At 39.2% G+C, this 56,658-nt stretch carries 66 protein-coding genes, 4 pseudogenes and 1 riboswitch; of the genes and pseudogenes, 52 read left to right on the top strand and 18 right to left on the bottom strand.

The genetic code is table 11. From position 1 onward, the window contains the following. Positions 1-150 precede the first annotated feature (150 nt). Entirely contained in the window at positions 151-318 is a 168-nt protein-coding gene (locus tag LZD48_RS16975) for a hypothetical protein (RefSeq protein WP_235763897.1), read from the bottom strand. Between the two features lie 162 nt (positions 319-480). Between LZD48_RS16975 and LZD48_RS16980 the strand changes: the two genes are divergently transcribed. Beyond that, a complete protein-coding gene (locus LZD48_RS16980) occupies positions 481-1,410 on the top strand; it encodes an SDR family oxidoreductase (protein WP_235763898.1) in 930 nt (309 codons plus the stop codon). A 186-nt stretch (positions 1,411-1,596) separates the two neighbouring features. Here the strand turns inward: LZD48_RS16980 and LZD48_RS16985 are convergent, their stop codons facing one another. Further along, positions 1,597-2,328, bottom strand: a complete 732-nt coding sequence (locus LZD48_RS16985; RefSeq protein ID WP_235763899.1) for a MerR family transcriptional regulator — start codon at positions 2,326-2,328, stop codon at positions 1,597-1,599. An 84-nt stretch (positions 2,329-2,412) separates the two neighbouring features. Between LZD48_RS16985 and LZD48_RS16990 the strand changes: the two genes are divergently transcribed. The 6 genes from LZD48_RS16990 (at position 2,413) to LZD48_RS17010 (ending at position 5,946) form a co-directional block, all read left to right on the top strand. Further along, on the top strand, positions 2,413-3,114 hold the full coding sequence (locus LZD48_RS16990; RefSeq protein WP_235763900.1) for a CPBP family intramembrane glutamic endopeptidase: 702 nt from the start codon (positions 2,413-2,415) through the stop codon (positions 3,112-3,114). A gap of 105 nt (positions 3,115-3,219) precedes the next feature. Continuing rightward, a complete protein-coding gene (locus tag LZD48_RS16995; protein WP_235763901.1) occupies positions 3,220-3,591 on the top strand; it encodes a YdeH family membrane protein in 372 nt (123 codons plus the stop codon). A gap of 11 nt (positions 3,592-3,602) precedes the next feature. Next, entirely contained in the window at positions 3,603-3,731 is a 129-nt protein-coding gene (locus tag LZD48_RS18945) for a DUF1572 family protein (protein WP_310739856.1), read from the top strand. A 65-nt stretch (positions 3,732-3,796) separates the two neighbouring features. Next, complete coding sequence (locus LZD48_RS18950) at positions 3,797-4,015, top strand: DUF1572 family protein (RefSeq protein WP_310739859.1); 219 nt, start codon at positions 3,797-3,799, stop codon at positions 4,013-4,015. A 730-nt stretch (positions 4,016-4,745) separates the two neighbouring features. Next, positions 4,746-5,132: a VOC family protein gene (locus LZD48_RS17005; RefSeq protein ID WP_235763902.1), complete on the top strand. Its 387-nt coding sequence runs from the start codon at positions 4,746-4,748 to the stop codon at positions 5,130-5,132. A 97-nt stretch (positions 5,133-5,229) separates the two neighbouring features. Continuing rightward, positions 5,230-5,946 carry a dihydropteridine reductase gene (locus tag LZD48_RS17010; protein ID WP_235763903.1) on the top strand — a complete coding sequence of 239 codons (717 nt, stop codon included), beginning with the start codon at positions 5,230-5,232 and terminating at the stop codon, positions 5,944-5,946. Between the two features lie 133 nt (positions 5,947-6,079). Here the strand turns inward: LZD48_RS17010 and LZD48_RS17015 are convergent, their stop codons facing one another. Continuing rightward, a complete protein-coding gene (locus tag LZD48_RS17015; protein WP_235763904.1) occupies positions 6,080-8,059 on the bottom strand; it encodes an acetoacetate--CoA ligase in 1,980 nt (659 codons plus the stop codon). Between the two features lie 284 nt (positions 8,060-8,343). After that, on the bottom strand, positions 8,344-9,075 hold the full coding sequence (locus tag LZD48_RS17020; RefSeq protein WP_235763905.1) for a polysaccharide deacetylase family protein: 732 nt from the start codon (positions 9,073-9,075) through the stop codon (positions 8,344-8,346). Between the two features lie 201 nt (positions 9,076-9,276). Here LZD48_RS17020 and LZD48_RS17025 point away from each other — a divergent pair, with 201 nt between their 5' ends. Further along, complete coding sequence (locus LZD48_RS17025) at positions 9,277-9,594, top strand: CHY zinc finger protein (RefSeq protein ID WP_235763906.1); 318 nt, start codon at positions 9,277-9,279, stop codon at positions 9,592-9,594. Between the two features lie 135 nt (positions 9,595-9,729). Here the strand turns inward: LZD48_RS17025 and LZD48_RS17030 are convergent, their stop codons facing one another. Continuing rightward, entirely contained in the window at positions 9,730-10,170 is a 441-nt protein-coding gene (locus LZD48_RS17030) for a DUF4181 domain-containing protein (RefSeq protein ID WP_235763907.1), read from the bottom strand. Between the two features lie 440 nt (positions 10,171-10,610). Here LZD48_RS17030 and LZD48_RS17035 point away from each other — a divergent pair, with 440 nt between their 5' ends. Then, the gene (locus LZD48_RS17035) at positions 10,611-10,748 is read left to right on the top strand and encodes a hypothetical protein (RefSeq protein WP_235763908.1); all 138 of its coding nucleotides are present in this window, start codon (positions 10,611-10,613) and stop codon (positions 10,746-10,748) included. Between the two features lie 77 nt (positions 10,749-10,825). Here the strand turns inward: LZD48_RS17035 and LZD48_RS17040 are convergent, their stop codons facing one another. From LZD48_RS17040 to LZD48_RS17055, 4 genes are all read right to left on the bottom strand, one after another. Then, a complete protein-coding gene (locus LZD48_RS17040) occupies positions 10,826-11,971 on the bottom strand; it encodes a conserved virulence factor C family protein (RefSeq protein ID WP_235763909.1) in 1,146 nt (381 codons plus the stop codon). 33 nt (positions 11,972-12,004) lie between these two features. After that, the gene (locus LZD48_RS17045) at positions 12,005-12,448 is read right to left on the bottom strand and encodes a YueI family protein (RefSeq protein WP_235763910.1); all 444 of its coding nucleotides are present in this window, start codon (positions 12,446-12,448) and stop codon (positions 12,005-12,007) included. 141 nt (positions 12,449-12,589) lie between these two features. Next, on the bottom strand, positions 12,590-12,766 hold the full coding sequence (locus LZD48_RS17050) for a YfhD family protein (RefSeq protein ID WP_235763911.1): 177 nt from the start codon (positions 12,764-12,766) through the stop codon (positions 12,590-12,592). Positions 12,767-12,784: 18 nt separating this feature from the next. Beyond that, entirely contained in the window at positions 12,785-13,402 is a 618-nt protein-coding gene (locus tag LZD48_RS17055; protein ID WP_235763912.1) for a spore coat protein, read from the bottom strand. A gap of 155 nt (positions 13,403-13,557) precedes the next feature. Between LZD48_RS17055 and LZD48_RS17060 the strand changes: the two genes are divergently transcribed. The 5 genes from LZD48_RS17060 to ade all read left to right on the top strand — a co-directional run bounded on the left by LZD48_RS17060 (position 13,558) and on the right by ade (position 19,048). Next, complete coding sequence (locus LZD48_RS17060; RefSeq protein WP_235763913.1) at positions 13,558-14,505, top strand: MBL fold metallo-hydrolase; 948 nt, start codon at positions 13,558-13,560, stop codon at positions 14,503-14,505. Between the two features lie 141 nt (positions 14,506-14,646). After that, complete coding sequence (locus LZD48_RS17065) at positions 14,647-14,883, top strand: hypothetical protein (protein ID WP_235763914.1); 237 nt, start codon at positions 14,647-14,649, stop codon at positions 14,881-14,883. 263 nt (positions 14,884-15,146) lie between these two features. Then, positions 15,147-15,656, top strand: coding sequence for a hypothetical protein (locus LZD48_RS17070; RefSeq protein ID WP_310739857.1), 510 nt, complete (start codon positions 15,147-15,149; stop codon positions 15,654-15,656). A 575-nt stretch (positions 15,657-16,231) separates the two neighbouring features. Further along, complete coding sequence (locus LZD48_RS17080) at positions 16,232-16,987, top strand: hypothetical protein (protein WP_235763915.1); 756 nt, start codon at positions 16,232-16,234, stop codon at positions 16,985-16,987. A 71-nt stretch (positions 16,988-17,058) separates the two neighbouring features. Next, a riboswitch (purine riboswitch) is annotated at positions 17,059-17,160 on the top strand. Between the two features lie 97 nt (positions 17,161-17,257). Continuing rightward, a complete protein-coding gene (ade, locus tag LZD48_RS17085; protein WP_235763916.1) occupies positions 17,258-19,048 on the top strand; it encodes an adenine deaminase in 1,791 nt (596 codons plus the stop codon). A gap of 1,091 nt (positions 19,049-20,139) precedes the next feature. On the opposite strand, the gene LZD48_RS17090 is transcribed toward ade, so the two are convergent. Continuing rightward, positions 20,140-20,907, bottom strand: coding sequence for an exodeoxyribonuclease III (locus LZD48_RS17090; RefSeq protein WP_235763917.1), 768 nt, complete (start codon positions 20,905-20,907; stop codon positions 20,140-20,142). Positions 20,908-21,190: 283 nt separating this feature from the next. Between LZD48_RS17090 and LZD48_RS17095 the strand changes: the two genes are divergently transcribed. The 4 genes from LZD48_RS17095 to LZD48_RS17110 are packed head-to-tail and all read left to right on the top strand — an operon-like array spanning position 21,191 to position 24,359. Beyond that, on the top strand, positions 21,191-21,571 hold the full coding sequence (locus tag LZD48_RS17095) for a GntR family transcriptional regulator (RefSeq protein WP_235763918.1): 381 nt from the start codon (positions 21,191-21,193) through the stop codon (positions 21,569-21,571). Further along, positions 21,568-22,257, top strand: a complete 690-nt coding sequence (locus tag LZD48_RS17100; RefSeq protein ID WP_235763919.1) for an ABC transporter ATP-binding protein — start codon at positions 21,568-21,570, stop codon at positions 22,255-22,257. The genes LZD48_RS17095 and LZD48_RS17100 overlap by 4 nt, the downstream gene beginning before the upstream one ends. Further along, on the top strand, positions 22,254-23,099 hold the full coding sequence (locus LZD48_RS17105) for a hypothetical protein (RefSeq protein WP_235763920.1): 846 nt from the start codon (positions 22,254-22,256) through the stop codon (positions 23,097-23,099). The genes LZD48_RS17100 and LZD48_RS17105 overlap by 4 nt, the downstream gene beginning before the upstream one ends. 12 nt (positions 23,100-23,111) lie before the next feature. Beyond that, the gene (locus LZD48_RS17110; RefSeq protein ID WP_235763921.1) at positions 23,112-24,359 is read left to right on the top strand and encodes a hypothetical protein; all 1,248 of its coding nucleotides are present in this window, start codon (positions 23,112-23,114) and stop codon (positions 24,357-24,359) included. A 19-nt stretch (positions 24,360-24,378) separates the two neighbouring features. Here LZD48_RS17110 and LZD48_RS17115 read toward each other — a convergent pair whose 3' ends face one another. Next, complete coding sequence (locus LZD48_RS17115) at positions 24,379-24,717, bottom strand: thioredoxin family protein (protein WP_235763922.1); 339 nt, start codon at positions 24,715-24,717, stop codon at positions 24,379-24,381. A gap of 129 nt (positions 24,718-24,846) precedes the next feature. On the opposite strand from LZD48_RS17115, the gene LZD48_RS17120 reads away from it, so the two are divergent. Together LZD48_RS17120 and LZD48_RS17125 are read left to right on the top strand one after the other, a co-directional pair. Next, positions 24,847-25,050, top strand: coding sequence for a YczO family protein (locus LZD48_RS17120; RefSeq protein ID WP_235763923.1), 204 nt, complete (start codon positions 24,847-24,849; stop codon positions 25,048-25,050). Between the two features lie 297 nt (positions 25,051-25,347). Next, positions 25,348-25,551: an SHOCT domain-containing protein gene (locus LZD48_RS17125; RefSeq protein WP_235763924.1), complete on the top strand. Its 204-nt coding sequence runs from the start codon at positions 25,348-25,350 to the stop codon at positions 25,549-25,551. A 39-nt stretch (positions 25,552-25,590) separates the two neighbouring features. On the opposite strand, the gene LZD48_RS17130 is transcribed toward LZD48_RS17125, so the two are convergent. Next, on the bottom strand, positions 25,591-26,139 hold the full coding sequence (locus tag LZD48_RS17130) for a nitroreductase family protein (RefSeq protein WP_235763925.1): 549 nt from the start codon (positions 26,137-26,139) through the stop codon (positions 25,591-25,593). A 167-nt stretch (positions 26,140-26,306) separates the two neighbouring features. On the opposite strand from LZD48_RS17130, the gene LZD48_RS17135 reads away from it, so the two are divergent. The 11 genes and pseudogenes from LZD48_RS17135 (at position 26,307) to LZD48_RS17185 (ending at position 31,584) form a co-directional block, all read left to right on the top strand. Continuing rightward, positions 26,307-26,765, top strand: coding sequence for a DUF2269 family protein (locus LZD48_RS17135; RefSeq protein WP_235763926.1), 459 nt, complete (start codon positions 26,307-26,309; stop codon positions 26,763-26,765). A gap of 99 nt (positions 26,766-26,864) precedes the next feature. After that, complete coding sequence (locus tag LZD48_RS17140; protein ID WP_235763927.1) at positions 26,865-27,113, top strand: hypothetical protein; 249 nt, start codon at positions 26,865-26,867, stop codon at positions 27,111-27,113. A 17-nt stretch (positions 27,114-27,130) separates the two neighbouring features. Further along, positions 27,131-27,274: pseudogene (locus LZD48_RS17145) on the top strand (MFS transporter); the annotation flags it as partial. Between the two features lie 27 nt (positions 27,275-27,301). Then, positions 27,302-27,796 carry a hypothetical protein gene (locus tag LZD48_RS17150; protein ID WP_235763928.1) on the top strand — a complete coding sequence of 165 codons (495 nt, stop codon included), beginning with the start codon at positions 27,302-27,304 and terminating at the stop codon, positions 27,794-27,796. 217 nt (positions 27,797-28,013) lie between these two features. Beyond that, entirely contained in the window at positions 28,014-28,394 is a 381-nt protein-coding gene (locus LZD48_RS17155) for a hypothetical protein (RefSeq protein ID WP_235763929.1), read from the top strand. Positions 28,395-28,452: 58 nt separating this feature from the next. Then, complete coding sequence (locus LZD48_RS17160; protein WP_235763930.1) at positions 28,453-29,016, top strand: GNAT family N-acetyltransferase; 564 nt, start codon at positions 28,453-28,455, stop codon at positions 29,014-29,016. Between the two features lie 21 nt (positions 29,017-29,037). Then, positions 29,038-29,439: a cytidine deaminase gene (locus tag LZD48_RS17165; RefSeq protein WP_235763931.1), complete on the top strand. Its 402-nt coding sequence runs from the start codon at positions 29,038-29,040 to the stop codon at positions 29,437-29,439. Between the two features lie 315 nt (positions 29,440-29,754). Further along, complete coding sequence (locus LZD48_RS17170) at positions 29,755-29,979, top strand: hypothetical protein (protein ID WP_235763932.1); 225 nt, start codon at positions 29,755-29,757, stop codon at positions 29,977-29,979. A gap of 69 nt (positions 29,980-30,048) precedes the next feature. Continuing rightward, positions 30,049-30,519: a DUF1648 domain-containing protein gene (locus LZD48_RS17175; protein WP_235763933.1), complete on the top strand. Its 471-nt coding sequence runs from the start codon at positions 30,049-30,051 to the stop codon at positions 30,517-30,519. Positions 30,520-30,657: 138 nt separating this feature from the next. Beyond that, on the top strand, positions 30,658-31,233 hold the full coding sequence (locus tag LZD48_RS17180) for a hypothetical protein (RefSeq protein WP_235763934.1): 576 nt from the start codon (positions 30,658-30,660) through the stop codon (positions 31,231-31,233). A 66-nt stretch (positions 31,234-31,299) separates the two neighbouring features. Further along, a complete protein-coding gene (locus tag LZD48_RS17185) occupies positions 31,300-31,584 on the top strand; it encodes an aminoglycoside 6-adenylyltransferase (RefSeq protein WP_235763935.1) in 285 nt (94 codons plus the stop codon). A gap of 332 nt (positions 31,585-31,916) precedes the next feature. Here the strand turns inward: LZD48_RS17185 and LZD48_RS18840 are convergent, their stop codons facing one another. Next, positions 31,917-32,327: a M20/M25/M40 family metallo-hydrolase gene (locus LZD48_RS18840; protein ID WP_310739858.1), complete on the bottom strand. Its 411-nt coding sequence runs from the start codon at positions 32,325-32,327 to the stop codon at positions 31,917-31,919. On the opposite strand from LZD48_RS18840, the pseudogene LZD48_RS17195 reads away from it, so the two are divergent. The 3 genes and pseudogenes from LZD48_RS17195 to LZD48_RS17205 all read left to right on the top strand — a co-directional run. Beyond that, positions 32,277-32,582: pseudogene (locus tag LZD48_RS17195) on the top strand (VOC family protein); the annotation flags it as partial. The gene LZD48_RS18840 and the pseudogene LZD48_RS17195 sit on opposite strands and share 51 nt — an antisense overlap. Before the next feature lie 27 nt (positions 32,583-32,609). Continuing rightward, positions 32,610-32,834 carry a hypothetical protein gene (locus LZD48_RS17200; protein ID WP_235763936.1) on the top strand — a complete coding sequence of 75 codons (225 nt, stop codon included), beginning with the start codon at positions 32,610-32,612 and terminating at the stop codon, positions 32,832-32,834. A 477-nt stretch (positions 32,835-33,311) separates the two neighbouring features. Next, entirely contained in the window at positions 33,312-33,851 is a 540-nt protein-coding gene (locus LZD48_RS17205) for an HD domain-containing protein (RefSeq protein ID WP_235763937.1), read from the top strand. Positions 33,852-34,153: 302 nt separating this feature from the next. Here the strand turns inward: LZD48_RS17205 and LZD48_RS17210 are convergent. Both LZD48_RS17210 and LZD48_RS17215 read right to left on the bottom strand, forming a co-directional pair. Beyond that, positions 34,154-34,958: pseudogene (locus tag LZD48_RS17210) on the bottom strand (TIGR00266 family protein). A gap of 129 nt (positions 34,959-35,087) precedes the next feature. Next, complete coding sequence (locus tag LZD48_RS17215) at positions 35,088-36,122, bottom strand: D-alanyl-D-alanine carboxypeptidase family protein (RefSeq protein ID WP_235763938.1); 1,035 nt, start codon at positions 36,120-36,122, stop codon at positions 35,088-35,090. Between the two features lie 369 nt (positions 36,123-36,491). On the opposite strand from LZD48_RS17215, the gene LZD48_RS17220 reads away from it, so the two are divergent. The 9 genes from LZD48_RS17220 (at position 36,492) to rpiA (ending at position 45,685) form a co-directional block, all read left to right on the top strand. After that, positions 36,492-38,552: a BglG family transcription antiterminator gene (locus tag LZD48_RS17220; protein ID WP_235763939.1), complete on the top strand. Its 2,061-nt coding sequence runs from the start codon at positions 36,492-36,494 to the stop codon at positions 38,550-38,552. A 41-nt stretch (positions 38,553-38,593) separates the two neighbouring features. Then, positions 38,594-39,040, top strand: a complete 447-nt coding sequence (locus LZD48_RS17225) for a PTS sugar transporter subunit IIA (protein ID WP_235763940.1) — start codon at positions 38,594-38,596, stop codon at positions 39,038-39,040. Positions 39,041-39,061: 21 nt separating this feature from the next. Next, entirely contained in the window at positions 39,062-39,367 is a 306-nt protein-coding gene (locus LZD48_RS17230) for a PTS sugar transporter subunit IIB (RefSeq protein ID WP_235763941.1), read from the top strand. Positions 39,368-39,395: 28 nt separating this feature from the next. Continuing rightward, complete coding sequence (locus LZD48_RS17235) at positions 39,396-40,811, top strand: PTS galactitol transporter subunit IIC (RefSeq protein ID WP_235763942.1); 1,416 nt, start codon at positions 39,396-39,398, stop codon at positions 40,809-40,811. A gap of 147 nt (positions 40,812-40,958) precedes the next feature. Beyond that, positions 40,959-42,014, top strand: coding sequence for a galactitol-1-phosphate 5-dehydrogenase (locus LZD48_RS17240; RefSeq protein WP_235763943.1), 1,056 nt, complete (start codon positions 40,959-40,961; stop codon positions 42,012-42,014). Between the two features lie 37 nt (positions 42,015-42,051). Further along, on the top strand, positions 42,052-42,744 hold the full coding sequence (gene araD, locus LZD48_RS17245) for an L-ribulose-5-phosphate 4-epimerase (RefSeq protein ID WP_235763944.1): 693 nt from the start codon (positions 42,052-42,054) through the stop codon (positions 42,742-42,744). A gap of 97 nt (positions 42,745-42,841) precedes the next feature. Then, a complete protein-coding gene (deoC, locus tag LZD48_RS17250; RefSeq protein WP_235763945.1) occupies positions 42,842-43,501 on the top strand; it encodes a deoxyribose-phosphate aldolase in 660 nt (219 codons plus the stop codon). Between the two features lie 39 nt (positions 43,502-43,540). Beyond that, entirely contained in the window at positions 43,541-44,590 is a 1,050-nt protein-coding gene (locus LZD48_RS17255) for a 2-hydroxyacid dehydrogenase (protein WP_235763946.1), read from the top strand. Between the two features lie 414 nt (positions 44,591-45,004). Next, positions 45,005-45,685, top strand: a complete 681-nt coding sequence (gene rpiA / locus LZD48_RS17260; protein WP_235763947.1) for a ribose-5-phosphate isomerase RpiA — start codon at positions 45,005-45,007, stop codon at positions 45,683-45,685. A gap of 363 nt (positions 45,686-46,048) precedes the next feature. Here the strand turns inward: rpiA and pepT are convergent, their stop codons facing one another. After that, entirely contained in the window at positions 46,049-47,290 is a 1,242-nt protein-coding gene (gene pepT, locus LZD48_RS17265) for a peptidase T (protein ID WP_235763948.1), read from the bottom strand. Between the two features lie 183 nt (positions 47,291-47,473). Between pepT and LZD48_RS17270 the strand changes: the two genes are divergently transcribed. The 5 genes and pseudogenes from LZD48_RS17270 to LZD48_RS17290 all read left to right on the top strand — a co-directional run bounded on the left by LZD48_RS17270 (position 47,474) and on the right by LZD48_RS17290 (position 51,287). Next, entirely contained in the window at positions 47,474-48,313 is an 840-nt protein-coding gene (locus LZD48_RS17270; RefSeq protein WP_235763949.1) for a sulfurtransferase, read from the top strand. 3 nt (positions 48,314-48,316) lie between these two features. Further along, positions 48,317-48,889 carry a DNA-3-methyladenine glycosylase I gene (locus LZD48_RS17275; RefSeq protein ID WP_235763950.1) on the top strand — a complete coding sequence of 191 codons (573 nt, stop codon included), beginning with the start codon at positions 48,317-48,319 and terminating at the stop codon, positions 48,887-48,889. Positions 48,890-49,047: 158 nt separating this feature from the next. Continuing rightward, on the top strand, positions 49,048-49,485 hold the full coding sequence (locus LZD48_RS17280; RefSeq protein WP_235763951.1) for a MarR family winged helix-turn-helix transcriptional regulator: 438 nt from the start codon (positions 49,048-49,050) through the stop codon (positions 49,483-49,485). A gap of 162 nt (positions 49,486-49,647) precedes the next feature. Continuing rightward, positions 49,648-50,706 (top strand): LLM class flavin-dependent oxidoreductase, encoded by a 1,059-nt coding sequence (locus tag LZD48_RS17285; RefSeq protein WP_235763952.1) that lies wholly within the window; start codon positions 49,648-49,650, stop codon positions 50,704-50,706. Between the two features lie 14 nt (positions 50,707-50,720). Beyond that, positions 50,721-51,287 (top strand): annotated as a pseudogene (locus LZD48_RS17290) (NADPH-dependent FMN reductase). A 423-nt stretch (positions 51,288-51,710) separates the two neighbouring features. Here LZD48_RS17290 and LZD48_RS17295 read toward each other — a convergent pair. Together LZD48_RS17295 and LZD48_RS17300 are read right to left on the bottom strand one after the other, a co-directional pair. Next, positions 51,711-52,250 (bottom strand): HD domain-containing protein, encoded by a 540-nt coding sequence (locus LZD48_RS17295; protein ID WP_235763953.1) that lies wholly within the window; start codon positions 52,248-52,250, stop codon positions 51,711-51,713. Between the two features lie 181 nt (positions 52,251-52,431). Then, on the bottom strand, positions 52,432-52,860 hold the full coding sequence (locus LZD48_RS17300; protein ID WP_235763954.1) for a MarR family winged helix-turn-helix transcriptional regulator: 429 nt from the start codon (positions 52,858-52,860) through the stop codon (positions 52,432-52,434). Positions 52,861-53,065: 205 nt separating this feature from the next. Between LZD48_RS17300 and LZD48_RS17305 the strand changes: the two genes are divergently transcribed. From LZD48_RS17305 to LZD48_RS17320, 4 genes are all read left to right on the top strand, one after another. Next, positions 53,066-53,569 (top strand): CarD family transcriptional regulator, encoded by a 504-nt coding sequence (locus LZD48_RS17305; RefSeq protein ID WP_235763955.1) that lies wholly within the window; start codon positions 53,066-53,068, stop codon positions 53,567-53,569. A gap of 414 nt (positions 53,570-53,983) precedes the next feature. Then, positions 53,984-55,036, top strand: a complete 1,053-nt coding sequence (fni, locus tag LZD48_RS17310; protein ID WP_235763956.1) for a type 2 isopentenyl-diphosphate Delta-isomerase — start codon at positions 53,984-53,986, stop codon at positions 55,034-55,036. A gap of 58 nt (positions 55,037-55,094) precedes the next feature. After that, the gene (locus LZD48_RS17315; RefSeq protein WP_235763957.1) at positions 55,095-55,553 is read left to right on the top strand and encodes a DUF2188 domain-containing protein; all 459 of its coding nucleotides are present in this window, start codon (positions 55,095-55,097) and stop codon (positions 55,551-55,553) included. A gap of 164 nt (positions 55,554-55,717) precedes the next feature. Further along, on the top strand, positions 55,718-56,425 hold the full coding sequence (locus tag LZD48_RS17320) for a DsbA family oxidoreductase (protein ID WP_235763958.1): 708 nt from the start codon (positions 55,718-55,720) through the stop codon (positions 56,423-56,425). The last annotated feature ends 233 nt before the right edge of the window (positions 56,426-56,658 follow it).

Here is a 56,658-nt window from a genome sequence, read left to right on the forward strand (position 1 = left end):
GCACAATACAGCTTGAACCCTTTCATCCAATGTGTGTTTCATTACTTTCTCAGACATAATAAAAACTCCCTTTATAGTAGTAGAGATCTTTTATTATTTCTCTGTCTACTATAAAGGGAGCATATCATTTGACCCCGTGTCCCAGTTCGACTAAATAATCGGGTAATATTCTTCATATCGTGGATGATAATAATAGGGTGGTCTTGGGCAGATAAAGGGCATGGTAAATGTTTGTGGATTATCATTATATAGTAATTGCACTTTTTTATCGGAATGATTGATTAGTAATAACTTCACTTCAGGATTATAATAATTCAAGCAATATCATCCTTTCATTCTTCACTCTTTTATTCTATTCAATTCCCTTCCGGAGTGAGCCCGTACGAACAATAATTTGCACGTCACGGACGGTGACCATGCACTTTAGCGGGATGGAAAACATAACGTGGGACAAATGACTATTTTAATAAGGAGGTCACTATGTCTCAAGACAAGCAAAATAATAGCAATAAGCACGATTATCCCATGCGCCCCAATTACGGAAAAATAACGAAATACGAAGAAATCCCGATTACAGTTCCCGAACAGCGGCAGTTACGGCAACCCGGTGTAGAGAAACTAATGGTTCCAAGGCCAATTATCGAAAATCCAAATTATAAAGGCAGTGCTAAATTAAAAGAAAAAGTATCGCTTATCACAGGTGGTGATAGTGGAATGGGGGCAGCCGCCGCCATAGCTTTTGCCAAAGAAGGAGCAGATATTGCGATTGCCTATTTAGATGAACATGAGGATGCAAATCGGACAAAGAGGAGAATTGAAGAGCTTGGACAGCGTTGTTTATTACTGCCCGGTGACTTGAGGGAAAAGGAGCAGTGTATCGAAATTGTAGAAAAAACGATTCAAAAATGGGGACAGCTTGATATTTTATGTAACCATGTGGGAATTCAATTTCAACAATTGAGCTTGCTTGATATCTCCGATGAACAATTTGATGATACGTTTAAAGTAAACATTTATTCTCACTTTTTCACGACACGTGCAGCACTTCCTTACTTAAAGGCTGGAAGCTCCATCATTAATACATCTTCTGTTGTGGCATACGATGGGAATGATCAATTAATCGATTACACAGCGACGAAGGGAGCTAATATTGGGTTTACCCGAGCGCTTGCAAATAGTTTGATTGATCAGGGCATCCGGGTGAATGCCATTGCGCCAGGACGGATTTGGACGCCACTCATCCCAGCAAGCTTCTCGGCAGATGAGGTGACATTAGCGGGTAATCCGATGCAACGTCAAGGACAGCCATTTGAAGTTGCACCAACGTTTGTTTATCTTGCTTCGGATGATTCACGTTTTGTGACAGGGCAAACACTTCATGTGAATGGTGGGCAATGGATGTCATCGTAGAAAAAAGCTGCTGCATTAAACAAGAAGCCATTGAGGAGGAGGCTTCTTGTTTTTTAGAGCTTAGATTATAAGAAATAAAGGAAGACTAGGGGAACGGGCAGGAAAAATGCAACCGATACAAAAGATTGCGGCAACTCTAATCAAATCTTTTTTCAAAGTTACACCGCCCGATTCACGAAATTACAGTTAACACAATTTAAAATGCACTTCTATACAACGTTCGGCAAACTCCAGTACTTCTTCTGAAATCGGATATAGTCCAGTTTCTTCAGCAGGCAGTTTTCTTATCTCCCAAAACTTTTCCATCAGTTCGGTATCGCCTTGAAAGTTTTCATTTGTTAGCTCGATTAATTTCAAGGCAACATCCAACCCTTCGTCGGATTCAGGCTTCCTATCGTATTTAATACACCATTCGATTCTCTGTAACACAGCAATGTATTGTTGGGTTATTTCGTCATTATTGCTGAGGTTCGGTATGATTTCCTGCAAAAAATTTCTTTCATCTTCTTGAAAATAATCGATCCATTTTTTGCTGCTGTTATCTGAATTTCGAACAAGCCGGGAAACATGTTCCCATGAAAATGATTCCTCCAAATCAATCATATGAATCAATGAGGTTGTGTTGGAAATACTTGCTTGCAGCTTCGAGAGTTCTTCCTGTAAGTAATTGTAATGGGAGACAAGAATTTGTCTATAGGATAGTTCATCTAAAATGTCGCGAATATTATCCAGTGGAAGGGAAAGTGATTTTAAAATGATTATTTTTTCTAAAGTAAAAAGGTCATCCTCCGAATAATAGCGCTTCCCATTATCATCTTTAAAACTAGGGGTCAGCAGGTTGATCTGATCATAATAACGAAGCGTACGCACAGATATATTTCGTTGCTTGGATACTTCCCCAGTCGTCCAGCGTTTCATCAAATTCCTCCCATTCATGCTTGCAGGTTACGTAGCGTCATCTAATATAGTTGAATTATACCATAATCAGGAAGAGGGATGAGGATGCAATTACAGCAAATGAACTGGAAAAAGCATGACTATTGGGGTTGGAAAGAATTCGTATTATTAATGCTCGTTGAATTTGGATTGATACTTGGAGTGGTCAAACCTTTTATTCAACCAATCTATTCCAACCTGTTTGAGAATGACTTATATTCGGGTACTTTATCTGGCTTAACAATGGCTATCATATTAATATTAAGTGTTTATTTTATCGCACTCCGGCCAAGGAAACTTACCTGGAAAGAAGTTGGGATCGAACCATTTGCTGCGAAGGATTGGAAAATGATTCTTGTTTATTCGGCAGTCTTTATGGTTGGTGCTGTAGTCATTATGACTCTTACAAGTTTGATCGGAAATACATGGGAAAATGAGAAAACAGATGCGATGCAGCAAAACAGGAGTTTCTTCATGCTTGCCATTGCTTTTATTTCCGCGGCAATTATTTCACCAATCTATGAAGAGATCTTTTACCGTGGGTTTATTTATCGCTGGCTACGAACGCGCATCGGTTTGGTTGGAGCTATCTTGCTCAGCTCGATTATTTTTACCGTTGTCCATATTCCAACCTACAATGCGATGCCGGTAAACTTCTTGGCTGGAATTATCTTTGCTTATGCTTATGAACGATCGGGTTCAATTTGGCCTGCGGTGCTTATTCATGGGATAACGAATGGTGTAATGGTTTTATTGGCGAGTTTGTAAAATTTTTTAAAACATTAAAGTAAAAGTGAAACTTCATCTTCATAAAAATCGTAATATTTAGCAAGTAATTATCAGCATGAACAGAATAAAAAGGGAGCGCAGAAAATGGTTAAAAAACTTCCGATGGTATTATTTACGTTAATATTAGCTATCGCTGCAATTTTAATCGCAGCGAGACATCCAACAGGCCCTAATACTGTTTCATATGACGAACCTTTTGGTTTGTGGCTGTCTATTGGAATGGTCATTATTCTTTTTTTACCGGGACTGATTTTAGCTTTATTCAAAAACCGGACTGCCAATATGATATTAATCGTATTCCAAGCATTTGTAGCAATTGTATTTCTAGGGATGATGCCAATCGGATTTATTTTCCAGGGGAGTATTGGGGTAAGTGTTATTGCACTTCTAGGAACACTAGTCAGTATTGCAAGCATTGTAATAATAGCGAGAACTGGATTGAGGCGGGTAGGTTAAGTTACTGAGGCTTGTCAACGTCCTTTTTTGTAAGATGGACTGACTTTCTAACCACAGATGGGGAAAAAGCTGACCGGAACCGTGATCAAGAATTTATCGATGATATTTCGGCGACATCAGATATCGTTACATACTGGTAAAAAGGCTGGAAAATCTTGATACACTCCATGACTTAGACGAGTGGGTTTTAATAAAGCAGGTATCTATTCGGGGAGAAAACCATTTGGTTATGGAAGCAATTGAAAGACAGGTAGCACATTATGCATATCATGTTGGTCAAATTGTCTATATTGGTAAGCAATTGAAAGGTGTAAACTGGGAGAGTTTAAGTATTCCTAAAGGAAAATCAGAGGAATATTTGAAGGAAATGCTTAAAAAGGAAATTAATCTTTATATGTTGAAATTAAGTTTTTTACTTCTGTAACAGAATAATTTATGCTAGTTTATTCTTCTGGTAGGGTGGAATTCACCTATTGGATATTTAGCTGGATTTTGTCTGGTAGGGCATCTCCCACGAGACAGTTTCACGGATTTCTAGCTGATTTTGTCTGACAGAACTCTTCTATGAGACAGCTTCATAAATTCCTATCTGGATTTGTCTGATAGAACTCTTCTCTAAGACAGTTTCACGGATTTCTATCTGGATTTGTCTGATAGGACTCTTCTCTAAGACAGTTTCACGGATTTCTATCTGGATTTGTCTGATAGAACTCTTCTACGAGACAGTTTCACGGATTTCTATCTGGATTTGTCTGATAGAACTCTTCTCTAAGACAGTTTCACGGATTTCTATCTGGATTTGTCTGATAGAACTCTTCTCTAAGACAGTTTCACGGATTTCTATCTGGATTTGTCTGATAGAACTCTTCTACGAGACAGTTTCACGGATTTCTATCTGGATTTGTCTGATAGGACTCTCCCATGAGGCAGCTTCACAAACTCAGAGTTAATTGTGTCTCATAAAATGTCCGCCTGCGAAGTCATAATTGCTAGGACACCCTTTAATAAAATATTAAGTACAACTCACTATGAGTAGTGAATTTAATATAACTATTGGTTATCAGTTCGTATAACAACTATATATTGTATTTATCAGATATTGTTTAGTAAGATGAAACTAACGGTAGATATTGAAAATATATGGAGGAATTCACATGATTATTGGTCTGCATCACGTACAAATTACCATTCCAACGGGGATGGAAACGGAAGCGAAAAACTTTTACTGCAACGTGTTAGGGTTGTCTGAAATTGAGAAACCAGAAGCTTTGCAAGGACGCGGAGGATTTTGGCTAAAAGCAGGAGATAGAGAAATACATGTCGGAGTAGAAGAAGGATTTGATCGAACGAGAACAAAAGCACATGTAGCTTATCAAGTTCTCGATATCGATTATTGGAGAAATGTTATAAAACAAAATAATGTTGAAATTGTAGAAGCGATAGCTCTTCCTAATCATAAACGGTTTGAATTTAGAGATCCTTTTGGGAATAGGGTGGAGCTTACACAGGTAGTGCAGCACAAGGAAGAGTCGAATAGATAAAGAATTAAAATGAATCAATCTATTTAGTTGAGAACTGTTATCATTTAGTGTATATTAAGCAGTAACAATCTATCTAATGGAGCGAGGAGAATATGTCATGCAAATATATTGGACGAAAATAAATAAGATTGTTGAAGAAACGCCCGAGGTTAAAACGTATTTCGTCGACTGTCCGGAAGGCCTTACATGGGAGGAAGGTGCCCATATCCACTTGGCATTAGAAGGTTTTAATGCCGGAGATAAACCAAACCGCAGTTTAATCCGCCACATGTCCATCTCCACTTTACCACAGGAAAATTCAATCGGGATCACGACACGCATTAAAGAACAGTGCTCGGAGTTTAAAGAAAATTTAAGAGCGCTCAAAATCGGTGATGAAGTTGCGATATTCAAGATTCATTCGAATGTACCGCTTAAAAGGGAAGATAAAAATGTCTACCTGCTGTCATCGGGTGTCGGGCTGGCAACATTCAGACCGCTTGTGCTTGATTATTTCGAGCGTGCTGATAACGTCAATCAAATGCATTCCTTAAACATTGATTCATCAAGAGATTTCCTATTCCCTGATATTTTTGAATCTGTCGCTGATAAGAAGTTCACCTCACAGTTCGTTGATAATCGTAAAGACTACTATGAAGAAGTGAAAAATCTTGCTGCAGACAAGGACGGACTATTCTATGTTGTCGGTAGTGACGAATTTTTAAAGCAGAGCATTGAAGTTTTGCAAGAGCAAGGTGTTAAGCCAGAACAGATTATGCTCGATAAGCATAAACAACAACGTCCTGAGTTTTTGTCAGTTGATGTGTCCGTTTAAGGAATGAGCTATTCCCTATACTGGCGTTCTCGAAACGATTGGGAATTACACTCGAATTACAGACTAGGCTTTTAAATGATAACGTAACAAGGCTTGGAGGTCGAATCTCCAAGCCTTGTTTCCATTTCTGCTATTATAATTCTTTCGCAAACTCCAAGAAATAATCCAGTGCTTGCTGATTCCCAAGCGATCCTTTATTTACAACGCGTTCTGCCGACTGTCCCATCAGAATCTTCTTCACAGGCACTTCCAGCTTCTTGCCATTCAACGTTTTCGGCAAGTCTGGTGCAACGTAAATTCCTGTTGGAACATGACGCGGGGAGCAATAATCCCGAATCTGTTTCTTAATACTTGCCTTCAACTCCCTAGTAAGCTCGTATCCTTCTTTTAAAACGATAAATAATGGGGTGATGGAATCCCCAGAAGGTGACGGGATATCGACGATTAAGCTATCTTCAATTTCCGGAATCTTATCGACGGCACGATATATTTCACTTGTACCAATCCGGATGCCACCTCGATTGATTGTTGCATCCGAGCGCCCGTAGATGACGCAAGTCCCCCGGTTCGTCACTTTAATATAATCCCCGTGACTCCAAATTCCATCATACAAGTCAAAATAACTTTCATACAGACGTGTTCCAGCTGCATCGTCCCAGAAGAAAATAGGCATCGCTGGGAAAGGTTCGGTTAGTACAAGTTCACCGACTTCATCAATATGGGCAAGCCCAGCTTCATCGAAACTTTCCACTTTTGCTCCGAGACCACGGCATTGCAGCTCACCTGCATAGACTGGTAAAATAGGCGCTCCGATGACGAAGGCTGTACAAACATCGGTGCCGCCGCTGACGGAAGCAATCCAGAGATCTGCTTTCACATTATCATAGCACCATTTGAACCCTTCAGGTGGCAGAGGTGACCCGGTTGAGCTAATATTCTGCAGAGCACTTAAATCAAACTTCTCTTTCGGCTTAAGGTCTTCCTTCATGCATGCCGTGATATAGCTTGCACTTGTTCCAAAAAGGTTCATCTTCGTATCTTGGGCAAGCTTCCAAAGTGTATCCGTGGAAGGATATGCAGGGTTTCCGTCATAAAGGATGATCGTTGTTCCCGTAAGCAGACCCCCGACAAGGAAATTCCACATCATCCAGCCGGTTGTGGTGAACCAGAAGAAGCGATCATCTTCACCTAAGTCACAGTGGAAGGTAAGTGCTTTCAAATGTTCGATTAACATCCCGCCTTGACTATGTACGATTGGTTTGGGCGTTCCAGTCGTGCCGGATGAAAATAAAATCCAAAGTGGTTCATTGAATTCGACATGTTCAAATGTTAAGTTTTTTTCTTCTGTGTTTTCAGCAGCTTTTTCCCAGCTGATCGGGCTTTTCAACTTGCTGAAGTCAGCGTCGATTTTTAAATAAGGTATCGTGATGGTTGCTTCAAGGGAAGGGATTTCCGCTTGAATCGATTGGACAGTCTCCAGTCGGTCGAACTCTTTCCCGCCATAGCGGTAGCCGTCTACGGCGAACATAACTTTTGGTTGGATTTGTTTAAAGCGGTCAATGACGCTCTGCGTTCCGAAGTCAGGCGACGCGCTGGACCAGATTGCTCCTAAGCTTGCGGTTGCTAGGAAGGCAACAACGGTTTCATAGTTGTTGGCGCTGTAGCTGACAACCCGATCCCCTTTTTGCACACCGAGTTTCTTCAATGTTTGTTGAATGGCCAAAGTGTCCTCGTATAACTTCCCCCAGCTCACTTCTCTAAGTTCAGGTCGTACTTCAGATGTATAGATAATTGCTGTTTTCTCTGAATCTCTATTTCTGAAAACATGCTCCGTATAGTTGATGGTTGCTCCTTCAAACCATTTCGCACCTGGCATCTGCCGCGCAGAAAGGACGGATTGATAAGGGGTGCTTGATCCGATATCAAAGTATCCCCACATCGCCTCCCAGAATGCTTCCAGTTCGGTGACGGACCAGTCCCATAGTTTGTCATAGCTATCAAATGAAAGCTTGCGATGTTGCTGCAGCCAGACCATGAAGTGGTTCAGGTTGCTGTTTTCTTTTCTCTCTTGTGTTGGTTCCCATAATAATGTGCCCTCTTGAATGCGCTCCATCTGACGACCTCCTTATCGTTATGTGAATTACTACCATTATATGAAAGCGTTTGCTGTGTGTAAAGGAAACCTTCTCCTCATGTATGTATTGAAAAGGGAGTGATCGGGACATGGGCAAGTTGTTACGTGAGGAATCCATTTAAAATCGTGATGTTTTCCATCAGAAATCTTTTTCTCGTAGATTGCTGGGGTCGGATAAAATCACACTTACGGAAAGTCCAATGGAATGGGCCATGTCGGAATGCTCCTTATAAGGGTTAAAAACGTTGAAGAAATCTTTACAATCACTTGAACTCCTGATCAGCCAACTGTACAAATTCAAACCCTGCTGCTTGTAAAAGCGGAACTGCAGTCTGCACCCCCTCGGCCGTTCCGCTATTTGGCTGGTTCATATGCAATAACGCAATCGATCCTGTCTTCGCATCAAGTAAAGCACGCTCCACTTCTGCAGCAGAGTACGTTGCGCCGGCATCTCCTAAAATATCAAAATTCACGATTTCATATCCCAAGTCGTTGGCAAGTTCGACAGCGACCTCGTCATAATAGGCTGTACCGGAACGGAAGAGCTTCATGTCACGTCCGGTTAACTCCTTTATCGTATCATGATTACCCATGATTTCAGCAAAAACTTCCTCCGCTGAATTGGTTCCCAGAATCCCCCAAGCTTCGGCACCATCAACTGAAAGCGGAGCGTGGGTCGTTCCGTGGTTTTCGATTTGGAAAAGCGGATCGTTTGCGAGATTTAGGAAAATTTCCTGGTTATCAAAAATCCATCGTTCATTTACAAACAGTGTCGCGGGAATCCCTTCTTCACGTAGAAATGTAATCAACGCTTCGTCATAACCGTTTCCGAAGTCGCCACCACACGCATCAAACGTCAGAGCGATTTCTTTTTCACCTGTCACGAATCGCGTCTTCACTCCTGTGACGTTTTCTCCCCATTCGTTAGGCTCGCGCTCATACGCTGTTAAATCAATCTCTGACTCTAATTGTTCTTTAAATTTCACATTGCGCATGGTTTTGGCTACATGATCAGACTCTGAAACAAGCTCATTACAACTCACAAGAAAAATTACGCTTATAAGTAATAGGATATATCTCATTCCATTAACCTCGCATCTTTGTTATTTTGACAAAATTGAGGGAGTTCATTATATTTTATCTAAAGTATAAATCATAAATGGTAACGTCTACCAGTATAACAAGGAGAAGATGGAATGAAAAAGGTATACGGTTTTATAGTGGATGATGAAACGCGTTGTACGCACTATCAAACGAAAAAAGACATTATCGCCATCAAATTTAAGTGCTGCGATAAATACTATCCTTGCTATAAATGCCATGCGGAGGCGGAAGACCATAAGCCGATATTATGGGAGAAGGCGGAGTACGATGAAAAGGCGGTGCTCTGCGGTGTCTGTCGTAAGGAGCATACGATTGATGAATATTTGCAGACGGATCGTTGCTTAAAGTGCGACTCTTTCTTCAATGAAGCTTGTGAATACCATTATCATTTGTATTGGAAACGGGAGTAGAATAAGCGTTATTTGATTGGCAGGGTGCCTCTACTGGATCGTATCATTGTTTCCTCTCTTAATTTGTCCAATAGAGCACCTTCTGCAAAGTCATCATGATTAGGCAAGCAAGTGAAAATGTTTGATTCGAACTTATCAAATCATATCGGACGAAATAAAACGGATGATGAGAGCGAATAAGACAGCCCAGCAGCATAATCGAGTAAAGGTGAATACATACACTTTACGATTCGTGACGTATTTCCACTGGATAATTGCACGAAGTAATTCAGAAGCCCCGAGCATCGCAAATAAAAGATACCAAGGCAGGACAATAGGTCCCTCGGGCATTTGAGCATTTAAAATAATTAAACTAATAAATATGGATAAGATAAAAATAATTCTTATCGTCCAGTCTAATGTTTTGTGCAGGTTATTTACAAATTTGGACGAATAGTATTTTGCTTGTTTTTTCTCTATCTTAAAGAGCTTGCTGAGGATCATATCTGTTCCGGCCAGCGTGATTACAGTGATCGCTACTATAATAATTAATTTGAACCAAAACGTGGAATCCAAGCCATAGAAAGCATCATTCATTTAAAGACCTCCTTCTATATATGTTGATTTTAAGTTTTATACAGCTTGTTCTTTTTGCTGAGATTAACACAGGTGGCCTAAGCAGATTCGCACGCTATCGGAGATTAGCGCGCGATAAGCGTACAAGCTCGCACGTCACTTGGGAATTGCGCATCGTAACACTATAAACTTCGCACGTTGCCCGGGGATTACGCACCATAACAGTATAAACTCGCACGCCACTCAGGAATTGCGCACCATAACAGTATAAACTCGCACGCCCCCGAGAATAGCAGATGAACTAAACATGCGACTTCTTTAATGCAACTTATTTAGGTAATATCAAGTTAACACATTGAGTTTAATTTTGCTTTGTTTCCTAAATTCAGTTTACATTTCTTAATAAGGATTGTAAAATTTTTCTTTGTGTTCAAATAATACGAAATAAAGGAGGTTGCGCGATGGATGCGAAACATACCTATCCAGATTGGACTGAAGTAATGGAACTAGAGCCAGACGAATTTCCTTTAAGTAAAAAAAATCGACAACTAAAAATAATACGGAGTTTGTGTCTTGGGAAAAAGCGATTCAAGAACTAGACTTACCAAACGATACGAAGCTTTAACCAATAAAAAAACTCCTAAAGCCTTCCCCACACCAGCTTTAGGAGTTCATTTTAATCTTTTTTCGAAATAGCCTGTGTCATCTGATGCCAGATAGATCCCTTCGCTTCCTTGCCGCCTTTGATTCGCTCTAAGGCGAGCTGTACTTGCATCCGTACTTCAAACTCTGGATCATTGATTTTTGCCTCAAGGGCAGGAATCGCGCGCTCGTCCCCGACTTCATAGAGGAACATGGCACCTCTCCAGCGGACAATCTGACTTTTATCATCCAATGTTTTCATCATTTCCGGGATTGCTTCTGTAAAACCTAAATCAGATAGACAATCTCCTGCCGTTCGTCTTACGTTTACGGCTTTGTCTTTGAGTGCCTTGTACAGCGAAGGCAGTACTTCCGGTTCTTCAATCATGCCGAGATAAGCTGTTGCAAGTCTCCTGACAGATGCCTTTGCATCATCCAACGCTTTATCTAATAGCGGAAGATGTTTGAGGGATGGTTCGATAATTTTATCGAGTGCCGCATAACGCACTTTCCAATCGGGATCATCGAGCACCTCCAATTGCACATCATCATCCGAGTTTTTCTCAAGTTCCAAAGCATCGCGTTCTTCAATCGCAAGTTCGACAAGCTGATTGAGTTTTTCCTTGTCATGAGTAGCGATCAATTCCTCCACTACTTCCTTGCCAATTTCATCACTTTTTCCGTAACGCGGATCTTGTTCGACCCATTTACGTTCGAAAATGAAACTATCCGAGGCTGCAGTTGCTTTCATGATTGCTTCCTGGAATGCTTCTGGAAGGCCGAAGCGTTTTTCATCATCCCCGTCTTCGAGTTTTACCTGAATGGGAATGCCTCGGAAAAACTGAACGAACACGTTAATTTGCCCGAAGCTTTGTGTCGGCTCACTTGTTTCTTCCATATGTAAGTCCTCGGGGTTCTCCTCTGCTCCTAGCACTTCACGTACTTGCGGAAGGAGCTCTTCCCATGGAACTTTCGGGGTCCGAGCAAGTGCGATGAAATCAACGACACGGTAAATATTTTTAATTCCATCAATTTGAAAAAGCTCTTTCACATATTCCGGAGCATCTGTTAAGTCATCACTATTTTTATAATTATAACTTTCGTCAGCAGGCAGCTCTTCACTCACATTGATTTTCATGGAGTGGGGGCTTGGTGTCAGTTCAATTGATATAATTCTCACAGTAAAAACCTCCCTCAGACTTTCTCGTAACCCTTACCGGAACCAGTTTTTAATTTTTGAAAGCAGGGTTTCTTCTTTTTCCTCATCTTGCTTTTCTTCTTCTGGTTCCTCTTCTTTAATAAAGATTTCTTCTTTATTAATTGCGTAATCATACGTTAATACAGCACCGATGTCGGTGTCATTCTCTTCGTTTGTGATTGTGGTATAAGAGATGTTGTGTTTTGCAGCGAGTGCTTTTTCTTCTGTTAGAAAACGATGAGCAACATGGCCATTCATGATTAGCTTTGTACCGGGATGTTGCTGCATCGCTTCGTCCAGTTTTTGAAGACCGGAGTCACTCATGACCTGACCGATTGTAAGGGCGATGACAACCCGTTCGCGCAAGGTACCGAGAAAACGGATTCGCTCTCCCTCTTTCGGAAGACGGACACCGTGAATCCCTTCTGTTATATAGTCATTCACATTTCGTTTACTCATGGTTATTCATCCTTTAAGAGATGTTTTCTTACTTTTAATGTACGTGAAATATCGCTAAAAATCAACTAAAGGCGGTTATATGCATGCGTTCTTCATCATATTAAAAAATCAGGTCTCCACCTCGTGAAGACCTGATTATTGTTATTTATTTTTAATTCTTCGGATGGCAGCTCTATCCCTTGCTTGAGCTTCCCAGTCGTCCGCATCGGCAAATTCCTCAGAAAACTCGACATCCATGCCATCGCTATATTTTAACTGTTGCTTCGGCGTTTGGCTGGATACAGCATTTTTCTTTTTCTTGTGTTCATCTCGACCCATGATTAGCCTCCTCCATGTTTAATGGGGCATTTGCCCTTGGACTTTTCCAAAGCTATTGATATAAATATCCATGTCCTCTTGTTTCAGTTGAGGTACTTGGTAATATTTATTTTTGTTTTGGTATAGGAAAATTTCATATGCCATTTCAATTAGGTTCGGGATACTGTCAGCGAAAACACGGCGCAGAACAGGGTTTGTCGTTTCCAGTGCTGTCGTTGTAAAGTGGGACGCACAGCTTTTTAAATGTCCCATCATAAAACTCGAGTAACTGGAATCATTAATTTCATTCATCGATTGGGCAGGAGTCTTCGGCTGGCTTGCTTCCATGCCATAAATCGTATCATTCCCATATGGCATATTATACGTTTGCGTCTTGACAGCAGGCTCCTGACCAGTTTGCAGGGCATCGATAATCGTATTGTACATTTGGGTCAAATACGATTTCTGTCTGGAGAGAAGCTGCTTTAATTCCGGGTCTTGAATATGCTGCTCGTACATAACGGAATGCTCAAGCGCGCCAACTAAACCATCAATCGCTTCATGGGAATCAAACAATTCATGTCCCCCGTGGCTTATCTCGGCAGGCATTTCGGACGAATCTTTAAAATTTTGATTTTGTGGTTGTTGATTGAACAATTGGATGACCTCCTTCATATTATCGGTATTATTCTCCTCCGATTGAGGAATGTTATGCATGATAATTTTTGCCGTAAGCTTGGTGTTTGTTTTAGGCAGATGATTGGAATTTTGATATGATGGGGGTAGATGAAGAATAAGGGAGTGGATGTTTCGTGAAGGAGAAGCAACCGATTCAGCTGGACGAACGGATTTCATTAATTGATGGTTTTGATATGGACATACCGAGCAGAACGGGTACATATGTCATTCAGGAAGAGGAATTGACGCTTATCGAAGTGGGGCCGAGTCCGTCTGTAAAATATATAAAGCGGGGACTTGAAAACGTAAGAAGATCATTTGCAGAAGTGAAGTATATTATTGTCACCCATGTGCATCTGGATCATGCAGGTGGTGCAGGCTATTTACTTCAGCAATGTCCGAATGCGACGCTGATTGTTCATCCACGCGGCGCGAGACACTTAATTGACCCGACAAAACTTGCGGCGGGAGCGCGGGCCATTTATGGCGACAGTTTCTCGGATATTTATGATCCGATTGTTCCTGTTCCAGCGGACAGAGTAGTGGAGAAATCAGAAGGTGATACACTTAAAATTGGACCTGACTGCACATTGGAATTCTTGGATACACCAGGCCATGCGAAACATCATTTCAGCGTATTTGACCCAGTAAGTAATGGGATTTTTACAGGGGATACAGCAGGCGTCCGTTATGAGCTGTTGCTTCAAGAGGGGATCGAACTATATTTACCGACGACATCACCTAACCATTTTAATCCAAATGATATGCATGCTTCTCTTAACCGCTTTGCGAAAAAAAACGTTGACCGAATTTATTTCGGCCATTTCGGTATGACAGAAAATCCAAAGGAAGCGTTGAAACAAGTAGCGGAATGGCTGAATATTTACGTGGAAATCGCGGAAGAGGTTGTAGATGAGGGTGGCGATTATAATGAAATCGCTCGCAGGGTTTTAAAAAGGATAAAAGAGCATTTGAGAGGCTTAGGCATTCCAGATGATCATGAAGTGTACATTATCATCAACCTGGATGTACAGATAAGTGCGCTTGGGATGATTGATTATTTTCAGAAGATAAAGCAGTGAGGATAGATATGAAAATAGGGTGGATTGAGGCAAATTCTCAATCCACCCTATTTTCATGGTGGCTCCTAAATTAAAATTGGCCGAGGAGCTTCATGATGAATTAGCAAAGAATAACCTTTAAAGAAAAGGAGGTTATTCTTTATGCTTGGACTTATTATTGCAATCATCGCCTTTAACGGGATTGCCTTTATGAGAGTGAAGCGACTCGCTAAAAGTCACATCGTTCATATTTGTACTTTTACGATCCTTTTTCACGTATCAGTTGACCTCTTGTTGAGTGTGAAATATGGGGCTTATTGGTATTTCGACAGGGAAATTCAATGGTTGGATGTTCCTGCAGTTGCTTTATTATCCCCATCAGCCGCTCTTTTATTTTAAAACGGATATCCATCTCAAACCTCTCGATTAAAGCGTATGTTATATATTCTACTATGGTCCCTAATCATTACGGTTTATGAAGCTTTAACCTTGCTTCCTGAACCGTGGGGTTTTTTTCATCATGGGTGGTGGAAATTGAAGTATTCGGCTCTCGTTTACCGAGTATTATTCTGCTTTATATTGCTTTATTATAAATGGATCCGGCAAATAGAGGAGAAAGAGAATAACAAAAGGTTTGACCATTTCTCTAAGGAGTCACGAAAATGAACAATTATAATTATGATAATACAGCGAGACGCTATAAAGCTCATGTAAGTTTATGTGGCACTACGCAGCTCCATCTAAGAAAACCTTATATTATTGCCTGGTGGTCTGCTGCATTCCCGGGGTGTGGTCGTTTACTTTTATCCAAGTATTTGAGAGGATATTCGCTTTTTCTCTGGGAGATTATAGTGAACAATATGTCTCATTTGAATCTCGCCATCATGTACTCTTTTACAGGTACCTTTCACATGGCAGGGGAGGTTCTTAAGCGAAGAGTGCTTCTTTTATATTTGCCGGTCTACATTTTCGCTATCTGGGATAGTTACCGGGCAACGGTAGATCTAAACAAAATTTTCATATTAGCTGAACGTGAAAATGCCAATTTTAATTCTTATGCCATTGGCTCGTTGGAGAATAACAAATTGTATAAAAGCGAACAACGAAAGTTTCTTAAGCAAAAGTATCAACAATATCCAATTAAAATCCCGGCATCCCACGAGGTGAAGTAGATTGCAAATTTTTTCTGCTTTTGAGCATTCAACCTATCTTGAGCTCGTGATTACGGCTATAGAGGAATTGGGGATATAGTGAAAATATTCTTGCGGTACCACTTGAAAATCGGATGCAAGAAAGAAAATTATTCGATACACTTCACCGTGCAGATGGAATTAGTTTATTTGATAAGGCAGCCACAATTGGAACAAGTATTGGCTTTGTATTAGAGTGGGGACCGATTTTTTGAGGATTAATTGGTGGGGCAATCGGATTTACGTTTGGATTTGTGATTGACTACGTTCTTAATAAAGTTGTATATAAAAGAAAGAGGATTTCAAGGGGAAAGTATGCTGGGATGAATATTAGTGATTAACTGTCCGGATGAACTAGTTGAAAAAGTGGAGCAGCTATTGTGGGATCATCTTGCGTTAGGGGTGGCTAAGTTAAAAGGGTAATTTCTGCTGAAGAATCTTGCGAAATTTAAATGAATGGGATATCATCCATTGATTTATGCTATTATTTAGGAATAGAGTGCAACTAAGAAAGTAACTAGATTTTTATATAGAATTTGCAACATTGGGGGAGACGTATGAATAGAGGTACGAGAATATTTATTTATAGGAAGTTAACTACGACCTTTGTTACGACGGCATTTCTTTCCACTTTTTTCGCTCTTTTCACTTTTAATATTGGCTTTGAAGCGGAATATAATCAAGGAAATCAGTTCCTCGGCTGGTTGTATGTTTATATGTTGTACATCGGATTAATCATCCTTTTATACGGAAATATGGTATCCATGGCGATTGAATATTTGCAGGGGAAATGGTTTCAACAACATGATTGGTTGTATGTAACGCTTCACGGATTATTTGGATTGGCGAATGGTATCCTGTTTCAAAGTTTACTAGCTGCAGTGTACGGGATGGCAGCTGCTTTTTCTTATGGGATAATTGATAAATGGTTGCACGCAAGAAGTAAAGAGGCAAAAAAGATGAAAGTCGTCTTCTTTATACCAGTCGCTGCCATTGTTCTTTGCTGGGGTTATTTACAAATCATCTCACCGCCCATGCCGCCATTTACAGCGGAGGATGCCATTCTTGAAGCAACTTCTGGTGAAGATTCGATTACGGAAGGCTTCCCTAGGTATGTTGGACAGCGGGAAGAAAAGATTGAGGATTATCGCGTCATAAAAGAAACAAATGTAGAAAAAGTTGGCAAAGAAACGTATCTTGTTACCTTTACGGAGGCGTGGAAGAAAGGTGATGAGAAAGATGTGGGGGAATTCGCTTATAAAGTGGACCGAAACAGTATAACTGCCCATAGTTTGCAAGGTGCTTATAAGTAGGGTTTGTTAGAAGATTGACCTAACCTCATTCGATGTATGTTTTGACAAAAATACTTGCAGAGCTCTAAGATAGATTTATAGTTATAGCCCAATGTATAAGCTTGAGAATATGGCTCAAGCGTTTCTACCAAGTGACCTTAAATCACTGGACTACATGATACAGAAGTTGCCAGGTGTATTCGTATAAAAAAATATGCCTCCTTCTTTACTCATGTGCGGATAGTCTGGAATTGGTTTCCAGACTTTTTTATTTTTAAAGGAGGCTCATCAATGTATAAACAACATCATGAAATTCATACGGAATTAGCAGAAGTGGCTTTAGGTAAAAGGAAGGCAGAAGTTGTTATCGAAAAAGGGACATTGGTTAATGTTTTAACGAGTGAATTATTGGAGAATCAGAGTATTGCCATATCGAATGGAAGAGTCGCTTATGTTGGAGACGATGTAACACATACGATTGGACCGGATACAAGAATCATTCAGGCAGAAGGAAGATATATTGCACCGGGTTTAATGGATGCCCACATGCATGTGGAAAGTACGATGTTATCTGTGACAGAATTCGCAAAAGCGGCTATGGCAAAAGGAACGACAAGCATCTTCATGGATCCGCATGAAATTGCGAATGTATTCGGTGCAGAAGGGGTTCGCCTGATGCATGAAGAGGGTCAGCAATTACCGCTGAAAGTGTTCACTACTTTTCCATCTTGTGTACCTGCTACTGATCACTTGGAAGATGCTGGTGCGAAGCTGGATGTTGCAGATATTAAAGAAGGCCTGACATGGGACAATGTAGTAGGCCTTGGCGAAGTGATGAATTTTCCAGGTGTCATTCAAGGTGATGCGAAAATGATTGGTGAAATTAAAGAAACGATGAAAGCGAACAAGACCGTAACGGGACATTTCCCTGATGGAAGTGATGAAATGCTGCAAGCTTATATTGCTTCCGGTGTCACGTCTGACCATGAAACCGTAACTCGTGAAGAGGGGCTTAAAAAAGCTCGCCTTGGAATGCATGTGATGATTCGGGAAGGTTCTGCTTGGCATGACGTGAAAGAAGTCATCAAAATTGTTACGGAAGATAAGGTAAGTACAGAAAATATCATGCTCGTGACAGATGATGTTTATCCCCAGACCCTTGTGGAACAAGGCCATTTAAACCATGTTGTCCGCCGTGCGATTGAAGAGGGAGTGGCCCCGGTAACAGCTATCCAAATGGCCACGATTAATGTCGCACGTTATTATAGGAAGGACCATGACCTTGGCAGTATCGCACCTGGGAAATGTGCGGATATCATGCTGCTTGATGATTTGCATACGGTCGAACCAACCCTCGTTATGACGGACGGCCAAGTAATCGTAGAAAATAAACAGATTGTCGGTGCATTTCCTGCATATCTATACCCGGCACATATAAAAAACTCCGTACAAGTCGGGAGAAAGTTTAAACCGGAAGATTTTCTATTGAAATCAAAAAGAGATAATAGCTCTACCCGGATCAATGTCATTAAAGTGATCGAAAACAGCGCACGAACGGAAAAGCTGGAAGCAGATGTTCCAGTAGTTGATGGGATTATTCAACCGGATGTTGAACAGGATATTCTTCGGATCGCATGTATCGATCGTCATCATGGTTCCGGACAACTATCACTCGGCTTTACACAGGGCTTTCAAATTAAAAAAGGTGCAGTAGCCTCCACAGTTGCCCATGATAGCCATAATTTGTTAGTGATGGGTGAAAATGTAGGGGATATGGTAGTAGCGGCTAATTTATTGGCAGAGTCGGGCGGGGGAATGATTGTTGTACAGGACGCTGAAGTTCTCGCCCATGTCAGAATGCCAATTGCGGGGCTGATGTCAGACCAGACTTTGGAAACGGTCATTCGCGAAGTAACGGAGCTTGAACAAGCGTGGAAACAAATCGGTTCATTGATCCATGCTCCATTTATGACGTTTTCGCTCATTGCCCTACCGGTTATCCCTGAAATTCGGATAACGAACCGGGGAATTGCCGATATAACGAATTTTGAATTGATTGAAACGGAAATAGAACCTAATTAAAGGCTGCAATCTTGGAATATTTAATAAAAAGCCACTTTGACTTATATATAAGTTGAATTAAATATTTTACCACCTATTTATCTTGTCATTATGACTTATAGGGAAACGCTATGAGACACAATCAGTTAGAAATTCATGACATTGTCTCATAGAGTGGCTCTATGAGACAATGTCAGCTCTATATCCGTGAAATCTGTCTTATATAGAATAGCTCTATGGGACAAATCGTCTGCTATATTCGTGGAAATGTCTCATAGGATAGCTCTCAAAGACAAATGGTCTGCTATATTTGTGAAAATGTCTCATAGCCGATCTCTCAAAGACAAATTGTCTGCTATATTTGTGAAACTGTCTCATAGCCGATCTCTCAAAGACAAATGGTCTGCTATATTTGTGAAATTGTCTCATAGCCGATCTCTCAAAGACAAATGGTCTGCTATATTTGTGAAATTGTCTCATAGCCGATCTCTCAAAGACAAATCGTCTGCTATATTTGTGAAACTGTCTCATAGCCGATCTCTCAAAGACAAATTGTCTGCTATATTTGTGAAACTGTCTCATAGCTGATCTCTCAAAGACAAATCGTCTGCTATATTTGTGAAACTGTCTCATAGCCGATCTCTCAAAGACAAATGGTCTGCTATATTTGTGAAATTGTCTCATAGCTGATCTCTCAAAGACAAATGGTCTGCTATATTTGTGAAATTGTCTCATAGCCGATCTCTCAAAGACAAATCGTCTGCTATATCCGTGAAAATGTCTCACAGACGAGCTCCATCGGACAAAAACGAATTTAAAGCACCCTAACTTTCTAATAGATGGACCCGCTCCTATACAGGAGTGAAAAACTTAGTTCAACATACATAGAGCTTTTTGAAAGGCCGTTTGTAATTGCTTGGAAGAAGCAATGAGTACTATTGGCTGTCTTTAAATAGTAGTTAGTTTAATGAATTTCATAATACGTATTTAATGCTTCACCATCACCATATGTAGTTGAGTTGGTTCGTTCCCAACTACATATGGTGATGGAATAGCCGACTTTGGTAATTATGAAATTCATTCAGTTGGTAAAGTTTTCCCGTAACCAACTATTACTTAATTAGATTTTCATCCAACTCCAGCATCACCGGACAATGGTCACTCCCCATCACTTCCGGGTGTGCTACGGACTGAATGAGGGCATCTTTCAGCCGTTCCGAAACGATGAAGTAATCAATCCGCCAGCCGATATTCCGTTCCCGCACTGTACGCATATAAGACCACCACGTATAGATTCCTTCCGTATCCGGATGGAAATACCGCAATGTATCAATGAAACCATTGGACAAGATTCGCGTCATTTTGCTCCGTTCCTCCACAGTGAAGCCGGAATTTCCTTTATTCGTTTTAAAGTTTCTAATATCGATTTCTTCATGTGCCACATTCAAATCGCCGCAATAGATGACGGGTTTTGATGCATCAAGTTCACGCAGATATTCAAATAGTTTATCTTCCCATTCCAAACGTTCATCAAGTCGTGTTAAATCACGCTTTGCATTTGGCGTGTACACGTTAACGAGATAGAAACCTTCGTATTCGAGTGTGAGGATACGACCTTCGACTTCCGAATTCGCTTCGCCAACGCCGTAACGAACGTTAATCGGTTTAACCTTTGTAAAAACAGCCGTCCCGGAATAGCCTTTCCGCTCGGCATAGTTCCAATATTGATGATAGCCTTTTAAGTCCAAATCTATTTGCCCGGCTTGTACTTTCGATTCCTGAATACAGAAGATATCTGCGTCTATCTCCTCGAAATAATCCAAGAAACCTTTACGTACACAAGCACGTATTCCATTTACATTCCATGAAACCAATTTCATTTTATATAAACTCCCTTTATCTCTAATTGATCCATCTTACATAAAGCCTATTGTACCATAAACAATTGCGGTTCAAAGGATAAGAAGTACAGAAAATACTTTTGAAAATAGGATTGACAGTTATCTGTATTAATCATATAATACAGCGTATCAGGTGTATTAATGGCGTAATACGCTCCGTCTACACTTCATGTACTAACTACTTAATACACAATTATACCCTCAGTGTATTAAGCGTTTAATACATAAAAGATATTAACTTCAAGAAATGAGGAGGGTTATATTGAAGATTACGTTTAATAAACGGGACCCCGTATACATACAAGTCGTGCAGCATTTCAAAGAGCAGATTGCCAGTGGCAAGTATGAGCTGGGACAAGAAATTCCATCCCGGCGTGAGCTGGCGAATCAATTGAAAATTAATCCGAATACGGCACAACGAGCATATAAGGAAATGGAGGAAGCGGGCTTGATTTTTACAGAGGGAAATAATCCGAGTCGCATTACAAAAGATGAGCAAGTATTACGTAATCTGCGTACGGAACTAATAGAAGGTGCAGTGGATCGCTTGATAGCCGCTGTTGAACCAGTCAATATTCCAATCGACGAATTGATCGGGCTAATTCAAGCGAAATATGAAGAACAAAGGGGGGAGCAGCGTTGATCGAAGTGAAGAATGTGACGAAGAAATTTGGCAGGAAAAATGTGCTTCAAGGTGTTTCTTTCACAGCGAATAAAGGGGAAATTACTTGCCTGATTGGAGTAAATGGAGTTGGGAAAACAACAATTTTAAACGGTATCGTAAACCTCACTCCCATGACAAGTGGAGAAATCCTGATTGATGGTGAGAAGCTTACGAAGGAAACGTATGAAAAAATTGCTTTCATTCCAGATGCGATCACCATGCTCCCCCGTATGCGAGTCCGTGAGGCGATGCAATTTATGCAGGACTTTTACGATAGCTGGAATAACGAGCGGGCAGAGGAATTATTACGGTTTTTTAAATTGAAAAAAGAAGATCGTATTTCCAGTTTATCGAAAGGGAATGTGGCGAAAGCGAATCTGTTATTAGGTCTTGCCCTTGATGTGGATTATTTATTGATGGATGAGCCATTTTCCGGAATCGATATCTTCAGCCGGGAACAGATTGCTGATGTGTTCACCAGTCATTTAGTTGAGGAGCGTGGCGTTATTATTACGACCCATGAAATTAACGATATCGAGCATCTCATCGATAAAGTTGTTCTCCTTGATGACGGGATTGTATTTAAGGAATTCGCTACAGAAGAGATGCGGGAAGTAGAAGGGAAATCGGTAGTTGACGTGATGAGGGAGGTTTATCGCGGATGAATAATTTTCTGAAACTGGTGAATTTCGAGCTGGGCCGGTTCATCAAAGTCTATTTCATACTTGCAGGGATTACGGTTGCTTCTCAGCTAATCGGGATGGCACTTATTGCAAATGATTATTTAGAGATGTTTAATGAAGAAGTTTATACGAACGGAACCTCAATAGAACTATTTGTTGAATACTACGGAGAGATAAGCTTACTGAATTTACAGTATTCCCAATGGTTTAATCTGCCAATTACTTTTGCAGTGGCAGTTTTAATCATTTATTCTTTCTTCATCTGGTATCGCGATTGGTTGGGGAAGAATACGTTTATCTACCGACTTCTGATGCTCCCGACCGCGAGAATTAATATTTATTTAGCGAAGGCGAGTGCTATTTTTCTGATGGTGCTTGGGCTTGTCGCATTGCAGGTTGTTTTATTAAATGTAGAGTCCAGCATGTTGAAGTGGATGGTTCCTGCAAATTTGCGGGCAGATTTAGGGATTATGGAGTCAATCGGGGGGTTACACAGTGGTGGGTCTATGTTAGCAGTTATTATCCCAACGAGCTTCATTCAATTTTTAATCCATTATGGGGTTGGCTTTATGGTTGTGTTTATTTTGTTCACGGCAATTCTTTTTGAAAGAAGTTACAGGTTCAAAGGAATTGCATACGGAGTTGGTTATGCGATTGTAGCGTTCGTTGTCTTTTTTGCGCCGTTTGTCGTGGAAATTATTTTTGGAAGAAACTATTTGTTCCCGACGGAGTTATTTATTTTAGAGGGTATCTTATGGATTGTTGTAACAGGCTCAAGCATTTGGGTCAGCAATTATTTATTGAATAAAAAGGTCACGGTATAGGAGGGGAGCTTTGTGAAGAGATATTGGAAAAACGTCATTCTGCCATTGTTTATCGTTATTACATTTGGCGTTTTATATGTGCATCACGCAATTGCCAAGGAAGGTTTGCCGCAGTTTGAGCTGGTGAATGTTTCAGATGATGAAGGAATCGGTGAAGATATCATTATATACGGTAATTATGTGGCAGATGAGAGTTCTGTTTGGGAATCATTTAGACTTAGTTCAGATGGAATTTCGTATTCCAGTGAGCGTAATTTTTTGGAACAGTTTAATGAATTTTTCGAGTCACAGGAAATGGAAAAGCTACGTGAGGAAGAGCGAGGTTTCATGAGAGGGAAAGAAGTCGATCCGCATTTGTATAGTAAGGACGCGGAGCAGATAGCATATGTCGGGCCGTCTGCACTTTTTAACGATTCGTTTGAATTTGAGGTAGATGTATTGGACCGGGAAATTCGGGAGAAAAAATCGTTTAAGCTTGATATCCCCGATAGTGACGGAACGGATCATATCTATGTGGATCACGTTCAGCTTCTTGATGATATGCTTTATGTGACAACGACTAACTACTTAATGGAAGATAAGGAATTGCATATCTATCAAATTTCGTTGCAAGATGAAACGATTGAGGATCGTGGTGCAATTGCAGGAGGAACCATTCATGGCCATTTTATTGTTTTAAACAATGGAATGGGGCTCAAGCGACAAGAAAATATTATCGTTAGAGCAGAGTATATCGAATGGAATGAGGGTATGCACACTTCAGAAGTCGTCGATGAAGAATATTTTACTTATGACTTAGAGACTGGAAAGAAACAAGTATTTGAAGTGCCAGAAGAATTTGCAATGGCAGAAGAGTCGACAGAGCAAGAATACATGGAGGAAGAGCAAGATACGACAGAAGAAGTAATCTATCCGACCAATCATGAAAGTGTCGGAAGTGAGGAACTTTACTTTATTACGTTTACTTCAGATGGAATAAACTATTATCCGTATCATTTACAAGAAAATAAGCTGCTAGAGGAAAAGGAAATCAGCTTTGACGAGAACATCCTTAGCGGGCTTTCCGGAGTGTACACCAAAGGAGATCATCTGTATTTCTATAGTAATGCAGGAGAAGATGGGAATCAGATGAAGAAGTTGTTTAAGGTTGATCTTGTAAATGGTGAAATCGTTTATGAGGGAGAAATCAAGCTTACCGACGCGCCGAAAGAAACACATGTCTATAACGTGGAAGTATTTAATGTCGAGGAAAAGAGATAAGAAAAACGTGGCTCAAGCATTAATCTAGAGCCACGTTTTTATATATTTTATCAAGCTTTTCCTCAAGTAAATCCATATGGACAATTCTAGCTTCCCGAATATATTCTTTCCCTTCCACAAACAATAAGAGAACAGGAATGGTAAAGATGGAAAAACGCCCAGCCACTGCTTCAACATCATCAACATTGATATGAGCTGTCTGGATTTGGGGGTAATCTTCCATCAGAATTTGCACCTTAGGGAGCAAGGCGTGACAGACACTGCAATTGGTCCGTGAAATAAAGAGGAACGCTAAGCTGTTGCTTTGAATAAAGTCATCGATTTCTTCTATAGAATAAAGCTCTTGAAATTCGCGCATGCTATTCCCACCCAAGTAATTAGATTTGTTTTTACCATTATAACAAGGAAGCCCTTTTAATCCACCTTTAATGTTTATACGAGCTTGAAGTGGGAAAAGTGAATAAAAAAGGAATCTGAGGTGATCAGGATGAATGATAAAGACAAAGATTTTGAAAAAGTCCCAGAAAAGAAGCCAAAATGGAATGAAGAACGCCGCACCGAACTCGATGAATTCAAACAACAGCAGCATGTTGATGACATACCTCTTGAAGATCTGAAAATCGAACAAGAAGATGAAAAAGACAAACACAAAACAAAAGACGACTCCCAAAGCGAACGGAAATATAAATAGCGGGACATGGGGGGGCAGAGCATTTGTCCCAGTTTTGGGACGTGGCAGGCTTGAGTTAATGGGAAGTGCTAATTGTCAATTCCCCTAATAAGTTGTCTTTTGTCAGATAGGGCAGAGATGAGCTTTATCAGTTCCCGCAAACAGTGCTTATTTGTTAAAAAGGTCATTGATAACGCCAATCACTACCCAATATCAATATTAAAACACAAAAACAGGCACTGACCGATTCATATCCCATGTTATTACTGCCAGAGTAACCACCATTTCCTGGCCAAGCCAACAGGAGGTGTATATGTTTTGCCCGAAGCTATGATTATCCGATTAATTGTTACTGCGGTTGTACTCGTAATCATCGTTGTTATTCTCATCCGCTTTCGAAATGGTCATTCGCCGGAAGCAGATCCTTCTGATTCGCTTGATATAATGAAAAGGCGTTACGAAGAAGGGGAGATTACGAAAGAAGATTATGAAGAGGCAAAAAGGCGTCGAGGCAAAAAATAAACTGGGATAAGGTCACTGACCCCATTGTCCCAGTTTTGATCATGCTTTAAAGCGGGTGAATTTTTCTTCGAGTGGTGTTCGTTCTTTTGGTGCGGGTTTTTCGTCGAAGTATCCAAGGTGGATAAAGCCGACGATTTTTTCATTATCTGTAACATCAAGAATTTCTTTTACTTTCGGCTCATATATATGCGGATTTGTTTTCCAGACGACACCAAGCTGTTTCTCCCAAGCAAGCAGCCAAAAATTCTGAATCAGTGTTGCAATTGCTCCGAAGTTTTCGTCCCACTGTTTTTCCAGTTCTGGAACATTCATCACCGCGACTAATATCGCATTCGGTTCGTTCAAATAGTTCTCCCGGTTCTCTTGTCTTTCTTCTGGATAAGTTGACGCTACCCGTTTCGCAAATACCGGAAGCTCTTCTTCGCCTACGAAAATAAAGCGCCAAGGTTCACGCATGCCGTGAGTCGGTGCCCAGCGCGCATCCTGCAATAAATCCCGCACGACTTCTTCTGTAACCGTTTTATCATTATATCCCTTTTTAATCGCTCGTCGCTCACGAATAATATTCGCTAAATATGTCTTCTCCATTTTACAAGTCCCCTATTTATTTAATCTATTCTTCTATTGATTGTAGTTCAGGATGAATGATAAAGCAATTCGCATGGAAAGATTCAATCGTTTGTGAGGCTCATCACTGACTTTTTCTAGAATTGAAGTAAAATAGGAGGTAGGTAAAGGAATTGGAGGATACATATATGACGCTTTACGACGCACTTGTGTTTATACATATTTTCTCAGCTATTCTCGGTATGGGTCCGGGCATGGTGATGACTGCTGTCGTCACGCTCTCGAAACCAGCTACGATGACGGAGTTAAGGCATTCTTTTAAAGTGAGGAATTCATTACATATTTTTACAATGATTGGCGGAACGCTGTTGCTCGTTACTGGATTATGGATGGGAGCATTGAATCCATATTGGTTCAGCCAAGGATGGTATATTGTTAGTCTTGTACTCTTCCTCGTTGCGCTTGTGATGGGACCGGTCGTCCTTAGCCCACGTTCAAAGCCGATTAAGCAATTGTTTGTCGATGTAGAAGGGGAAGAAATCCCTGAAGTGTATTACGATTTATCGAAGGAGTTATTCCTCTATGAACGGATTATTAATGTGATTTTCCTTATTATTATAGCGTTGATGATTTTAAAGCCGTTTTAGAAGGATTAAAGCGGCTTTTCTTATTGTGGGAAATATTTGAAAATGGATTTCTCCGACTAATGAAATATGTTACCCTTTACTTCAAAGGGGATGATTGGAATGAACGTTTCAAGACCTCGATTGCTTTTCAATATTAGCTTGCTGCTTCTATTATTGGTGCTGTTTTTACTGACGTACCCAACTTCATATTCTTCTTTGCTCATGGTAATTTTCATTGCAGGCATATATCATACAGTAGCCTTTTTTATTAGAGATAAAAATAAAAAAGCGAAATGGAGCTTATTTGCAGTATTTTTCGTTGTGCTCTTTTTAGCGATTCTGTTAATGGGAATTTTATTACCTAAATAAATAAGGCGGTGTACATCATAAAAAATCTAAAAGACTGGAAACATCCCGCATTACTACTCACAACAATCGGCATATCAAATATTGGAGACTTTATCCACCTCGTAGCAATAAACCTCATGGTATACCAGCTTACTGGTTCAGCAGCGGCAGTGGCAGGACTGTAAAATAAGCTAAGGGAGGAGAAGAAATTGAGGTCACTACTAATGCTTATTGCTTGCTTATTTTTGCTGGGAGCCTGTAGTTTCAATGAAGAAGGAAGTCATTTTCCAGAAGAAATGCCTGAAGACTTTGATTTCGTTTTGAATTATGGCTATGAGGCAAGAGATGTGATAAACACATATGAAAATACCTATACCAAAAATATGATTTCGAGCGATGATGAAACGGTAAAAATGATATTATTAGAAGAGGAAATGGAAACAATGTATGAGAAAATGAAAGAAGCTGATATATTGAAATCAGCGGAAAATGCTGCTAAATCTCAATGTGCAGATCCTTATGAAGTAAATGAACTTAAATTGACAATGAATGGCGAAATTTATCAAAGAGAATGGATTACATCCTATTGTGACAATGTACCTGACAATAAGTTAAAAAACTTCATGGAATTTGTACACCAAGATATCATTATGAAAAAAGAGGAGTACAAGGAATTACCTGAACCCTCAGGTGGTTATGATTGAATCTTAATCGCTTTGTGAATATAACTGATTTTAAAACTGTCACACTCAAACTAACTGGAGCATTAGTAGAATAAAATTCAGCTTATTGTACGAAAGTGCCGGGTGTTTAAGAAAGGTAGCAGTCTTTTTTCTTGTGTTGAATATTTTGAAAAAAATGAATTATAATGAAGCCTATATTCAGCGGTATCGTATGTAATAAAAAAGGGGGTTATGCACGATGCTTCGAAAGGTAATGTTGTTAGGGTTATTTTTGATATTGCTTTCAGCTTGTAGTTCCAATACCTTCACTTTTAATGGAGAAACGAATAATTGGTCTGCAACATTGAAAGTTACTCAACACAGTAACGACTATGAAGACCAAGAATTCAAATTGGAATATCAAGGCGACGATGTTAGTGCAGTTGGAGATATAACTTTTGAGGTTGATACTAATGCTGGAGGATTTGCTGGCAGCGGTTATACATTAAGTGAAAATGGTGTACTAAATATTGATAATGAAGCAAACCCAACCAATGCCAAAATAATTGAAAATTCCGAGGTGGAAGTAATAGTAGAGTGGAACGATAACATGGAGACGATTATATTAACTAGCGATTAGATATTAAACAAAAATTCAGTCACCAATTAAAAACATAGAAAGTGGAAGGGGAAACGAAATGAATCCTTTGCTGTTAGATGTTCCTTTACAATTAGAATCGGACAGACTAATCCTTCGAGCGCCCCTACAAACTGGGGACGGAGAAATTGTAAACCAAGCAATTAGAGATTCCATTCATGAATTAAAAGAATGGTTGCCATTTGCCCGAGAAATTCCTGCTGTTGAAGAAACGGAGGTAAATTTAAGAAATGCTCATATCGATTTTTTGAAAAGAAAAAGTTTCCGTTTTCTCATTTTCGATAAAGAGAGCAATGACTTTATTGGGATAACGAGCTTCGAGAGGGTAGACTGGAACATTCCCAAATGTGAAATTGGATATTGGATTCATACAGGGTTTAGTGGTAAAGGTTACATGACGGAAGCCGTAAAAGCATTGGCTGACTATGGATTAAAGGATATGGGGTTTAAAAGAATTGAAATAAGATGTGAACCAACCAATCTCAAAAGTCGTGCGATTCCTGAAAAACTTGGGTTTGCGTTAGATGGTATTTTAAGAAATGATGATTTATCTGCAGATGGCAGCGAACTAAGGGACACTTGTATTTATTCTATTGTAAAATAAGGAAAAAAGGAGAAAGAGAAAATGGACACTAAACAAAAACTTTATCAGGCAGCAATAGAATTGATAGAAAAGAGATATCCTTCAGGTTGGGGAGGGGCCGCAGCAATGTATACGGAAGACGGGAAAATTCTAACCAGTGTAGCACCAGATGTTATCAATGCTTCGACGGAACTATGCATTGAAACTGGTGCAATTCTTGAAGCACATAAACGAAATACAAAGGTCACTCATACGATCTGTGTTGTTAGGGAGGATGAGCATTCTGAATTTACCATTTTAACCCCTTGTGGTGTATGTCAAGAAAGGTTATTTTACTGGGGAGAAGATGTAAAAGCTGCTGTAACGAACCCAAATGGTAAATTAGAATTTAAAACTTTACAAGAAATACAGCCATATCATTGGTTTAAAGCCTATGAAGATTAATTTTAATTAAAGAAGCTATGTACGTTGAATTTAAGTATTATACATCTTTAAAAACTCTGCTTTTTTGCTGGGATTAACGCAATAATCTTAAGCAGATTCACACGCCGTTACCTATCCGAAAATGAACTGCAATATTCATGTATCCATTATTCCTTTTGCGGGTCATGTTGTGCATCTAGATCAGCCGGAAATTTATAATAAAATTGTTGAAGGGTTTATTGGTAAAGCAGAATCATTAACGTGAGTCGCTTAATTTTAAGAGGGAAAATAGTTTGTTTTACTTACATCGTGTGTAAATGAACAGGAGGAATTATATTGAAGGATATTAATGAGTTTGAGGGAACTTTGGCTGCTATTGATAGACTTACAGAAGAGGATGCCAAATCCTTGTTAAAAATAATGTATGGATTTGTTAATACTGCTATGACAGGAAATGGGGGGAATGAAGTGAAACTAGAGGTCGTACATAAGCTATCAAATATTTATAAACGTACCTCAGATCTTAACGAGTTAAGAAGTAAATACGCTAAAAAGAGCTGATTAGTATTTAGATATTATAAATATACTTGACGGAACGTAGGAAAAAGTCTAAACGGAGGTAAAAGTAAAATGAGAAACAAACGCTTTAAAATAATTCTTTCCATCATCTCCATTTTAGTTTTTGGTTATCATACGTTCAGCTTATTTTATCTCTGGTCAGATATTCCAAGTCAGATCGCCATCCATTTTACTGGTAAAACACCAGATAACTGGGGTTCTAAATACTTTTTATTTGTGATACCAGTTATAAGTATTTTTATTTGGTTCCTTATTGGCGTATTAGTCAAAAGTCCGGAAAAAATGAATTATGTTAATTTAACGGAAGCTAATAAAGAAATCCAGTTTTCTAGAACAGGTAAAGTGATGTTGCTTATTCAAAATTTGAGCTTTATATCCTTAATATTGGCTAACGAAGCAATGCTGAGAAATGCAGCAGGAATCGAGTCTGCTTTTCCTTTTGCAATTTCGCTTCTTCTTTTAGCCATTTGCTTTATCGCACCTTTTTATCTTCTATTTTGGGCATTTTCATTGAAGTATTGAAGAAATGGAATTTTACTGAACATTATGCACGTTCACAGGAGAGGGTAGAAGCTTTTTCATTACTTAAATCCATTTTATAGAACTACATAAAATAATCGTAACTCCATAGAATAAGCCTATAAGTTAGGAGGGCATTTTATGGATTATAGCAAATATCGGGAAGAGATTTATGAAAAAACAAATGAATTAAGTGAACTGATATCAGGCTACTGGAACGCGTATTCCAGTTTTGATACATGGCAGTTTTGGGTATCTCTGTTGCTTTTTATACTGCCATTGGCTTTACTTTTCTTTACAGTCGATCGAGAGAGGATTTTTGAAATCTTTTTCTTTGGCTATACGGTGCATATTTTATGGACCTATGCCAGTGTCATTCTTGAACATTATAATTTGATGAATCATACACACTTTCTGCTCCCTGCTCTGCCATATTCATTGAATATAACCTCATCGCTGCTCCCTGTAGGTTTTTTACTATTGTACCAGTATACAACAAGACATAAGAAGAATTTTTATTTGTATACTCTGCTGTTAAGTGCAATATTTGCATTTGGGTTTGCAACAATAGAGGAATGGTCGGGCTTAATAGAGCTTCGTAGGGGAATGAATTATTTCTACATCTTCCTTATTGATATTGCAGTTGTGTTCATTTCATACTGGTTTACATTGTTTATAAAAAGAGTGAAAGATAATCATACCAAAGTGAAAAAGTAACCTCTCGCGGGGTTACTTTTTTAATGACCAATGAAGATAAGGAGTTTAATGGAGAAATAAGGCAGTTTGGAAAGGGTGGTGAGTTTAGCAAAAGATGTTGCAGAACAATTATTATTTACATATCCAATGAATGACGATAAGAAAATGACGAAATACCTTGAACATATTAGGCAGTTACCAGTTGATGCACAAGGACATCCTCTTCAGATGTCTCCTTTTCTTATTATGATGTTACTATTATTTTATCTCTTGCCAAATCCATATAAAGGTTTTGCAATACTCGTTGCACTTGTTTTTTGGGTAGTATGGTGGATATGGAACTTTATTGCTGATAAAAAGAAAAAGATATAGATCCACTAACTCTATACCATACTAGGCGAGAGGGCGCATTCTTACGATATGCTCCTAGATCAATATGCGATACAAAGAGGATTTGTTTTCATAACAAATCCTCTTTGCCGCCAGTGTTAAATGGAAGGACGGTTTGGACCATTAAGTTTTTTGTTACCTTTAATTGCAGTAGATTTCTCTTTCTGCTGCTGACGCTCTTGTTTTTGTATTTCTTTGCTTTTATCCATGCAAAAACCTCCTTTACGTATAGTGTGTCTAATTTGATGGAAATGATTTATATTAACGCAGGCAAAATGCTTTTATTTATCGCAATAACTCTAATCCTTATAACATTATTTTGTTAATCCCCAAATTAATTCCTTATAAATATCAAAAAATGCAAAGTAGTAATCTTTATAAACATATTCATCTGTTTTATGTGCCATTTTTGTTTCGCCTGGACCGAACATCATGAATGGGAAGTTATCATCTTTGCCTCGTAATAAGTTTGATGCATCCGTCACCCCTGGCGAACCTTTAACAGAAATATCTAAGTCTAAATACTTTTTACCGAGTTCTTTAGCAAGCTCAACCATGTCAGATTCTCCTGACGTGAAAACACTTGGTAATGACATGGTTACTTCAACATCAATATCAGATCCTTCTTTATTGTAGTTGTCAGCTGTTTTCTTGAATAACTCGATTACTTCATCTATACCTCTTTTCAAGAATGGGAAAATGGACAAAGCTGGAAAATAGATCAAACATATATTGTCTTTGTACAGGCGGAAGACCGGTTTTTAGATATTCCATATCATAGATGTAGAGTGGGGCTTAATCACCTGGCGTTTCATGCTAGTTCACGTCAGCATGTAAATGAAATGGCGGATAAGTAAAAAGATAGAGGAATAAATATTCTTTATCCAGTTAAACATCCTTTTGCTGGCGGGGAAGATCACTATGCGGTGTATTTTGAAGACCCGGATAGGATTAAAGTAGAGCTTGTGGCACCTGAATAGTTATTAGAATAGCCATAAGTATAGCTGTTGTTTTTTCTTAACTTAAAGCGTTTCGACAAAAGAAGTATAAAAAAGAGGGAACAAAGAATAGAAATTAAACAAGCAGCTGTATCCGACGCAGCAATTATTCATCACTTAATGCTTCAAGCTTTTGTAGAATATAAAAATGAAACCCCATCATCGAATGCTTTGGAAGAAACACATCAATCCGCTTCAAATGCTTTGGAAACGGGAGAAAAGGCATTAAATTAAAAGTAGGATTTTTGAAGTTGGAGTGTTAGCAGATAATATGTAATGTTTTATAAAAATCGAACGAAGCTTAAGAAGCGTTTTGTATAAAGGGGTAAAGCTAAATGGAAATTAAAATAGGAAAGAAAACTATTACTTCAAAGTCAATATGTAAGTTAATGTTTATCATGGTTCTATTTGCTACTATAACTCAAATGATTATTAATTTGCTTTCTGACAGGAGTATCTTTGCGGGAATGGTTGTTTTCTCAGCTTGTGTAACAGTTGTATGTTACTATTTTAGTAAGGAACGAGTGTAATAGCTAAACAAAGCAATCATCAAGGTGATTGCTTTTTCTTTTAGAATAATATCAAGATCAGCGGTATGTCTATTGAAAATAAACGCCAAATATGATATAGTCGTAAAAATTTAGCATTATAACGTTAAAGGATTTAAGGGAATATACTGGATGGTATCCAGTAATAGAAGGAGGTTTTCTGATGAGAAGAATTACACTAGAAGAAGTTTTCCTACATCCGATCACTCAGAAGTATCTTCAGCGTTCAGGGATTGCTCACGCTGTAGCTGTAACGGAGTACGCTTATATTTTTGCAAAACGATTTGAAGTGGATGCGGATTATGCAACAAAAGCGGCGCTCCTTCATGATGTTGGCCACTACACCTGGTACCGGGATGGTGAATGGGATTATGACCTTTATAAGGAAAATGATATCCATGCGATCAAAGGTGCCAGCCGGGCACATAAATTATTAATTAAGCTGGGGGAAGATCGGCATGCCGCGAAGAAAATAGCAATTGCTATCTTGCTCCATACAGATTCATACTTGCCTGATGGGCATCTAGAACTCGAACCGCTTCAACAAGTCGTCGCTTTGGCTGATGAAGCAGATGAAGAGGGTGGAGGCAACCATCATTATAAGGAAATTGACTTTGAAAATGCGCTTTTGCGAATCCGTGCGCTTGATGTACAGATTAACCAGGATTTGCGTGAGGGAAATGAGGCTCGGGGTGTCAGTTGAATTAGAACGTAATAAAAACGATAAAAAAAGCTCGAATGAACAGGATGCGTAACGCATGAGGTAAACTGTTTGTTCGGGCTTTTTTGTGATGAAAAAATATGTTTTTATTTCCTCGGATTATATCCATCCAAAAAAGTAAAAACGCATAACTAAAAACTAGCCTAAAGTTATGCGTGTTTGTACAGTCTTTTGCTCTCTTGTTTCGACAAATTTCCCAGGAAATATTGTGAAAAAAGATACCTAAACAAGTTTTTATTTCTGTATCTTCCGTAAAAAGTCAATCGTGCGTGACGGGGCAGCTTCTATTTCCTATCCCCGCCGAGTAAATTAAACAGTCCTCCTGCAATACTGCCTTCTCCTTTTGATTCCGATCCCGCTCGCTGTGGAGCTGCTGCAAACACTCGGCTTGCGAGTCTGCTGAAAGGCAACGACTGTATCCAAACCGTCCCAGGGCCACGGAGCGTTGCGAAAAATAGACCTTCTCCACCGAATAATGCTGTTTTAATCCCGCCAACATATTCAATATCATAGTCTATACCTGAAGTCATTGCTACAAGACAACCTGTATCGACACGCAGTACGTCCCCAGCAGTTAGCTCCCTCTGGTGAATCGTTCCACCTGCATGGACAAAAGCCATTCCATCTCCTTCAAGCTTTTGCATAATAAATCCTTCTCCACCAAAGAATCCAGTTCCAATTTTGCGTTGTAATTCAATTCCGACGGATACCCCTTTTGCAGCAGCTAAAAAGGCATCCTTTTGGCAAATCAATTTTCCATCGAGTCGACTTAAATCCATTGGAATGATTTTTCCCGGGTAAGGTGAAGCAAAGGAAACGTGTTTTTTTCCCCATTCCTTCATTTGTAAATGCGGTCATAAACAAGCTTTCCCCTGTAATCAATCTTTTTCCTGCACCAATAAACTTGTCCATGAGTCCTCCGCTATGTTTTGATGAACCATCTCCAAAAATGGTTTCCATTCGGATCTGGTCATCCATCATCATTAAACTTCCAGCTTCAGCAACAACCGTTTCATCTGGATCAAGCTCCACTTCTACAAATTGCATATCATCACCGTATAATTTGTAATCAATTTCGTGATTATTCATTGCTTCACTTCCTCTCCATATTTAATTGTATTACGCTTAAACGATGAAAAGGTTTCAAAAGATTCGAATCATTTATAGGGCTAAAAGCTCGGAGCGCTATTGGACGGCAACTCCGAGCTTTCATTTGGCTTATTCATTTTCCGTGAAATATTCTTCCATTGTTTGGTCGTTCTCCAACATTTCTGTTGCAGCTCTTACACCAACATAACGCAAATGCCATGGTTCGTATTGGTATTGCGTAATATCTTCCTTCCCTTCTGGATAGCGGATAATGAAGCCGAATTTATGCGCATTTTCCGCGACCCACTCACCCTCGGGAGTATCTCCAAAATCAGTCGTCAATTGATAACCGACAGCTGCACTCGTAATATCCATGGAAAGTCCGGTTTGATGTTCCGATTCTCCTGGACGCGCGCTGAAGATATTCGCCTCTTCCTCACCATGTTCACTTGCATAGGCATGGAATAAGGAGACTTGGGTATCATAACCACGATAACCAGATTGGGCAAATAACTCATGTCCTGTCTCTTTTGCTTCATTGAATAATTCTTCCAATGCTGTTGCAGCGGGTGCACGTAATTGTTTCTTCGGTAAGTCTTCTTCAAATGGGAAACTTACATCTGGAACGACAAGGCCATGGGGGATATAATCATCTGGTAAAGCTCGTTCCTTGTTTATAATTGCGAGCTGGTCATACGGATTGCCGACAACGATAGCACCACTGCCTGTTGTGACAGGTTCAGCAAGTGGTGGGAGACCATCTCCTGATTCCACTGTAAGTTCACCTGCTAAAACTCGCTCAAGCGCAAGTTGTGTCGCTTCATCATATATTCCTGTCACATCTAAATCATCCAGCTGTAATTGAATATCTGTGATGGCCCAGGCTGTTATGCCAGAGTAAATACCATCGGTTGGGAGTGTATAGCCGATCTGTTCTAGAATATTTTGCAGTTCAGTAACAGCATCCCCCTCATCGAGTTTTTGCAATTCAGTATTTGGGAGAGTGCTATTTTCATCATCTGCTTTAACTTCTTCATCGGTTTCTTTTGTTGCATCTATCTCCGAATTAGATTGCCCGTTAGTTGTTTGTTCCCCGTCTGTGCAAGCAGCGAGTACTAAAATCAATGTAAAAAACACGGTAACGATAATTGACTTTTTGTTCATTTCAATCCCTACAATCTTCATAATTTACGTGGTTAGCAGTCTATATTTTCTCATAGGAGGGGGGGAAGGGCAAGAAGTAAAAGATAATGAAACCTCAATTTTAACTGGGAGTAGAACGACAGAGCAAAAAGCAAAAAGTTGTTTTAAAGGACACACTCAAGATGTATAAACCTATAGAAATAATGAAAAGCCTCATGTTTATAGATTAATTAATTAAATGCAGTTAGTTATTGTGAATAAGTGACTCGAATTCTTGAATATTCCTTGTAAATCACAACAATGTACACTGATTGTCCGATACTTTGCGATGAAAGCGCCGCCATAAGAGGTGGAAACGATGTTACCATTATATATGTAGGAGGGAAGACATTGGGGCTTGGTGATAGGAGTACAAAGATTCTAAATGAATTAATTAGTAATCCGAGCATAACTAGTACAGCAATTGAAAAGAAATATAACATTACCAAAAGACAATTAGGTTATAGCATCAAGAAAATTAATGAATGGCTCGAGCTAAATGATCTTCCAATTATAGAAAGAACCAGGCAAGGACAATTTGTTATTAATCAAGTTATTTTTACAGAGTTAGCTACCAGCGAAGATGTAATGCTTGTTTCAGACTCGAATATTCTTACGGAAGAACAGCGTGTGTATCTTATTTTGCTGATGCTGTTGAGTTCCAAGGAAGAGTTATCATTAAATCATTTTACGATTGATTTAGATGTCAGTAAGAATACAGTCTTAAGTGATTTGAAACTAGCTCAGGAATTATTAAATGATTATCACCTGGTGATTCGCTACTCAAGAAAACATGGTTATTTATTGGAAGGAAAGGAATTTCAAATACGCAAACTTCTCATCGATATCACTTACCAAGTGTTGCAAATGAGTAATGGAGAAACAAGGTTTAAGGAAATTGCTTCTCTTCATTCTCGCGATATTGAAGAATTCACGAATCGAATTATAAAGGTGGAAAATGAACTAAGCTTACGATTTACAGATGAAAAATTGAAAACTATGCCGCTAATTTTATTGCTTATCCTGAGAAGGGTTGAGCAGGGCTATGTTATTGAAACTTTTCCCATAGAGTATGAAGAACTGTCTGATACAAAAGAATACCAGGCAACAGAAGAGTTGCTCTACGATTATGAGGACATTGCAAAGTCTGAAAGGATATTTATTACCTTACATTTGTTAACAGCAAATATCTTCTCTGCGGAACTTGTGATGGAGGAAACAATACCCAATCTGGCTCCAGCTATTGATAACATGCTTAGGCAATTTGAAAAGAGTGCATGTATTTATTTGAAAGATAGGGATCAGCTACTAGATAAATTGTTTCAACATATCAAACCAGCATATTACCGGATTAAATATCACCTGACGGACAGCACTGTTCACATACAAGGGAAGTTAAGTTCGCAATTTAAAGAGTTGCATCATTTAGTTAAACGTTCAATAGGTCCGTTAGAAGACCTGATAGGTGAAACGATGCCAGATAATGAAATTGCTTTCATCACGATGTCAATTGGCGGATGGATGAACCGCCAAGGAGAAAGCATTGATAAGAAAGTCAAAGCAATTGTTGTTTGCCCGCAAGGTGTATCTGTTTCAAGGATTTTGTTTAATGAGTTGCGAGAGTTATTTCCCGAATTTGTGTTTTTAGACTTTCTGTCGGTTCGTGAATACCTTCATTATCCATTAGATTTTGATATAGTATTTTCTCCAATATATATTGAAACAGAGAAAAAGCTTTTTGTTACGAAAACTTTTCTTGGTCAAGAAGAAAGGAATCGTTTACGAAATCAGGTCATGCTGGAGATCCATGGATATGTTCCGAACGACATTGATATTAATCAAGTCGTTGAAATCATTTCTAACCATGCAGTGATTCAAAATGAAAAAGAGTTGGCTAGAGCATTAGAAGGTTATTTTAATCGCGATGATAATTCAGCCATTATCAAGCAAGTTCAAGAAAGTGATGAATTGAACCTAAATGAAATGATAACACCGGATAGGATTATATTAAGGAATACTGTTTCTTCATGGGAGGATGCTGTTCGAATCGCTGCGAGACCACTAGTTAAAAATGGAAATATCGATGAAACCTATGTAGATACGATGATTCAATATAGTTTACAAGACTCCTATATCATCATCGGTCCAGGTGTTGCAATTCCACATGCAGCTCCAGAAGATGGGGTTCATAAAGTGGGAATGAGTTTGCTGAGAGTTCGGAATGGAGTAGATTATCTTCAGACCAATCGAATTCAGCTCATTGTTGTCATAGCTGCAGAGGATAAGCAGCAACATCTACGTGCTTTAATGCAGCTTATGAATTTATCGGGTTCTGATGAAGATCGGAATAGGGTGATAAATGCTGTTACGGTTCAAGATGTGCATAATATCTTGAGTCAATATTCTAATTAAATCATGGGTTTATCAATATTTTAAAGGGGGTGAGGACAGGAATGACAAAAATGTTTTATAACGCCAAGTTAGATGCTGATAGTTATATGGATTTAATTAATAAGTTAGGAAAACAAATGTTTGAAGCTGGATATGTAAAAAAGACATATATTGATGCTGTTTTAGAGAGAGAAAAGACTATGCCTACTGGACTTAGAACAGGACATATCAATGTAGCCATACCACATACAGATGTTACACATGTCAATGAGTCAGCAGTAGTTGTAGCTACTTTAGAACATCCTGTTAATTTTTACTTGATGGATAATCCGGCTCAACAAACCGAAGTAGATATTGTATTTCTACTTGCAGTGAATGATCCAAGTGAACAGCCAGTGTTATTATCCAGACTGATGTCCTTGATTAAAGAGAAAGAAATCTTAAATAAGATTAAAAAGGCGAATGATAATCAAACTTTGGAAGAAATATTATCACTTAAAATGGAATAAAAATTTAGGAGGAATTATATTATGAGAAACTCATTTAAAGTATTGTCAATTTGTGGTTCAGGTACAGTAACGTCAACTATGGTAGCGGGTAAAGTAAAAGAAGAAATGGAAGAAAGAGGGTATACAATTTCTACTAATACAGGCAAACCAACAGAAGCTTTAAGTTTAGCGCAAAGTAATGATTATGACTTAATTGTACACACAAGTCCATTACCAGGTGGTGAATATGGAATTCCTACAATTAGTTCCGTTAGTTGTCTAACTGGTATGGGAGAGGAAGAATTCTTCGATGAAGTTGAAGAAGCACTAAAATCTTTAGCAAAATAAATAGTAAAAAAGGTAAGGGGAGACACCTATGTTAGAAACTCTTCAAACTATATTTAACGCATTTGGTGCCGCTATTTTGGTACCAATCATTATCATTGTCATTGCATTAATATTAAAAGTACCACTGAAAAAATCCCTGATGGCAGGTTTAAGTGCAGGTATAGGTTTACAAGGTTTCACGTTAGTTATTAATTCATTTACACCTATAATTGCGCCAGTTATTGAAGGGATGGTAGAAGGTACCGGAATTAGTTTAGCTGCGTTTGACGTAGGTTGGCAGGCGACATCTATTGTAGCTTATTCTACTCAACCAGGAATGGTTTTCCTGGCAGTAGGTATTATTTTACAAACTGTTCTATTCCTTGTGAAATGGACTGATGTATTTCAACCGTCTGACCTATGGAATAACTATTCCTATGCTATCTGGGGCTCTATGGTTTTTGTTGTTACAGATAGTATGTTGTTAGCGCTTGGCTGTATGATTCTATTAAACTTATATAGTCTATTAAACTCCGAAATAATTGCAAGAAGATGGTCTACTTATTATGGATATCCAAACACAACAATTGTAGGTATGCATAATATTGAGCCTGCTATGTTTGGTCTAGTTATCGATCCAGTCCTAAACAAGCTTGGTTTCAACAAAGTTAAAATAAATCCAGAAACTTTACAGAAAAAGCTTGGTTTGTTTGGTGAGCCAACTGTATTAGGGTTCTTTATAGGTGCTCTTATCGGATTAATAGGTAATATAACGGTATTAGGCACCTTTGAAGCGTGGGGTTCAATTTTAACGGTAGCTGTAGCAACAGCTGCAGTGATGGCGATATTTCCAAAAGTGGCTGGTATCTTTGCAAATGCCTTTACACCGATTACGGATGCAGCAAGAAAATCTACAGCTAAAAGGGAAAAAGGATCAGGTCGTGAATGGTTCTTAGGTATTAACGATGCGGCAGGTTTTGGTGAGCCAGCAACATTAACGTCGGGGCTGCTTTTAATTCCAATTATGGTGTTAATGGCATTTATCTTACCGGGAAATGAAGTTATTCCTGTTATTGACTTAGTCGCGCTGCCATTCATGGTTCAAGGCCTTGTTGCTTTAACGAATGGTAATATGTTAAAGGTTATGGTAAACGGCATTATCTGGTTTAGTTTAGGACTTTATGTTGCAACTTCTACCGCACCTTTATTTACAGAAATCGCAATGGATGTTGGTATTGCGCTGCCTGCAGGTGCGTTACTCATTACAAGTTTTAATGTTCTAACTAAGCCACTTGCATCACTAGTATTCTTTGCATTCTTATCAGGTAGCCCGCTGTGGATTGGAGTAGCCATCGTTGCTTACTTAATTCTTTGGTATGCATTTAGAAAAAATAAATCTGCTTTCTATGATTATCTTGATCGTCAAGCTGCCAAAAATGATCCGGTAGAAGAAACAGCGGTTTAAATTAGATTAGGTTGTTAGTTTGTAAAGAAAAAGTTAACGAACAATTTTTAGATCATTAATAACGATGAAAAAGGCGTTTTACAACAATTATATATTGTAGGTAGAACTCCTTTTTCAATTTTACTATAGAAGTTGAGGGGAAACATCATGGAAGGAAAAATGAAAGCAGCAGTACTACAATCACTTGGAAACATTAAAACAGAAATGGTGGATATACCAAAAATAAACGATGAGGAGGTGCTGATTAAAGTTAAATTTGCAGGAATCTGTGGTTCGGATGTGCCTCGTTCGATGACCACGGGTGCACGTTTATATCCATTAATCCTAGGCCACGAATTCTCTGGTCAGGTTGTCGAAGTGGGTGCTAATGTAACTGAAATACAATCTGAAGATCGTGTGGTAGTGGCACCCCTTATACCTTGTGGAGAATGTCAACATTGTAAAGCTGGTAATTATGGCTTATGTGATAACTACAATATTATTGGAACTGGAAGTAACGGGGCGTTTGCAGAATATGTCAAAGTGCCAAAAAATCATGTACTAAAAATTGACGACGAACTGGATTTTGAAACAGCGGCTGGAATTGAACCTGCAGCAATCGGCTATCATGGTTTACAAAAAGCGAACATTGAACCAGGGGAAACAGTCGTAATTATGGGCTGTGGATCTATCGGTCAATTGACATTACAATGGGCGAAAATCTTTGGGGCTTCTACCGTCATTGCAGTAGATATTTTCGATGATAAATTAAAACTTGCGAAAGAACTTGGAGCGGATATTACGATCAACTCTAAGGAGGAAGACCCTGTGGAGAAAATTAGAGATCTTACTAATGGTGGTGCTGATGTCGTTGCTGAAACAGCTGGTAATGTTATCACACAACAACAATCTATTTTAGCAGCAAAGAAAAAAGGTCGTGTTGTATTCTTAGGGATTACTCATAAAGGATTAGATTTAGAAGAAAAAACAATGGATCATATCTTACGAGGCGAAATCACAGTTCAAGGTTCCTGGAATTCTTATACTCCTGCTTATCCGGGACTAGCATGGAAGGCGACACTAGATTATATGACAAAAGGCGATATTCAATTTAAAAAAATGGTTTCTCATAAAATATCAATTGAAGAAGTTGGCGAATATTTGAAGGGAATGGCCGATCGAACTCTTGATTTTAATAAAGTGTTAGTTTCCTTAGAAAACTAGGGTTATAGAATAAATATCTTTATAGGGAGGTAATCAAATGTTGGAACAATTGAAACAAGAAGTATTAGAAGCGAATTTAGGATTACCAAAACATGGGCTGGTTACTTTTACTTGGGGAAATGTAAGCGGAATTGATCGAGAACAAGGATTAGTCGTAATAAAACCAAGTGGGATTGAATATAACAAACTGACTGTAAATGATTTGGTCGTTGTTGATTTAGATGGAAATGTTGTAGAAGGAGATTTAAACCCCTCTTCCGATACTAAAACTCATTTAGTATTATACAAGAATTTCACTGATATTGGGGGAGTTGTTCATACTCATTCCTCTTGGGCAACCAGCTGGTCTCAAGCAACTAGAGATTTACCTGCACTTGGAACAACTCATGCTGATACATTTTATGGTACTGTTCCGTGTACAAGAAATTTAACAAAAGATGAAATTGAATCAGATTATGAATTGGAAACTGGCAACGTGATTGTAGAAACTTTTAACAAACGTAATATCGATCCTAATGCTGTACCAGCTTCCCTAGTATATGGACATGGGCCATTTGCCTGGGGAGGAAATGCTCAAAAGGCATTGGAAAATGCGGTTGTTCTTGAAGAAGTATGTAAAATGGCGTTTTATACGTATCAATTAAACTCGGAAATAGCTAATTTAGATCAGCATTTGCTTGATAAACACTATTTAAGAAAGCATGGAGCAAACGCATATTATGGTCAATAAGAGTTATAAAAATAGAAAATGCATCCTCTTGCATTTTCTATTTTTATAATAGGGACAAAGCTGAAGCTGTTATTTTCTAAAGAAGGGAAGTAAGACGATGAATAGAGAAGAAATAATTTCAATAATTGATTATACATTATTAAAACCGACTGTAAATAAAGATGATATTACTGCTTTTTGTAATGAGGCAATTGAATATGGATTTTATACAGTGTTTGTTAATCCGCATTATGTTCAATTAGCTTATAATCTCCTGTCTCCCGTTCAAATTAAAGTTGGAGTACCAATTGGCTTTTCCCTTGGTGGAGCGACTACCCATACCAAAGTAGAGGAAACAAAGGAAGCAATAAAGAATGGAGCAGAAGAGATTGATATGTTAATTAATTTAGGGGCTCTTAAATCGAAAGAATATAACCTTGTTAAGAATGATATCGCTGAGGTTGTAAAAGCATCAGAAGGACTAACAACGAAGGTTATTATTGAAACGGGATTATTAACACAAGAGGAAAAAGTTACTGCAACTGAATTAGTCGTTGAAGGTGGAGCTGATTTTGTGAAAACAGCCACAGGATTTAACGGTGGGGGAGCTACTGTTAATGATATTGAATTACTTCGCTCAGTAGTCGGTAAAGATCTTGGGGTAAAAGCAGCTGGCGGAATACGCACGTATCAAGATGTAGTAGATATGGTTAATGCGGGTGCAGACCGAATTGGGACAAGTGGAGCTTTAGCGATTATTGATAAAATCAAAAAGTAATTTACTATATGATAAACCGAAAGAGTAGGTTGATAGGGAATGTCAAAGGTGATAGTCGTTGGAGATGCTTTAGTAAGTAGTTCAACACTAGAAAAAGCTGCACATCAATTAAGTATTGAAAAGCCAATTGAAGTAACTAAATATGAGTGGAATTCTAATGTATCGAAACATGAATTCCGTCGTTATATAAAACTTATTGAAACAAATGGTCCGGAAAATGTAGATATTCCACAGGGTATACTAGAAGATTTACAAACAGCTGATTATTTACTCGTTCATTATGCACCTGTTTCAAAAGAGATGATAGAGAATGCGGCTCAGCTAAAATTAGTTGGAACTTGTCGAGGCGGAATGGAACATGTGAATATACAAGCTTGTAAAGAGAAAGAAATTCCAGTTATACATGTCATACGGAATGCAGAACCTGTTGCAGACTTTACGATTGGTTTGATGTATGCAGAAACAAGAAATATTGCACGTGCTCACCATAATATTATGAAAGGCAAATGGGTGAATGAGTTTGCAAATGATTCATATAAAACAACTTTAAGTAATATGAAGGTGGGGATTTTAGGATTAGGTAATATTTCAAAGTTGGTAGTAAAACGATTAAATGCAATGGACGTAGAAGTGTTAGCATACAGTAAGCATGCAAATGCGGCCCAATTGAAATCAGATGGATTAAAGGTCAGTATGGTTGATTTTGAAACTTTATTTTCGGAGTCTGATATTGTCTCTCTACATGCCAGAGTTACACCTAAAAATATGAATCTAGTAAATAAAAATGTAATCAATCTAATGAAGCCCAGTAGCTATTTGATTAATACTGCTAGACCCGAACTAATAAACAGAAAGGATTTAATCGATGCTCTTCAAAATCATCGTATAGCTGGAGCAGCTTTGGATGTATTTTGGGAGGAACCGATTGATTCAAATGACGAATTGCTTAAATTAGAAAATGTTACGCTAACTTCGCATATAGGCGGGGATACGGTTGATGCAATCCCTAACTCCCCATATTTATTGAGAGATGCCATAAATGACTATTTGAAAAACGGAGTAAGTGATATGTTAGTTAGTTTTAGATAAACCATTCAAATTTTATTTTAATTACTATTTCAGAATGTAAGATATTAATGTGGATTGAATATCGGAGAAACTATAATAAAAATGAACTGTATCAACCTTACTTTCCAAATATTTTAGATCCTGTTTAAGTTGTAAACGAGGTTTGCATCTAAGAAACAAAAACTAGGTAAGAATATGTGGAGAAGTGGATGAAGATGAAACACTTTCACTAAGTCTTGATCTTGATGAATTCTCAACGAGGGCAGTATTGCTATTAAAAACACGCTCTCAAATTGCTCGTCTGTCTATAAAAGAAATGGTAAAATTAACTTAATGAACATTATAATTACACACAATAAAAAATAGAAATAAAGCTGTAAAGTATGCATTTAATTGATAGACGCAATATAGAGCAAGACTCGGGAGGGAAACAAAATGAATTCACTAAACCAATCAAAACAACTAGTAGGACAAGAAGCGATAAAATATATTAAAAATGGAATGAAAGTTGGGCTTGGCTCAGGCTCAACCGTATATTATATGGTAAAAGCACTTGGAGAAAGAGTGAGGACCGAGGGGCTAGATATCGTAGCCATTTCCACCTCAGAAGTCACGGATGAGTGGGCGAAGGAATTTGGTATTCCACTTACTAATTTTGCCACAGTTCAGGAGCTTGATATCGCGATTGATGGTGCGGATGAAGTAGATGATAATCTCCAACTTATTAAAGGTGGGGGTGGAGCTTTATTCCGTGAAAAAGTTGTAGCTGCAGCGGCAAAAGAATTCATCGTCATTGTTGACGAATCAAAGATTGTTTCAACTTTAGGCAAATTTCCGTTGCCAGTAGAAATTGTGCCATTTGGTTGGGAAGTAGTCGCTCACAAAATTGAAAAATTAGGTGGCGCTCCCAAATTGAGAAAAAAAGATGGCGAAGTATTCGTTACGGATAACGGGAACTATATACTAGATTGCGCATTTGAAGAGATCCATGATCCAATAGCGATACATGAACAACTAATCGCACTCGTTGGTGTCGTTGAGACTGGTTTATTTGTGGATATGACGACGAAAGTGATTGTCGCAGATAATAGGAGCACGAAATTGATAACGAAATAATTTATGAAGTAATTCGATTATGTTTTTATTCGCTCGTTGACTTAATAAATTATTAGAAATAAGCATTCGTCCTGGGAACGAATGCTTATTTGTTTATAAAATTGCAATCTGCGGGTCAGTACCTGTATTGGGGTTATTGTTGCTACAGGTGATTGATGAAGCTTGTCAGTTCTTTTTTAAATCATTGTTAAGATGAAAAGTCACCAAGACTGTCTGTTACCGCCCTTATTACTGTATCATTATTATTTGAGGTCATTGACAACTTCAGCACTTCTGTTTGTACATAACTACAAGAAACCTATAAAACCAATATGCGCTCATGAGGCTCCGTCCACTCGCCAAGTTTCTACCTAAACTGGGACATTATCTCTGACCCTCTGTCCCAGCGAAGAGTCTGCTGATTTCAATGATTGTTTTGGTTGCTTTTTCCATGTTGTCGATGGAGATGTATTCGAATTTGCCGTGGAAATTTTCGCCGCCGGTAAAGATATTTGGTGTTGGCAGTCCCATGTAGGAAAGCTGTGAGCCATCTGTACCTCCACGGATTGGTTCAATGATCGGTTCAATGTCAAGGTTTTTCATTGCTTGGCTTGCGATATCGACCACTTCCATCACCGGTTCAATTTTCTCACGCATATTGTAGTACTGATCTTTCATTTCCAAGACAACGTTATCAGCGCCGTATGTTTCTTGCATTTCTTTGACGAAGCGCTCGACTGTATTTTTTCTCTCCGAAAATTTATCTTTATCATGATCACGAATAATATAATACACTTGTGTCGTTTCAACATCACCTGTAATGGAAATGAGATGATAGAATCCTTCATAGCCCTTAGTATGTTCCGGTGCTTCTTTTTCCGGGAATTTACGAACGAATTCAGCAGCGAGCTTTCCGGAGTTCACCATTTTATTTTTGGCGGTTCCTGGGTGGACACTGTTTCCTTTAAACGTTACTTTCGCAGCTGCGGCGTTAAAGCTTTCGTACTGCAATTCGCCGAGGGGACCGCCGTCAACGGTATAAGCGTACGTTGCGTCAAATCGTTTTACATCAAAATGATGTGGGCCACGTCCAATTTCTTCATCTGGCGTAAAAGCGATCCGAATCCGGCCGTGTTCGATTTCAGGATGTTGTTTCAAGTAATTCATGGCGGTCATAATTTCCGCGATACCCGCCTTATTATCTGCACCAAGCAATGTCGTGCCATCTGTTGTCATTAATGTATGTCCTTTATAATTTGGTAGCTCGGGAAATTCCTGTGCAGATAATACAACTCCTCGTTCTTTATTTAATGTAATGTCACCGCCATCGAAATTCTCCACGATTTGCGGATTAACGTTTTTGCCTGTAAAATCGGTTGCTGTATCTAAATGGGCTAGGAATCCGATTGTCGGGACATCTTTATCTGTGTTGCTTGGAAGTGTTCCCATTAAATAGCCATTCTCATCTGCTTCGACGTCTTCCAGTCCAATTGCTTTCATTTCACGGATCAATACGTCGACAAGTTCCAATTGTCCTTTTGTCGTCGGGATTGTCGCTGAGTCTTCATTGGATTGAGTATCCATTTTTGCATATGTAGTGAGGCGTTTAATTAGTTCGTCTTTCATTTTAAACCACTCCTTTAGTAATAATCTGCTACCAATTCCATTATCCATATTTTATCATACATTTACGAGACTACCGAACCGGATACGGATCAAGTATCGGAAAATTTGAATAAAAATCTTTCTTGTTTATAAAGAAACAGCTACAATAAGATTAAGGACGAAATGATTTGGAGGGAATTTTTGATGACGAATTTAATCAGCGTGGAACGGTTAAAGAAACGATTAGAGAATAATCAAGCTAATACGGTGATTGTGGATACAAGATTCAAGCTGGATGATGAAGATGCAGGGAGAAAATTGTATCTGAAAAGTCATCTTCCTGGTGCAGTCTATTTGGATTTAAATAGAGATCTTTCAGGAAAAGTGTTCAAGCATGGCGGTTCCCATCCCTTGCCGGATTTCCCGACGTTCATTGAAAAGATTGGAAAAATCGGGATTGATAAAGATACAACCGTAGTAATTTATGATGAAGGTAATGATATGTTTGCTGCAAGGCTTTGGTGGCTGCTTGAAGCAATCGGGCATGAAAAAGTGTATATTTTGGAAGGCGGTTATACCCGCTGGGTTGAGGAGGGGAATGAAGTGACGGCAATTATCCCTTCTTTGAAACCGAAGAAATTCACTGCCTCATTTGATGAAAATAAAATTGTCGATATGCAGGTGGTGAAAGAGAAGTCGGATACAGACGCTGTGCTGATTGATTCACGGGCGGAAAATAGATATTTAGGGGATTATGAACCACTTTATAGTAAAGCAGGTCATATTCCAGGTGCGGAAAATTATCCTTGGCAAGCTGTTCTCTCGGCAGACGGGAATTGGCTGAAAGGGGAAGGACTTGAACAACATTTCTCAGGATTGGATAAAACAGATGAAATAATTGTTTCTTGTGGCTCTGGTGTTTCTGCTTGTGTGAATATTTTAGCCTTGAAAGCGGCTGGATACAAAAATGTGCGGCTCTATCCGGGAAGCTTCAGTGATTGGATATCCTATGATGAGAATGAAATAGAAATCGGAGAAGCGTAGACGATGCGTGTAACACGTTGCTCCTGGGTAACAGATGAGCCAATTTACATTGTATATCATGACGAAGAATGGGGTAGACCTGTTCATGATGACCGGAAGTTTTTTGAAATGATTACATTAGAAGGTGCACAAGCAGGACTAAGCTGGATTACCATTTTGAAACGCCGAGAAAATTATCGGAAAGCTTTTGATGATTTTAATGTGGAACGGATTAGTCGGTATTCTGAAAGCAAGATAGAGGAGCTTTTGCAGGATGCTGGAATCATTCGTAATCGGAAAAAGATAGAGTCCGTTATAAGGAATGCACAAGCCTTTTTACGTATACAAGAGGAATTTGGGAGTTTTAATGCTTATATTTGGCAGTTTGTCGGTGGGAAACCGATTGTAAATCACTGGGATAAGCAGGAAGATGTTCCGACAAAAACGAAAGAATCAGAGGCGATGAGTAAGGAATTGAAAAAGCGTGGCTTTACATTCGTCGGGCCAACTATTTTGTATGCGTTTATGCAGGCGACCGGAATGGTGAACGATCATACGAAAGAATGCTTTCTTCATGGTCAAGTGTTAACAGATTAACCGCGGTGTAACGGACTGTGGGGCTCTCTCGATTAAAAAGTCAGGGGAAATGAAAAATCTGAAATGGTGAACCAGTAATAAGTGACAGCCCGTTCGTTCAACTTACATTCAAAGGGGGACAAAAGCCCCCTTAAGAAGTTTTACTTTTGGAGGATAAAATGGAGACAGACGCATCAAAGTTAATGGAGAGACATAAGAAATTTAGTGTTTTACTCTGGTACCGGATCTACCGGAACTATAAAAATAATACAGCAAGGTCGAGCAGGATTTTAAAGGAATGGGATTTAACCAATGCGCAGTACGATATTTTAAGCAGAATTGCAGAGGCAAAAACCTTGTCCCAACAGGAACTTGCTGATCAATTACTCGTAACAAAAGCGAATATTACACAAGTTATTAAAAAGCTGGAGCAGCTCAGATTAATTAAGAAAGAAAAAGAATGGAAAACAAATTACATCTCCCTTTCTGAAAAAGGAAAAACCGTCTACAAAGAAGCAAATCAAGTATTAGAAGAATTCCAACAAGACTTTTTTAATAAACTAACGATAGAAGAAAAGAAACAACTTCTTAAGCTTTTGAGAAAGGTTGAGAAATAGTATATTGCAGCATTGCCCTTCACACTTTATTTTTGAGGGGTTTTTTTGAGCAATAAGATTGACCCAGTCATCGGGTGGAGTTTAAACTGATAATTAAACGTCAGTTAAGGAGTTAACTGATTATGCTAATCTAATGAATAATCGAAAGGAAAATAGATAAATATGAAAAAGTATCGAATCAATCCTGAAACCGGGCTGGAGTTCGGGGTTTTTACATTAGGGGATCATCTGTATAACCCTCACATAGGTGAACGAATCTCTGCTCAACAACGGATTAAAGAACTTATAGAAGTTGCCAAGCTAGCAGAACAGGCAGGACTAGATTTCATTGGAGTAGGGGAAAGCCACCAAGAATTTTTTGCCACGCAGGCACACTCCATTATTCTGTCTGCAATCGCTCAAGCAACCGAAAAGATTAAACTCGGCAGTACTTCAACGATTATCAGTACATCCGATCCGGTTCGTGTTTATGAAGATTTTGCTACGATTGATTTGATTTCAAATGGCCGTGCCGAGATTATTGCCGGTCGTGCATCAAGGGTGGGACTCTTTGAATTATTAGGCTACGATTTGCGTGATTATGAAGAGTTGTTCGAAGAGAAGTTTGAACTATTACTGGAGATTAATGAAAACGAAATGGTGAACTGGAGCGGGGAACACCGAGCTCCTTTACGAAATGCGAAGATTTTGCCAAGACCACAAGATGGGTCCCTGCCAATTTGGCGTGCGGTTGGCGGTACACCGGCGAGTGCAATTAAAGCGGGGTTGCAAGGAGTTCCGATGAGTCAGGCGATGCTTGGCGGAGCAGTATCTTCTTTTAAACAGCCGATTGATGTGTATCGTCAAGCTTTACAGCAAGCTGGACATAACCCAGCAGAGTTCCCAGTTGCAACGACAACCTTCTTCTATGCAGCGGAAACATCACAAGAAGCTTTAAGAGAATACTACCCGCACATTAATGAAGGAATGAAGCTTACGAATGGGCAAGGTTTCCCGAAGCAGTTATTCGCTCAAGCGACTGATTCCCGTAGTGTTATTAATGTCGGTAGCCCACAGCAAATCATTGAGAAGATTTTATATCAGTATGAACAGTTCAATCATCAAAGATATATGGCACAACTCGATTTTGGAGGCGTTCCAATCGACAAGATGAAGAAGAACATTGAGATTATCGGGAATGAAATATTACCCGCTGTTAAAAAATATACTGCAAAAAAATAGAGGGGGAAGTAACGTTGAAAATTGTCGCGTTATCCGGTTAAAACGTCGGGACAAAAACAAAAACAGCGATTTCCTATATTGCTCAAACATTGACCGAGAGATATCCGGATCATGAAGTGACGATGCTTGATTTAGCAGATTTGGAAATGGTGTTCAGTGATGGAAGGAATTATCTGGAATATGATGGAGATACAAAATATATTGCGGAAACGATGATGACGGCTGATGCAATCATTATCGGAACCCCTATATTCCAGGCTTCAATACCTGCCGCTTTAAAGAACGTGTTTGACCTGCTGCCGGAAGGGGCTTTTCGTGATAAAGTCGTAAGTCTTGTTGTGACAGCAGGCTCGTCCAAGCATTTTTTAATCGCAGAACAGCAATTAAAACCGATTCTATCCTTTATGAAGGCACAAATCGTTCAGCAATATGTGTTCGTTGAGGCGAAAGATTTCCATCGAGGTATGATTATCAATGATGATGTTCTCTTTCGGATGGACCGGTTAGTGGAAGATACGGTTATGCTGGCAGAAGCATATGAGGCGATTCAAAAGGAAAAAGAGAAAGTATACGGTTTGTGAACTACTCACCACTTAATTTCATACGAAATTTGAAGTGGGAGCTCCTCGTTTCCGCGAACATTGCTTATTTATTATATAAGTCTCATGCGTTCTCCACGAGCGTAAATTCGGGGCATTCCAACCCTACTGATAGGAAATGTTTCTAACATACCTTGGATATTTTACGCATACGAGGGGCAAAAGTCTAGCTCTAATTCCGTATGCAACTCCATATATCCAGTTGTCAAAGAACATTGCTAATATATAGTAACGTATGTTCGGTCAATTAGCACGTCTAAAGACGTTCTTGACCGAAAGCAATTCATCTCCAGCTTACCGCCTAAGCTAGCTATCTCTCTTCACACGCTTGAAGATGGAGACTTCTTGGCTAAAAACGTTAAATTGAAAAATAGCCTAGTTCAATGAGTGAACATAGGCTATTTTTCATATAAAGATGCGTTTTACCGCAGCTGCAAATTCATCGAAAAAGGGTGGACGGTCTTCTTTCTGGAGACCATGATCCATCATATCTACAATGGATTCGTTATACCATTTCTGATCTTCGTAACCGGCATTGAATATACCCCAAACGGCTGGGCCTTTTTCTTGCAAGTCTTTTTCGAGAGATAATAAGTTATCAAACCGGTCAGCCACGATGAGTTGCTTCACTTCGCTTTCAGCCGTTTTCAATATGTCGATTGTATGCTGTTTCCGTTCTTTCCAAGTTTTCGATTTATCTTCTGTATGTGATTGGACAAGTTCTGTGACTCTTTTTCCAAATTCCTTTTCAATCTCTTCTATTTCAATTGGCGTATCCTCAACGACATCATGTAAATAGGCAGCACATACGAGCTCCTCACTTGCACCGAATTTATCCAACAAGGCGGCTACGCGGATAGGATGAGTGACGTAGGGGATGTTACCAACTTTCCGGAATTGTCCTTCATGGGCTTCTTCTGCAAATCGTTTCGCTCTTTCTTTCAAAGGGATTCTCCTTCCGCAAAAATGAATTTATCCCGGTGTAATCGTCCGTAAAACTCCCCCTCAAAACTTCAAGTCAAGTCGAGAAAGTTTAGGTGGGAAGAAACGTGAGCTAACACCTAAGGTTCGTTCAACTAACAAGCCGTGGGAGATGAAGAAAAACCGCACTGATTGAAGTTTCACTTTATAGTTCCCAATCCATTGACAGAATTGTTACCAAGTCTTCGTATTTCTCATCGCCAAGGGTATGGCGGATTCGTTCTTCTAATACAGTTTTTAGTTCTTTGTTTTCTTCGTAGCAAATGATTCCCAGTGGTGTTAATTGTACGTACTTACTCCGCTTATTATGCTCGGTAGGCTCCGTTTTTACAAGTCCGCGCTTCTCGAGCTTCCGGATCAGTTTGTGGGTTCCTTGCCGCGTGAATTTTCCATTTTTGCCTACATCTGCAATCAATTCTTTTCCGTAATTGATCAAATCTAAAATAAACCACTCTGAATTCGTCAGTTGAATTTCATTTCGGTCATTCCATCTATTTGCAATGGCATCTCGGGCTTCCCGATGTTTCTTATTTAATAAATCGAATATATCTACCGTTACAATTTCTCTCGGCATTTTCTATCACCTCTATTTATCCGTGTACTGGTTATAGGTTTTATAACCTGTTCCCGCATCGTTCAAACAATTGTATTACTGAACGTCCGAGCTATACTATACAGAGCTTGACGAGGGGTTGTCAACAAGTTGACAAATTGTTGAAAAAGTAGTACAATTATAACGTGACTCGATTTCATGAACGAGAGAAAATGGAGGTTGGCAAATGTTTAAAGTTGGAGATTTAATCATCTACTCTACACATGGTGTATGTAAAATTGATGACATTTGCGAAAGAAGCTACCGGGATGAGACACGTGAATATTATATTCTGCATCCAATGGAGGATCCGAATTTAACAATCAGTGTGCCGGTAGATAATGAAAAGGTCGTCATGCTGGATATCATGGAAAAACAAGAAGCAAAAACAATCCTCGATTTGTTTGAAGAACCTGGAATTGAATGGATTGAAGACGCCAAGCAACGTAATAAGAAATACAATAGCTTGATTAATGGCGGTGACCGTGATGACATTGTTAAGATTGCCAACACCCTTATGCGCAAACAGAAGGAAGCGAAAGTAAATAAGGAGCGCATGTACGACCAAGATCAGAAGATGCTAGAAGAAATTCAACGGATCATGTTCCAGGAATTAGCGGCATCTCTTGACACAACAGTTGAACGTATTATCGAACGGATTAACAAAGTAATCCCTTCGAAAGTATCCTAATATAATAGAAGAAATTGACCTTGAGGCACGATGCAAGGTCAATTTTTTGTTTTGGCTGGATCCGAACCGATGAAGGATGGCAGGGCGTGATAATCAAGATGATTTTATGTGTAGTGTGATTATGATAAGAGTTGTAAGTGCCCGTTCGCATGAGTAATCATCACCGAAAGTCGTTGACAAGCTCTATCAACGTCTGTTCGTACGAGTAATCACAATAAAAAGTCGCTGACAAGCTCTATTAACGCCCATTCGCACAAATAAACGCTACCGAAAATCAGTGATAACTTAAACATGGGAAAAAATCGCCATCTCACACCTTTGTTTCTAGAAAATCAGAAGCTCATCCTTTCATTTACAAGATGAAACAAGTAAAATAACTGGTAAGGCAAATTATTTTTTCGGAGGTACCATACTATGACCAAAGGAATCAACCAAAGAAAAACCGAGCATATCCGTTTATGTTTAACGGGGAATGTGGAAGGTGTAGATAAAACAACAGGCTTAGAAGGCATTCATTTCATACATAATGCATTACCGGAAATCAACTTCGACTCGATTTCAATGGAGACGAGTTTTTTAGGAAAACAATTGAAGGCTCCATTTCTCGTCAGTTCGATGACAGGTGGATCAGAACTTGCAACAGCAATTAACCAAAACTTGGCGCTTGCTGCTGAAGAACGGGGCTGGGTGATGGCAATTGGTTCGACGCGTGCTTTTCTGGAAAGTGACCAGCATAAGGAATCATTCCTTATCCGCAGGCAAGCTCCTACTGTCCCGCTAATCGTCAACATTGGAGCGGTACAATTCAATTATGGCTACGGCCCGGAAGAATGTCAGCGGATTATTGATAAAACAGGGGCCGACTCTATTGTGCTTCACTTAAATAGTATGCAGGAAATCGTGCAGGATGAGGGCGATGTTAACTTTGAAAATCTGCTTCCTAAAATTGAGGAAGTATGTAAGACATTGGAAGTTCCTGTTGGTGTAAAAGAAGTCGGCTTTGGAATCGACGGGGAAGTCGCTGAAAAGCTATACAATGCAGGAATCGCGTATATTGATGTAGCAGGTGCAGGTGGTACTTCGTGGAGCCAGGTTGAGAAACTGCGCTCCCGGAATAAATTGAAAAAAGCAGCAGCGGAAGCATTTAACAATTGGGGCTTGCCGACAAAGGACTGCCTGGTTTCTGTCCGAAGCAAGCTTCCTGACGCACCACTTGTGGCCAGCGGTGGAATGAGTACTGGAGTCGATGCAGCTAAAGCAATTACAATTGGTGCTGATATTATCGGGTTCGCTCGTCACTTATTGAAAGCTGCAACTGAATCCCCAGAGGCTGTACTAGAGACGATGAAACAGATTGAACTGGAGCTCCAGATGACTATGTTCGGAATCGGTGTGAAAAACCTTGATGAATTAAGAAATACAAGACGTGTCAATATTATGGGCACGTCCCTCATGGACGAATTGTAAACAAGTTTTATCCCTTCTGAATCTGGGTAAAAGAACTAACAGATTAGGAGGGATAAATTTGGTTTGGACACTTGAGGATTATCCCGCGTCCATGAAAAACTTACCCGACGTCACACGGAAAAAGGCGATAGATATTGCGAATGCCATGATTGATGAAGGCTATAAGGAAGGAGATACGCTTCCCATAGCAATCAGTCAGGCAAAAGAATGGCATGAAAATGCATCAGAAGAAGAGATCGAGCATTACCGGAAATATGGAAAAGTCACGACTCGTTCCTCAGAGAGCAAAAAGTATGAAAGTAACCCTGAACGAATGGAAGAAGGGGAAATCGTCCGGCCGCATGAAGATGGTTGGGCAGTTGAATCAGAAGGTGCAGAACGACCAAGCAATGTGTTTGATACGAAAGAAGAGGCAATAAAGCGGGCAAAGGAAATTGCTAAAAATAAAGGAACCTTTGTCACCGTCCGTAAAAAAGACGGTTCGGTTCAAACGAAATATACATTCGACGAGGATTAAGAAAACAGCGGAGCTAAAAATGGGGCTTCGCTGTTTTTTATTGTTAAACGAGCGCTTACGCTTTGATTGTCAGGCAGATAATTTCATCGGTTTCCTTCTCTATGCTACAATTAATCCAGCTTTCAGCAACTTGGAAATTGTAAGGTAAAAGGAGAACTATTTAAATGAAAATCGAAATATGGTCAGATTTTGTATGTCCCTTCTGTTATATCGGGAAAAGAAATTTAGAAAAGGCATTAGAGGGGTTCTCGCATCATGAATCTGTGACAATTGAATATAAAAGCTATCAACTCGATCCGGCTGCTCGGAATATTCCTGGAAAAAACTTCTGTGAAACATTTTCCGAACTTAAAGGAATCCCGCTTGATGAAGTGAAGACGATGAATGAACAAGTTACGAATCAAGCAAAGACAGTCGGCCTTGATTATCGTTTTGATACGATGCAATATGCGAACACCTTTGATGCTCACCGGTTATTTCAGTATGCTGAACGGAAGGGAAAAGGAGCCGCAATGACAGAACGTCTCTTGCATGCCTATTTCACAGAGTCCGAGCTGTTAAGCGATATGGATACTTTAGTGCAACTGGCCGGTGAAGTTGGCATGGATAGAGAAGAAGTAAGACAGGTTTTGAAAACGGAGAAGTATACACAAAAGGTAAAAGAAGATATCGCTGTTGCTGGGGAGATTGGCGTGCAAGGTGTCCCATTCTTTGTATTCAATGATAAATACGCATTATCGGGTGCACAGCCAAGTGAGATATTTGCACAGGCACTTGCAAAAGTCTGGGAAGAAGAAGGTGAATCCCCAACAGCAAAAAAGATTAAATCAAAGACTTCCTATTGTACAGATGAAGACTGTGTAGAACAATAAGAAAAAGAGGCTGGGACATAACTAGCCAAAAATAATAAAAAAAGAATCCAAGTCATTAAAATGCGGCTTGGATTCATTTTTGATAGAAATTTATCATCGTTATTTATTTTTTGGAGTTTTTGGCGGTGAACTTCCTCAAGTTTACCGCCATTAATGCAAAGGCTAATTCATTTGTCGCCTTTTGTTTTCCTCGAACGGAAAAACGAGTGAAACCTAAATTAGCCTTCAAAAAT

The organism is Oceanobacillus alkalisoli (assembly GCF_021556485.1).
In the GTDB taxonomy this organism is placed as follows: Bacteria; Bacillota; Bacilli; order Bacillales; family Amphibacillaceae; genus Oceanobacillus; species Oceanobacillus alkalisoli.

Excerpts from the sequence above, each read along its gene's own strand:
- pepT (WP_235763948.1), bottom strand. The coding sequence starts at position 47,290 with ATGAAAGACGAACTAATTAAACGCCTCACTACATATGCAAAAATGGAT.
- LZD48_RS17025 (WP_235763906.1), top strand. The coding sequence starts at position 9,277 with ATGAAAAAGGTATACGGTTTTATAGTGGATGATGAAACGCGTTGTACG.
- LZD48_RS17090 (WP_235763917.1), bottom strand. The coding sequence starts at position 20,907 with ATGAAATTGGTTTCATGGAATGTAAATGGAATACGTGCTTGTGTACGT.
- LZD48_RS17270 (WP_235763949.1), top strand. The coding sequence starts at position 47,474 with ATGACGAATTTAATCAGCGTGGAACGGTTAAAGAAACGATTAGAGAAT.
- LZD48_RS17105 (WP_235763920.1), top strand. The coding sequence starts at position 22,254 with ATGAATAATTTTCTGAAACTGGTGAATTTCGAGCTGGGCCGGTTCATC.
- LZD48_RS17045 (WP_235763910.1), bottom strand. The coding sequence starts at position 12,448 with ATGAGTAAACGAAATGTGAATGACTATATAACAGAAGGGATTCACGGT.
- LZD48_RS17035 (WP_235763908.1), top strand. The coding sequence starts at position 10,611 with ATGGATGCGAAACATACCTATCCAGATTGGACTGAAGTAATGGAACTA.
- LZD48_RS17215 (WP_235763938.1), bottom strand. The coding sequence starts at position 36,122 with ATGAACAAAAAGTCAATTATCGTTACCGTGTTTTTTACATTGATTTTA.
- LZD48_RS17130 (WP_235763925.1), bottom strand. The coding sequence starts at position 26,139 with ATGGAGAAGACATATTTAGCGAATATTATTCGTGAGCGACGAGCGATT.
- fni (WP_235763956.1), top strand. The coding sequence starts at position 53,984 with ATGACCAAAGGAATCAACCAAAGAAAAACCGAGCATATCCGTTTATGT.
- LZD48_RS17320 (WP_235763958.1), top strand. The coding sequence starts at position 55,718 with ATGAAAATCGAAATATGGTCAGATTTTGTATGTCCCTTCTGTTATATC.
- LZD48_RS16980 (WP_235763898.1), top strand. The coding sequence starts at position 481 with ATGTCTCAAGACAAGCAAAATAATAGCAATAAGCACGATTATCCCATG.
- LZD48_RS17165 (WP_235763931.1), top strand. The coding sequence starts at position 29,038 with ATGGACACTAAACAAAAACTTTATCAGGCAGCAATAGAATTGATAGAA.
- LZD48_RS17160 (WP_235763930.1), top strand. The coding sequence starts at position 28,453 with ATGAATCCTTTGCTGTTAGATGTTCCTTTACAATTAGAATCGGACAGA.
- LZD48_RS17140 (WP_235763927.1), top strand. The coding sequence starts at position 26,865 with ATGAACGTTTCAAGACCTCGATTGCTTTTCAATATTAGCTTGCTGCTT.
- LZD48_RS17275 (WP_235763950.1), top strand. The coding sequence starts at position 48,317 with ATGCGTGTAACACGTTGCTCCTGGGTAACAGATGAGCCAATTTACATT.
- LZD48_RS17015 (WP_235763904.1), bottom strand. The coding sequence starts at position 8,059 with ATGGAGCGCATTCAAGAGGGCACATTATTATGGGAACCAACACAAGAG.
- LZD48_RS17235 (WP_235763942.1), top strand. The coding sequence starts at position 39,396 with ATGTTAGAAACTCTTCAAACTATATTTAACGCATTTGGTGCCGCTATT.
- LZD48_RS16985 (WP_235763899.1), bottom strand. The coding sequence starts at position 2,328 with ATGAAACGCTGGACGACTGGGGAAGTATCCAAGCAACGAAATATATCT.
- LZD48_RS17080 (WP_235763915.1), top strand. The coding sequence starts at position 16,232 with ATGAATAGAGGTACGAGAATATTTATTTATAGGAAGTTAACTACGACC.
- LZD48_RS17065 (WP_235763914.1), top strand. The coding sequence starts at position 14,647 with ATGCTTGGACTTATTATTGCAATCATCGCCTTTAACGGGATTGCCTTT.
- ade (WP_235763916.1), top strand. The coding sequence starts at position 17,258 with ATGTATAAACAACATCATGAAATTCATACGGAATTAGCAGAAGTGGCT.
- LZD48_RS17030 (WP_235763907.1), bottom strand. The coding sequence starts at position 10,170 with ATGAATGATGCTTTCTATGGCTTGGATTCCACGTTTTGGTTCAAATTA.
- LZD48_RS17255 (WP_235763946.1), top strand. The coding sequence starts at position 43,541 with ATGTCAAAGGTGATAGTCGTTGGAGATGCTTTAGTAAGTAGTTCAACA.
- araD (WP_235763944.1), top strand. The coding sequence starts at position 42,052 with ATGTTGGAACAATTGAAACAAGAAGTATTAGAAGCGAATTTAGGATTA.
- LZD48_RS16995 (WP_235763901.1), top strand. The coding sequence starts at position 3,220 with ATGGTTAAAAAACTTCCGATGGTATTATTTACGTTAATATTAGCTATC.
- rpiA (WP_235763947.1), top strand. The coding sequence starts at position 45,005 with ATGAATTCACTAAACCAATCAAAACAACTAGTAGGACAAGAAGCGATA.
- LZD48_RS17120 (WP_235763923.1), top strand. The coding sequence starts at position 24,847 with ATGAATGATAAAGACAAAGATTTTGAAAAAGTCCCAGAAAAGAAGCCA.
- LZD48_RS17225 (WP_235763940.1), top strand. The coding sequence starts at position 38,594 with ATGACAAAAATGTTTTATAACGCCAAGTTAGATGCTGATAGTTATATG.
- LZD48_RS17175 (WP_235763933.1), top strand. The coding sequence starts at position 30,049 with ATGAGAAACAAACGCTTTAAAATAATTCTTTCCATCATCTCCATTTTA.
- LZD48_RS17115 (WP_235763922.1), bottom strand. The coding sequence starts at position 24,717 with ATGCGCGAATTTCAAGAGCTTTATTCTATAGAAGAAATCGATGACTTT.
- LZD48_RS17205 (WP_235763937.1), top strand. The coding sequence starts at position 33,312 with ATGAGAAGAATTACACTAGAAGAAGTTTTCCTACATCCGATCACTCAG.
- LZD48_RS17240 (WP_235763943.1), top strand. The coding sequence starts at position 40,959 with ATGGAAGGAAAAATGAAAGCAGCAGTACTACAATCACTTGGAAACATT.
- LZD48_RS17020 (WP_235763905.1), bottom strand. The coding sequence starts at position 9,075 with ATGCGCAATGTGAAATTTAAAGAACAATTAGAGTCAGAGATTGATTTA.
- deoC (WP_235763945.1), top strand. The coding sequence starts at position 42,842 with ATGAATAGAGAAGAAATAATTTCAATAATTGATTATACATTATTAAAA.
- LZD48_RS17280 (WP_235763951.1), top strand. The coding sequence starts at position 49,048 with ATGGAGACAGACGCATCAAAGTTAATGGAGAGACATAAGAAATTTAGT.
- LZD48_RS17230 (WP_235763941.1), top strand. The coding sequence starts at position 39,062 with ATGAGAAACTCATTTAAAGTATTGTCAATTTGTGGTTCAGGTACAGTA.
- LZD48_RS17070 (WP_310739857.1), top strand. The coding sequence starts at position 15,147 with ATGAACAATTATAATTATGATAATACAGCGAGACGCTATAAAGCTCAT.
- LZD48_RS17135 (WP_235763926.1), top strand. The coding sequence starts at position 26,307 with ATGACGCTTTACGACGCACTTGTGTTTATACATATTTTCTCAGCTATT.
- LZD48_RS17155 (WP_235763929.1), top strand. The coding sequence starts at position 28,014 with ATGCTTCGAAAGGTAATGTTGTTAGGGTTATTTTTGATATTGCTTTCA.
- LZD48_RS17005 (WP_235763902.1), top strand. The coding sequence starts at position 4,746 with ATGATTATTGGTCTGCATCACGTACAAATTACCATTCCAACGGGGATG.
- LZD48_RS17300 (WP_235763954.1), bottom strand. The coding sequence starts at position 52,860 with ATGCCGAGAGAAATTGTAACGGTAGATATATTCGATTTATTAAATAAG.
- LZD48_RS17305 (WP_235763955.1), top strand. The coding sequence starts at position 53,066 with ATGTTTAAAGTTGGAGATTTAATCATCTACTCTACACATGGTGTATGT.
- LZD48_RS16990 (WP_235763900.1), top strand. The coding sequence starts at position 2,413 with ATGCAATTACAGCAAATGAACTGGAAAAAGCATGACTATTGGGGTTGG.
- LZD48_RS17050 (WP_235763911.1), bottom strand. The coding sequence starts at position 12,766 with ATGGGTCGAGATGAACACAAGAAAAAGAAAAATGCTGTATCCAGCCAA.
- LZD48_RS17180 (WP_235763934.1), top strand. The coding sequence starts at position 30,658 with ATGGATTATAGCAAATATCGGGAAGAGATTTATGAAAAAACAAATGAA.
- LZD48_RS17285 (WP_235763952.1), top strand. The coding sequence starts at position 49,648 with ATGAAAAAGTATCGAATCAATCCTGAAACCGGGCTGGAGTTCGGGGTT.
- LZD48_RS17010 (WP_235763903.1), top strand. The coding sequence starts at position 5,230 with ATGCAAATATATTGGACGAAAATAAATAAGATTGTTGAAGAAACGCCC.